The sequence below is a fragment of the Butyricicoccus sp. Marseille-Q5471 genome, from assembly GCF_951230135.1.
GTDB lineage: Bacteria > Bacillota > Clostridia > Oscillospirales > Butyricicoccaceae > Agathobaculum.
In genome coordinates this window covers 56,087-111,965 of the sequence record NZ_CATNVC010000006.1, presented here as the reverse complement: position 1 = coordinate 111,965, position 55,879 = coordinate 56,087, and the positions used below count along the sequence as shown (strand labels likewise).

Here is a 55,879-nt window from a genome sequence, read left to right as displayed (position 1 = left end):
TGCGTGCAGACCGGCATTGGTGTGGGTGTAATCGCGTTCCTTCTCGGGCGTTTTGTCGAGCGCAAGAAGATTGAAAATGAGACGGCCGGCACAAGCAAAAAGGTTTCGCATTCGCATACATAAAGTCGCAGGCAGAGCGGGACAACAACGTTCCGCTCTGCTTTTATACTCTTGGACGGCGCAGACAAAAGGGAATGGCGGCGCATTCCTTTTTGCCTACGTCGTGCGGAAAGGCGGAAAATTTGATGGGACAATTGGTATACCGAAATCAAAGCGAAATGCGGCGGGGCTATACAACCGGCACCTGCGCGGCAGCGGCGGCACAGGCCGCAGCACTGCTGCTGCTGACGGGGAAGGCGCCGCAAGAGGTACGGCATATCACGCCTTCCGGCGTGGCGCTTTCGCTGACGCCGGAGCAGACCTGCTTGGAGCAGGATGCGGCTGTCTGCGCGATTCGCAAGGATAGCGGTGACGATCCGGACGTGACCAACGGCATTCGCATTTTTGCGCGGGTGGAAAAAAGACCGTCGGGAATTGAGATTGCAGGAGGTACGGGCGTGGGACGTGTGACCAAGCCGGGTTTGGCCTGTGCGGTCGGCAAAGCGGCAATCAATCCCGGACCTCGCGCACAGATTATCGCAGCGCTCGAAGCGGCGGCGGCAGGCTGCGGCTATCCGGGCGGATTTGCTGTGACAATTTCGGCTGAAAACGGAGAAGCCATTGCAGAGCAAACGTATAACGCGCATCTTGGCGTGTTGGGCGGTATTTCAATCCTTGGGACAAGCGGCATTGTCGAGCCGATGAGCGAGGCAGCACTGATGGAAACCACACATCTGGAGCTGGACAGCCTGCTGGCGCAGGGGCAGCGCATTGCGTTTTTGTGCCCGGGAAACTACGGCGCGGATTTTGGACGAGATACACTGGGTCTGGATTTGGAACAGGCGGTCAAGTGCTCCAATTTTATCGGAGACGCATTGGATTATGCGGCGTGGAAGGGATTTCCCGAGATTCTGCTGGTCGGACATGCAGGCAAACTGGTTAAGCTTGCGGCGGGGGTGATGAATACGCATTCGTCGGTTGCAGACGGTAGGCAGGAGGTATTTACCGCCCATGCCGCTCTCTGCGGTGCATCGAAGCCAGTGCTCGAGCAGCTGATGCAGGCGATTTCGGTCGATGCATGCATTGCAATTCTGGACGAAGCCGGACTGCGTGAGCCGGTCATGCAGCACATCGCTGCGGCGATTGAGCAAAAACTGCGTCTGCGTCTGCGTGGCAGAGCCAATATTCAGTATATTATGTTCACGAGTCGGTACGGACTGCTCGCGCAGTCGGCCGGGGCAGAGGAACTTTGTGAAAAACTAAGGAAATGACGGGAGAAGCTATGGAAAAGGGTATTCTGTACGGTCTGGGTGTCGGCCCGGGTGATCCGGAACTGATGACGGTGAAGGCCGTTCGTATTTTGCGGGAATGCGATGTCGTAGCAGGGCCGCAGGCGGGAGAGAGTGAAAAAACAGCGCTTAAAATAGCATCCGTGTATATTGAAGACAAGCCGGTGCTGTATTGCGACATGCCGATGACGCGCGACCGTGCACAGAGAGACGCATGCCATGACAAGGCGGCGGACGAAATCTGCGCCCTGTTGGACGCGGGCAAAACGGTCGCATTTTTGACGTTGGGCGACCCGACGGTCTACTCAACCTATTGGTATGTGCACAAACGTGTGGCGGAGCGTGGATACGACGCACGGCTCGTGCCGGGCGTGCCCTCGTTCTGTGCGGCGGCAGCGGCACTTGGGCGCGCGCTGTGTGAGGACAATGAGATGCTGCACATCATTCCCGCGTCACATACCTCAACCGACGACGGCCTTGCGCTGCCGGGCAACAAGGTGCTGATGAAGGCAGGCCGGGCGATTCTGGATGTGCGGGAGAAACTCGAAGCGCAGGGTAAGTTGGAGGAGGCTGCACTGGTGGAACGCTGTGGTATGGAAGGCGAGCGTATCGTGACCGATTTGCGTGAGCTGGATGACCCCACAGGATATTTCTCGATTATTCTCGTCAAGGAGGATGGACAATGATTTATTTTGTCGGCGCCGGCTCGGGCGCACCTGATTTAATTACTGTGCGCGGCGCAAAGCTGCTCGGTGAGGCGGATGTGATTGTCTATGCAGGCTCGCTGGTCAATCCGGCACTGTTGGAGTATAAAAAAGAGGACTGCGCGGTCTATGACAGCGCGAAGATGACGCTTGAAGAGGTAATCGAGGTCATGGCGCCCGCGGCGCAGGCAGGTAAGACTGTTGTACGACTGCACACGGGCGACCCCTGTGTTTACGGCGCACACCGCGAGCAGATGGATGAACTTGACAAGCTGAACCTTTCTTATGAGGTCTGCCCGGGCGTATCCTCGTTCTGTGGCGCAGCGGCGGCACTGAAGGCCGAATATACACTGCCGACGGTCAGCCAGACCGTCATTCTGACCCGCATGGAGGGGCGCACCCCCGTGCCGGAAAAGGAGCAGATTGAGCTGCTTGCCGCACACGGTGCAACGATGGTCATCTTCCTCTCGGCGGGTCAGTTGGAGCGGCTGTCCGAACGGCTTATCGCGGGCGGCTATGCCCCCGAAACACCGGCTGCAATCGTCTACAAAGCGACTTGGCCGGATGAAAAGACCGTCCGTACAACAGTTGCGGGGCTTTCCGCGGCCGCAAAGGCAGAGGGCATTACCAAGACCGCGCTGATTACAGTCGGCGGCTTTTTGGGCAATGAATACGAACGTTCCAAGCTCTACGATCCGACCTTTACGACCGAGTTTCGTGAGGCCAGCAAGTGATTCACGGAAAACTGGTGTCGTTTACCGATCGCGGCAGTGAAGTTGCCGCGCGGATTGCAGCGCTGCTCGCGGATGAGCACATTGAGCGCTATGCGCGCACGGTTGACACCTCACTTGGCGGCACGGCGCTGACACGCTTTGCACAGCAGGCGATGGTGGACTGCGATTTGCTCGTGTTCATCGGTGCGACAGGCATCGCGGTGCGTGCGATTGCGCCCTATCTTGCGGGAAAGACCTTTGATCCGGCGGTTCTGGTCGTCGACGAGGGCGGCAAATTTGTAATTTCGCTGCTATCCGGACATCTGGGCGGAGCGAACGAACTGGCTGTTCGCTTGGCGGACGGTTTGGGCGCGACTGCAGTGATTACCACTGCGACCGACGGCCGCAGCGTGTTCGCGGTTGATAACTGGGCGAAGGAGCACGACTGCGCGGTCGTTGACCCGCAAAACATCAAGCATGTGTCGGGCGCATTGCTGCGCAATGAAACCGTCGGCCTGAAAGCCGATTGGGAGGTAGACGGCGTGATTCCGCCGCACATCAGCGCTCAGATACAGGCCGAGAGCGGTTTTGCCATCTCATATGACACCGCCTGCGTGCCGTTTGCAAATACGCTGCATCTTGTTCCGCGCATTGTGCATTTGGGGATTGGCTGCCGCAAAGGCACTGCGGCCAAAGCGGTTGAGCGAGCGGTTGAAGCTGCCCTGCTGCAGGCCGGTATTCCGATGGAGGCAATCCGTCAGACGGCATCCATCGACCTAAAGAAGAATGAACTGGGCCTGTGCCTGTTTTGTGAGCAGCATCAACTGCCCTTTGTTACCTACACGGCAGAAGAGCTTGGGGCAGTGCCCGGCGATTTTACTTCATCCGGCTTTGTCGCGCAGACGGTCGGGGTGGACAATGTATGCGAACGGGCGGCGGTGCGCTCGTCGGACGGAGGGAAAATCCGACTCCGGAAAATGGCGCTTGACGGAGTGACTGTTGCTCTGGCGGAAGAATATTGGAGGGTTTCATTTTGAATCTCTATATGGTGGGAATCGATTTTCAGCGTGCGTCAATTGCGCAGCGCGAGCCGGTTTCTTTTACACGCGGACAGGTCGTGCAGATGTTGCCGCGGCTCAAAACGCTGAGCGGTGTTTCGGGCTGCGTGCTGCTGGCGACCTGCAACCGCACGGAGCTGTACCTGCATACCGATGGCTCACAAATCGATCCGCTCACGGCATTGGCTACCGCTGCCGGGGTGTCCGCGGAAGTGTACCGGTCTATCAGCGTCACGCGCACAGACAGCGCGGTCGTGGAGCACTTGATGACGGTCGCAGCGGGCTTGGAATCGCAGATTTTCGGAGATGATCAGATTGTTTCGCAGGTGAAAGATGCGGTTGCGCTCGCACGAGAGGCCGATGCGGCGGATTCGGTGCTCGGTACGGTGTTTCGCCGCGCAGTGACGGCAGGTAAGCGCGTCAAGACCGAAACGCATTTGGCCGGCGTGCCGGCATCGGCGGCGGACAGCGGCGTGCGGAAGGCGGAAGCACTGTTCGGCTCGCTTGAGGGCAGGCACGCGGTTGTAATCGGCAACGGCGAGATGGGACGGCTCGCGGCCTCGCTGCTGCGGCAGAAGGGTTGCCGCGTTACGGTGACGCTGCGTACTTATCGCCACGGGGAAACCGTTGTTCCGGCCGGCTGCGCAACGCATCCGTATGAGGAGCGCTTTGCGGTAGTCGACGGAGCGGATTTGGTGTTCAGCGCAACGACCAGTCCGCACTTTACCATTACAGCTGCGCAGGTGGCTGCACTGAAACACCCGCCGCGTCTATTGGTTGATTTGGCGATGCCGCGAGACATCGAGGCTTCTGCAGCGGAAGATGGATGCTTTACGGTTTGGAATTTGGACGATTTGGGACAACTCGGGGATGAAAACGCCTCCAACCGTGCGATTGCCGCCTGTATTCTGAAGGAAGAACAGGCGGAGTTTGAGGAATGGTATCGCTATCGACAGTCGCTGCCGCTGATTGCATCCCTGAAGGATGCGGCGCGGGAGCGCGTGCAGTACGACCATGCATACGAAGCGCTGTACGAAGAAAATGACGTTGACGGACTGCTGGAACTCGCTGTCAATAAAACGGTAGATATGCTGCTTGGCGGCATGAAGGAAATTGTAAGTCCCGATCGGATGAATTCCTGTCTGGGACGAATGAGAAAAGGATGCGGCAAATGAAATTATATGTAATCGGCATCGGCCCGGGTGGAGAGGATCAGATGACGCTGCGTGCGGTGCGCGCCCTGCAGTCGTGTGATTGTGTCGCGGGCTACAGCCTGTATCTTGATTTGGTCGCAGAGCTGATCGAAGGCAAGGAACGGATTATGACGGGCATGACGAGAGAGGTCGACCGATGTATCGCCGCGCGGGACGCAGCGCTTTCGGGCAAAACGGTTGCAGTGGTTTCGTCCGGTGATGCAGGCGTTTACGGTATGGCGGGACTGACGCTTGAGGTGTGTGAGGCGCATCCTGAAATTGAGGTCGAAATCATTCCGGGCATCACGGCGGCCTGCTCGGGCGGCGCGGTGCTCGGCTCGCCGCTCACCTGCGATTTTGCGGTTGTTTCGTTGAGCGATCTGCTCACCCCGTGGGAGGTCATTGAAAAGCGTGTTCGTGCGGCGGCGCAGGGCGATCTTTGCCTGACACTCTACAATCCCGCCAGCAAAAAGCGCACGGATCACCTACAAAAGGCCTGCGACATTTTACTGGAAAGCCAGCCGTCGGAAATCGTGTGCGGTTTGGTGCGCAACATCGGGCGCGAGGGCGAGGAATTTACGCTGACGACCCTCGGTGCACTGCGTGATACACAGGTCGATATGCTGACCACGGTATTCATCGGAAATTCGCGCACGAGAACTGTAAACGGCCGGATGGTGACCCCGAGAGGGTATCGCGGCGTATGAAAACTGTCGTATTTTCCGGTACAAGCGAGGGGCATGCCCTGTGCCGGTTTTTGTCCCGCCACGGTGTTCCGGCGGACGCTTATGTTGCGACCGAATACGGGGAGCAGGTGCTCGAGCCGATGGACGGCATCACGGTACATACGGGACGTCTTGCGGCAGAGGAAATGGTCGATGAGATGGGCAAGGGTACGCTGGTTATTGACGCAACACATCCCTATGCCGATGTGGTGTCGCAGAACATCTGCGCCGCCTGTGAGACAGCGGGCAGTGAATATCTGCGGCTGACAAGACCGCCGATTGAGCGTACCGGCGTGGAGACGGTGCCCGATACCGCAGCGGCGGTGGTGTGGCTGAAAGCGCATCCGGGGCGTGTGCTGTTAACCACCGGCAGCAAGGAGCTGGACGCATACACCGCGATTGAAGACTACCGGGAGCGCATTTTTCCGCGGGTGCTGCCAACGGCATCCGTGCTCGCCAAGTGCGAAGCACTGGGATTTCCCGGCGCGTCGGTGATTGCCATGCAGGGGCCGTTTTCGCACGAGATGAACGTCGCCCTGCTGGACCGCGTGGGTGCGGATATTCTGGTCACCAAGGACACAGGGCGCACAGGTGGATTTGCTGAAAAGCTTTCGGCAGCATGCGAGACCGATGTACAGGTGTTGGTCATCGCGCGGCCGACTGAGGAAAGCGGACGCACGCTTGAAGAAATGAAGGCATATTTGACCGAACGGCTCGGCCTGTCGGCAGAGCAGCAAAAAAGCGCGCCGCCGCGATTTCCGTTGTTCATCAATCTTGCAGGGAAAACGGTGCTGGTCGCGGGCGCGGGGAAAATCGCATCACGCCGCATTGCAGTGCTGTGCCGGTTTGGCGCACGGGTGCGCGTTGTTGCACCTGAAGTGCGCGGTGTGATTGACAGTGAAGCGGAAGTGGAACTGCATGTACGCGGATGGGAGAAGAGCGATCTTTCGGGCGTTTTTCTGGCAGTCGCGGCGACGGATGATCGAACGGTCAATCATGAAATCGCGGCGGAATGTGCACAGCAGGGCATCCTGTGCAGCGTGGCTGACAGTGCAGTGGAATCAACCTTCTTTTTCCCCGCCGTGTGCGAGGGACAGGGCTTAATTGCCGGTGTTGTATCCGACGGTACGGCGCACGGCGCGGTGCGGCAGGCCGCAAAACGCATTCGCACGGTATTGGAGGAAGAGCATGGAACCGATTAAAATTGGCAGCCGCGACAGCAAGCTTGCCGTCGTGCAGGCGGAGCAGGTGATGGCGCAGCTGAATGACTGTGTGCTCGTCACGATGAAAACCACAGGCGACATGGTGCTTGACCGCACGCTTGACAAGGTGGGTGGAAAGGGACTGTTTGTTAAGGAACTCGATCGTGCGCTTGCTTCGGGCGAGGTTGACCTGACTGTGCACAGCCTGAAGGATGTGCCGATGGAGCAGCCGGAGGGCATGCCGTTGGTGGCCTTTTCCAAGCGGGAGGATGCGCGGGACGCGCTCGTGCTGCCGGAAAACGGTGTTTGGGATCAATCCAAACCCATTGGCTGTTCGTCTGCGCGGCGGCGCATTCAGCTGAAAGCGCTGTTTCCGGAGGTTGAGGTCAAACCTGTGCGCGGCAACGTGCAGACCCGCCTGCGCAAGTTGGAGGACGGCGAATATGGTGCGCTCGTACTAGCGGCAGCCGGATTGCACCGTCTGGGACTGCGGGAGCGGATTTTTCGTTATTTCTCACCCGATGAGATGATTCCGGCGGCAGGGCAGGCCATCCTTGCAATTCAGGGCAGGGAGGGCGAACTCCAAAAGGAAATTCGTGGATTGGACAACATAGACGCACGCATTTGCGCACTGGCTGAACGTGCCTTCGTACGCACGCTGGACGGCGGCTGTTTTGCGCCGATTGCGGCCTATGCCGAAATAGAGGATGAAATGCTGCTGCTGCGTGGGCTTTATGCGACAGCGGATGAACAAACGGTCGTGCGCGGCAGCGTCACCGGCGCATGCGCACAAGCCGAGTCGCTCGGCAGAACGCTCGCGCTGCAGCTGAAACAACAGGCGGAGGAAATGCTATGATCGGAAAAGTAACGCTGGTCGGCGCGGGGCCGAGCGGCAAATGGCTGCTCACGCTCAAGGGCGCTGAGGCGATTCAAAAGGCCGACGCCGTCGTTTACGACCGCTTGGTGGGTGAGGATATTCTCGATCTCATCCCGCCTGAGGCTGAGCGCATCAATGTTGGCAAGGAAAATAACCATCATCCTGTGCCGCAGCATGAAATCAACGAGATTCTTGTGCGCTGCGCCAAAGCGGGAAAGAATACCGTGCGGCTTAAGGGCGGCGACTGTTATCTGTTTGGCCGCGGCGGCGAGGAATGTGAGCACCTGCTGAAAAACGGCGTGCCGTTTGCGGTTGTTCCGGGCGTGACAAGCGCGCTTGCTGCACCTGCCTTTGCGGGCATTCCGGTGACACATCGGGACTACTGTTCGTCCGTGCATATCATCACGGCGCACGCGCGGGCGGGCAAGGCGTTGGAAATCGATTTTGACAGTCTGGTCAAGCTGAATGCAACGCTTGTATTCCTGATGGGTTTGACGGCACTTGAGCAGGTGCTGAGCGGACTGCGCAAAGCGGGTATTGCCCCCGAAACGCCGGCGGCGGTCGTGGAAAACGGCACGCGTGGCAATCAGCGCAAGGTCGTGTCGACCGTTGCTGATTTGACTGAGAAAGTGCGCGCGGCGGGACTGCACAGCCCGGCAATTATTATTGTTGGCCGTGTGTGCAGCCTGTCGGACTCGCTTGATTGGTTCACACCGCTGCCGCTGCATGGAAAGACCATCGCGGTCACTCGCCCGCGCGAACGTGCGGGCACGCTCGCCGACAAGCTGCGCGATCTGGGCGCAAATGTTGTGGAATGCCCCTGCATCGAAACGCATGAGATAGACAATTCTGCCGCGCTCAAAGCCGTGTTGGCCCAGCACTGGGACTGGGTCGCGCTGACCAGCCCGGCAGGCGTGCCTGCCATGGTGCACGCTCTGCGTGCAGCGGGGCACGACATGCGTGCACTGTATGGCTCCAAGTTTGCGGTCATTGGCAGCGGCACGAAGAAAGCGCTCGAAGCCTACGGCATTTCTGCCGACCTTTGTCCCGCCGTGTTTGACGGGGCACATTTGGCGAAGGCACTGGCAGATTCAGCGAAGCCCAGTGAGCGCGTGCTCATCCTGCGTGCAGAACAGGGCGCACAGGAGCTGACGCAGATTCTTTCGGAGCGTGGCGTGCCTTTTGCCGATATTGCAACCTATGAGACCATTTATCGCACCGATAAAGGCGAGCAGCTCCGTGAAATGCTGAGCGAGGGCACGCTCGACTGTGTGACCTTTACCAGCCTTTCCACTGTTGAAGGCTTCGTGCAGGCGGTAGGCGCTGCGGATTACACAGACTTTACCGCGCTGTGTATCGGCGAGCAGACTGCTGCCGCCGCACGTGCACATGGAATGCGCGTAAAAATTGCAAAAAATGCGACCATTGACGATATGATCGCCTGTTTACTGGAGGAATCAGATCATGTTTAATCAAACTATTCGTCCGCGTCGCCTGCGCACATCGGCAGGCTTACGTAAGCTTGTGCGCGAGACGCGTATCTCGCCCGAAAGCCTGATTTGGCCGATTTTTGTCGTCGAAGGCGAGAATATTTATGAGGAAATTCCCTCACTGCCCGGCCAGTATCATTATTCGCCAGATCAGCTCTACCGCATGGTCGAGCGTGCGAAGGCGCACGGCGTCACTCGCGTGATTTTGTTCGGTCTACCCAAGGACAAGGACGAAATCGGCTCGGGCGCGTGGGCGACGGACGGCATCGTCCAGCAGGGCATCCGCAAAATCAAGGAGCTTGCACCTGAGATGTATGTTGTGACCGACGTGTGCATGTGCGAGTATACCTCGCACGGTCATTGCGGCATTCTGTGCGACCACTACGTCGACAACGACCAGACCATCGAGCGGTTGGCGCAGATTGCTTTGTCGCACGCCGAGGCGGGTGCGGACATGGTTGCGCCGAGCGATATGATGGATGGGCGCGTCGCCGCCATCCGTGAAAAACTGGATGCAAACGGCTTTGTCAACGTGCCGATTATGTCCTATGCCGCCAAATATGCCTCCTTCTTCTATGGTCCGTTCCGAGATGCGGCAGGCTCTGCGCCATCCTTTGGAGATCGCCGTTCCTATCAGATGGATTGGCACAACGGCCGTGAAGCCATGCGCGAGTGCGAGCTGGACGTGCAGGAGGGCGCGGATATTCTAATGATTAAGCCTGCGCTGAGCTATCTCGATTTGGTTTACCAGTGCAAGCAGAGATTTGATTTGCCGGTCGCGGCGTATGCGGTATCCGGCGAATATGCAATGATTAAGGCGACGGCAAAGGCCGGTCTCATCGACGAATACGGTGTGATGTGCGAGTCCGCTGTCAGCATTTATCGCGCGGGCGCGGACATTCTGATTACTTATTTTGCCTGCGAGCTGGCGGACGCAATTCGAAAGGGGGATATCGGCTGATGGAACGCAAAAGTTCTGAAAAACTCTTTGAACGTGCGAAAAAAGTCCTTCCCGGCGGTGTGAATTCTCCGGTGCGCGCATATCGCGCGGTTGGCGGCAACCCGCCGTTCATCGTGCGCGGCAAGGGCTGCCACATTTGGGATGAAGATGGAAACGAATATATTGATTTTGTCGGTTCATGGGGCCCGCTGATTCTTGGGCACAGCTATCCACCTGTGCTGAACGCAGTGTCAGACGCAATGCAGAACGGTCTGTCATTCGGCGCACCGACCGCGGTTGAGGTCGATGTTGCCGAGCTGTTGGTTTCGATGGTACCGAACGTTGACATGGTGCGCATGGTGAATTCCGGTACCGAAGCCGTGATGAGCGCGGTGCGCGTTGCCCGTGGCGTGACCGGACGCGACAAAATTATAAAATTCGCGGGCTGTTATCACGGCCATTCGGACGCGATGCTGGTTGCGGCCGGCTCGGGCGCACTGACGCAGGGCGTGCCGGATTCGGCGGGCGTACCAAAAGCCGCCGCAGGCGATACGCTGACTGCGCAGTACAATGATTTGGAATCCGTGCGCGAGCTGTTCGCCGCAAACGCGGAACAGATCGCGGCAGTGATTGTCGAACCGATTGCGGCGAATATGGGCGTTGTTGCCCCGGAAACGGGATTCCTGCAGGGGCTGCGGCAGCTGTGTGACGCATATGGTGCGCTGCTTATCTTTGATGAGGTTATCACAGGATTTCGTTTGGCGCGCGGCGGTGCGCAGGAATTCTTTGACGTGCGCGCCGATTTGGTCACCTTTGGTAAGATTATCGGCGGTGGTATGCCGGTTGGCGCTTATGCAGGCCGACGGGAAATCATGGAGCAGGTCGCGCCGGTTGGCCCGATTTATCAGGCGGGCACGCTATCGGGTAATCCGGTTGCAATGGCAGCAGGCCTTGCGCAGCTGCGCATTCTGAACGAACACCCCGAATACTATACGCAGATTGAAGCCAAGGCGAAAACAATGGCGGACGCAATGCGGAACAGCGCCGCAAAGCACGGCGTGCCGATGCAGGTCAACCAGATGGGTGCGCTGCTCTGCCCGTACTTTACGGACAAAGCGGTCAAAAGCTACGCGGAGACCAAGGCGAGCGATTTGACCCTGTTTTCGTCTTATTTTAATGGCATGCTTGCACGAGGCATCTACCTTGCGCCGAGCCAGTTTGAGGCAACGTTCCTGAACGTCAGCCACACGGATGACGACATCGCCGCAGCCTGTCAGGCAGCGGATGAGGTGCTCGCGTCCCTTTGAGTAATTTTGAGGAGGATACCGCAATGAACCGTCGCTTTTCGATTATCGGCGCAGGCATGGGGCAGCCCCAGAGCCTGACAGGGCAGGCGCGCACCGCGCTAGAGAATGCGGAAATCGCCCTGTCAACCGAGCGGTTGGCGCAGAATCTATCGGCGATTCGCCCGGTTGAAGCCTGTGCAATGAGGGAGATGGCAGCACGTGCGATCTCGTCGAACGCGGCTCATGCGGCCATTCTTGTTTCCGGTGATACGGGATTCTTCAGTGCCGCACGCACGCTGTGCGATGCGCTGGCGCCGTTCGGTGCGGTGGAAATGTACTGTGGGCAAAGCAGCATGCAGTATCTTTGCGCGCGGCTCGGAACGAGCTATGACGATGTGTATTTTCTCAGCCTGCACGGCAGACAGGGCAGTATTTTAGGCCCTGTTAGTTTTCATAAAAAGGTCTTCGCGCTGACGGGGGGCGCGTGGTCGGCTTCGGGTCTATGTGCAGAGCTTGCGCGGGCGGGACTCGGCGATGCACGCGCGGTGATTGGAGAGAATCTGGGCACGGGGGATGAACGCATTCTGAGCGGCACTACCGCAGAGCTGGCACAGGTATCTTGCGGCAGTCTGGCGGTGCTGTTGGTGGAAAATGAGCATGCTTCCGAACCGTATCAGCCGGTGTTTGACCGGGATATGACGCGCGGCGATGTCCCCATGACCAAGCAGGAGGTGCGATGGGTCGCGGCGAGCATGCTCAGCGTGAAACCGCGTGATATCGTGTACGATATCGGCGCAGGCACGGGATCAGTTTCGATGGAACTGGCGCGCCGCGCACCGGAGGGGATGGTCTACGCGATTGAACGCAAGCCCGAAGGCTTGGCACTAATTGAGCAGAACCGAGTAGCGCTTGGCTGTTATAATGTGATTCCGGTTGCCGGACTCGCGCCGGATGCGCTCGAAGCACTGCCAACGCCGGATGCGGTGTTCATTGGGGGAAGCGGCGGCGAATTGCCGGAAATCCTGAGCATGCTCAGGGCGCGAAACCCGCATGTGCGCGTTGTGGTCAGCGCAATCGCGGTAGAGACACTGGCGCTTGCACAGCAGACGATGAAGGAGCAGGGATTTGAGGATCTGGAAATCGTGCAGCTCAGTGCAGCACGCGGACGCAAGGTCGGCGGTTATACGCTGATGACGGCAAACAACCCTGTGTTTTTGCTTGCGGGAGGCGGAAATGATGAAGCATGATGCGCCGCGCCTGCTCATCGGCGGTACGGGCAGTGGCTGTGGTAAGACGACGGTGTCAAGCGCGATTTTGCGCGCGCTGCAGCGCCGCGGACAAGCACTGTCTGCCTTCAAATGCGGCCCGGATTATATTGATCCCATGTTTCATACCGCAGTGCTCGGTGTGCCGAGCCGAAACCTGGACCTGTTTTTTGTAAGCGAAACGCAGGTAAGGGTCGACTTGGCCGCACACATTCCGCAAAATGGCATTGGCGTAATTGAGGGCGTGATGGGGTTTTATGACGGCGTTTCGGGCAACACCGATGCCGCGTCGGCGGCGCATCTTGCTCGTGCAACGGAGACGCCTGCCGTTCTGGTCGTCCGTCCAAAGGGCCAGTCGCTGTCTCTGGCCGCGCTGCTCAGCGGGTTTCGAAATTTTGCACCGAATACGCTGTCCGGCGTGATTTTAAACGATATATCCGCGGCGATGTATCCATTTTACCGGGAAATTGCTGAACGCTCGGGTCTTAAAGTGTATGGGTATCTGCCGCCGGTACCGGCAGCGGAGATACCTGATCGGCATTTGGGGCTTGTAACAGCGGCTGAAATCGGTGATTTGCAGCGCAAACTGGATTTGCTGGCCGATGCGGCAGAACAGGGAATTGATTTGGACGGTCTGCTTGCACTGGCGACCCGTGCGCCCTCTCTTGATGCAGAACCAAAGGCGTCCTTCGTTGCTTGCAATCGACCGGTGCGCATTGCGATAGCCAGAGATAAGGCGTTTTGCTTCTACTATGAAGACAACTTTGATGTTTTGCGTGAATTGGGCGCAGAGCTTGTGTGGTTTTCTCCGCTTTCGGACGGCAGCCTGCCCGAAAATATCGATGGTTTGTATCTTGGTGGCGGCTATCCGGAGCTTTATGCCGCGCAGCTGAGTGAAAACCATGCGCTGCGGGAGCAGATTGCACGCGAAATCCGCTCCGGTCTGCCGACAATCGTCGAGTGTGGCGGCTTCATGTATCTGCACGAGTACATTGAGCTGCAAGATGGTGCACGCCATCCGATGGTCGGCGTGATTCCGGGCACGGCTCGTTTGACCGCGCGCCTGCAAAAGTTCGGTTACGTGACGCTCACAGCGGGGCACGATAACCTGTTGTGCCGCGCAGGGGAGTCTGCACACGCCCATGTATTTCATTATGCCGCGTCGAGTGACGAGGGCGCTGACTTTACTGCACAAAAGCCTAACGGCCGCAGCTGGCCGTGTGTTCACGCATCGGAAACGCTGTATGCGGGTTATCCTCATCTGTATTTTCGATCCAATCCCTCACTTGCGGCAAATTTCGTTCGCAAATGTACATCACGAGGTGAATGACATGAATCTTGAACAAACAATTCAGTCCATCAAACCGCTGTGCGCAGAAAGCATGGACGGCGCACGCCGACGTTTTACCAATATTGCGATTCCGCTGGGCAGTCTGGGACTGCTCGAGGATGCCATTATTCAGCTGGCAGGCATCCGTAAAACGGTAAAGCCGACCATTGGCAGGCGTGCGGTCGTTGTGTTTTGTGCGGACAATGGTGTGGTCGCCCAAGGTGTGACCCAGTGCGGGCAGGAGGTCACCGCAATTGTGACCGAAAACATGAACCGGGGAGAAAGTACGGTATGCCTGATGGCAAAGCATTTGGGCATCGAGGTTGTTCCGGTCGATATCGGCGTGGCACGTGATGTGGCAGGTGATAAAATTGTTCATCGCAAGATTGCGTACGGCACCAAGGATATTACGGCAGCGCCTGCCATGACACGCGAAGAAGCGGTGCGTGCAATTGAAATCGGCATTGAGATGGCGGAAACCTGCGCGAAAAACGGGATGGAGCTGCTGTGCGTGGGCGAAATGGGCATTGGCAATACAACGACGAGTGCGGCAGTTACGGCAGCGCTGCTCGGTCTGCCGGTGGAGACGGTGACAGGACGCGGTGCCGGATTATCAAGCGAGGGGTTAGCTCGAAAAATCACTGCGATTTCGGCGGCGCTGACGCTGCATAAGCCAGATGGCAGCGACCCCGTTGATGTGCTGTCCAAGGTTGGCGGATTTGACATTGCAGGCATGGTGGGGCTGTATCTGGGCGGTGCGGCCTGCGGTCTGCCGGTTATGATTGACGGCGTAATTGCCTGTGCGGCAGCGCTGCTTGCGGTACGGCTGTGCCCGGGTGCGCGCGACTATATGCTTGCGTCACACTGCTCTGAGGAGCCGGCAGGCAAGCTGCTGCTCGAAGCGCTTGAAGCAAAGCCGTTCATCACAGCTGGCATGCGGCTGGGTGAAGGCACGGGCGCGGCGGCGGCAGTGTCCTTATTGGATTTGGCGCTTGCAGCCTATCTGGGCATGGTCAGCTTTGATGATGCGGGTATTGAAGCTTATCAGCCGCTGACCTGAGGAGAACAATATGCTAATTATGGTGACGGGCGGCGCGGCGTCCGGTAAATCTGCGCATGCGGAAAGGATTTTGTGCGAACACGCGCAGAGGGCATCCCGCTTGTATATTGCAACGATGCAGCCGTTTGAAAAGGCTGCGGCCAAGCGCATTGAGCGGCATCGGGAATTGCGTGCGGGAAAAGGCTTTGAGACCGCGGAGCGTTATACAGATTTGGCCGGACTGCATCTCTCCCAACGGTATGAGGGTGCGCTGTTGGAAGATCTGTCCAACCTGCTTGCCAACGAACATTTTTCACCGGAGGGGGCGGGTACAAATGCAGCGGTGCAGGCCGTTGTGGATGGGGTTGCGGCGCTTGCGGAGCAGGTTGATACCCTGGTGGTTGTCGCCAATGAAATCTTCTCCGATGGTGTTGCCTATGCACCGGAAACAACGTGCTTCGTCAGGCAGCTTGCTGCGGTAAATAAGGCCGTGGCAGAGCGTGCGGATGTGGTACTGGAATCGGTTTGCGGCATTTTGCTGACAGTCAGAGAGGAGCAGGCATGAAAGATATCTGGAGCGGCTTATGCGTCGCGTTTTCTCTGTATTCGGCCATTCCCATGCCGCAGGTAAACTGGGAAAAGCGCACAATGCGTTGGGCCTTATCCTTCTTACCGCTCATTGGTCTCATCATTGGCGGAGTAGAACTGCTTTGGTTTTGGTTTTGCAAGCGATTCGGTGCGGCGAGTTTACTGTACAGCATCGGCGCGGTGCTCATTCCGGTTGCCGTTTCGGGCGGTATCCATCTGGACGGACTGACAGATACCTGTGATGCGCTGTGCTCACATGCCGACCGCGATAAAAAGCTGGAGATTTTAAAAGACCCTCATGTGGGCGCATTCGGAGTAATGTGGCAAACGGTTTTTTTGCTGCTCGAAGGAGCATTGTTTGCACAGCTTTATGAAACAGCGGCAATGCTGCCGCTGGCGTTGTTGGGATTTGCACTGGCCCGCGCGTTGGGCGGCCGCAAAATTGTGACGCTGCCATGCGCGAAAGATTCAGGGCTTGCCTATTTGTTCGCAGAGGGCAGCGATAAAAAAACAGTTGCGATTACAATGCTGATGGAGGCAATCGTCCTTGCGGCGGGAATCGCATTCCTGCTGCTTCGACAGCTTTGGACGGTGCTGATTGCACTTTGCCTGATTGGCATTTGGCATCAGCTGCACGCGCGGCTGTGCAGACGTGTTTTTGGCGGCATCACAGGCGATTTGGCCGGTTTCTTCATCTCAACGGTTGAACTGCTTGCCCTTGCCGCCGCCGCATTTGGGGGATTGGTGATATGACAGTTTTGATAATAGGCGGTGCGCATCAGGGAAAGCGTGCCTTGGCACAGCGGGTATTTGGCCTGTCGCGCAGCGATATTGCTGACGGACAGATATGCACACCGGAAACAATTGGGCAGACGCGTGCGGTAGACAAGCTGCATTGTCTGACCCGCCGCTATCCGGAGACGGATTTTCGAGCATTGCTGCGCGGAAAAATCATCTTGTGCGATGAAATTGGCTGCGGTGTCGTGCCGGCAGACTGTGCCGACGATGCTTGGCGTGAGACAACCGGCCGTCTGCTGTGCGATATAGCAGCCGAAGCCGACGCGGTGGTGCGGGTACTTGCCGGCGTACCGCAGGTCATCAAAGGGGAGCTGCCGTGGAACTGACATTTGCTGTGCTGATTGGCTTTTTGCTCGATTGGGTGTTCGGTGATCCGTCCTGGCTTTGGCATCCGATTTGCGCAATTGGTAAGCTGATTTCACGCACCGAGAAAATCCTGCGGTGCATTCTGCCTAAAACAAAGGGTGGTGAACGGTTCGGCGGTATTTTACTTTGGGTGATTGTATGCGGCATCAGTTTCGGCATCCCACTGATGCTCTTGCTGCTGCTGAGACGGGTCAACTTCTGGCTTTCGTTTGCAGCCGAAACCATCATGTGCTATCAAATTCTGGCGAGAAAATGCTTGGCAGACGCGGGAACACAGGTGCAGCAGGCACTGAGTAAGTCGCTTGACGAAGGGCGTAAGGCGGTTGGCATGTATGTCGGCCGCGATACATCGGAATTGGATGAAACAGGGGTCATCAAGGCAACGGTCGAAACGATTGCAGAGAATGCATCGGATGGGGTCATTGCACCCATGTGCTTTCTGCTGATTGGCGGTGCACCGCTGGGATTTTTGTATAAGGCGGTCAATACACTCGATTCGATGGTTGGTTACCACAATGAGAAATACGAGTATTTTGGGCGTTTCTCCGCAAAAATGGACGATGCGTTCAATTTTATTCCGGCGCGTCTGTCTGCTGTCTGCATGATTGCGGGCGCGGGACTGTTGAGATATGATAGCGCAAATGCACTGCGCGTATTCCGACGCGACCGAAACAGGCACAAAAGTCCGAACGCCGGACAGACGGAGTCTGTCTGTGCAGGTGCGCTGCATGTACAGCTTGCGGGAGATGCCACTTATTTCGGGAAACGCGTGCAAAAGGCAACGCTGGGTGACCCGGATCGACCGATTGTACGTGCGGATATCGGCCGCTCCGCTGATTTAATGACTGCGGCGGCAGTGTTGGCACTGCTGCTACTGTCTGCTGCGCGACTGTTGGTGGCTTGGCCGCTGCAATTCTAACAGAAAGGGGAACGACCGCAATGCAATACAGCCATGGCGGCGATATATACAGTTATGCCGAACAATTTGGGCGTGAAGCGCTCGATTTTTCGGCAAACATCAATCCGTTGGGACTTCCCGCCCCGGTGAGGGACGCGATGCACGATGCGGTCGAATCCTGTGTGCGCTATCCCGATCCGTTTTGCCGTGCGCTGCGAAACGCCTTGGCAGCGCACTGGAAGCTGCCGGCGGAACACTTTTTCTGTGCCAATGGCGCAGCGGAGGTCTTCTTTCGATTGGCCGATGTACTGCACCCCCAAAACGCGCTACTGCTTGCACCAACATTTGGCGAGTATGAAGCGGCGCTCTCTCGCACGGGTTGTCAGCTTCGGTTTCACACGCTGCGTGCAGACGAAGGCTTTGCCGTGACCGAACGGATTTTAGACGAGATAAGCGACGACACTGCAAGCGTCTGGCTATGCAGTCCAAACAACCCGACGGGGCGGACCATTGAGCCCACACTGCTCTCAGACATTTTAAAGCGCTGTCAGGAGATTGGCGCGTGGCTGATTGTGGATGAGTGTTTCGGTGATTTCCTAACCGATGCACCGTTGCACACGATGCGCCCTATGCTGCACGAGAATGATCGGCTGATTATCGTGCGCGCATTTACAAAAATGTACGCCATTCCCGGTGTGCGGCTCGGATGGTGCATGTGCGCGGATGCAAAACTGACAGATGCGCTGCATGCAGCCGGGCAGCCATGGAATGTTTCGTCTATCGCGCAGGCAGCGGGTGTTGCCGCTCTGGGTATGCATGGATTTGAGGAGCAGGTGGCGCAATTTGTAGCCATGCGGCGCAGTAAATTGGCTGCAGAACTGACTCAACTGGGTCTGCGGGTCATTCCGAGCGAGGTAAACTACCTGCTGTTTGAAACCGAGTATGTGGATTTCGGTAAGGCGTTGCTGCCGCGCGGCATTATGATTCGGGACTGCGCCAATTATCGTGGTCTAAAACAAGGGTATTTCCGCGTAGCGATTCGCGGAGAACAAGAAAACAAGCTGCTCACGGCGGCAATGCGGGAGGTATTGAACTGATGGCAAAGGCAATTATGGTGCAGGGAACGGCGTCCAACGCGGGAAAAAGTCTGATTGCGGCCGCGCTTTGCCGAATATTCAAGCAGGATGGCTACCGTGTTGCACCGTTTAAATCACAGAACATGGCGCTCAATTCCTTTATCACGGCGGACGGATTGGAGATGGGGCGTGCACAGGTGGTGCAGGCCGAGGCGGCAGGCATCCCACCCGACGTGCGCATGAATCCCATTCTGCTCAAGCCGACGAGCGATGTGGGCTCACAGGTCATACTAAATGGCATTGCCACAGGAAACCGCACCGCGCGGGAGTACTGGGGCGATAAAAAAGCACTGATTCCGGTCGTGCAGCAGGCTTATGAGAGCCTTGCCGCCGAATATGATATTATTGTGATTGAGGGTGCAGGAAGTCCGGCTGAAATCAACCTGAAAGCAGATGACATCGTCAATATGGGCATGGCGAAGCTGGCCGATGCGCCGGTGCTGCTCGTGGGCGATATTGATCGCGGCGGCGTGTTTGCAAGCCTCTACGGTACAGTTAAGCTGATGGAGCCGGATGAGCAGGAACGAATCCGCGCACTGGTCATCAATAAATTCCGTGGTGATGCAGAAATCCTCCGACCCGGCCTGAATATGCTCGAGGAATTGACCGGAAAGCCGGTGGCAGGGGTCGTGCCCTACGCAAAGCTGGATATCGATGATGAGGACAGCCTGTCCGAACGACTCGAACACACCGGAGGCCCGGCACTGCTTGATTTTGCAGTCGTTCGATTGCCGCGGCTGTCCAATTTTACCGATTTTGCGGCGCTGTCGCGGATTCCGGGCGTTGGCGTTCGTTACGTTGAAAACCCCAAACAGCTGGAGGGGGCAGACCTCATTTTGCTGCCCGGCACGAAAAATACGATGGGCGACCTGAAATGGCTGCGTGAAAGCGGTATGGAAGCGCAGATTCTAAAACTGCACGCAGCGGGTACGGTGGTGTTTGGCGTCTGCGGCGGGTATCAGATGATGGGACAGCGCATTTCCGATCCCGAGAACAGTGAGGGCGGCGGCGAGATGCGCGGCATGGGGCTGCTGCCGACAGAAACTGTCTTCCGCGCGGACAAGACAACTGTGCAGGCCCGCGGGTGTATCGGCAAAATAGAGGGCGTTCTTTCCGCTTTGAGCGGAACGGAAACGACGGGTTATGAGATACATATGGGCGATACCAAGCTGCTTTCGGGGGCAAAGCCGCTGCAGCTGCTTTGGCGCGGTGACAAACAGGTGGAGGATGGCTGTCAGGCGGGAAACGCATACGGCACTTATCTGCACGGCGTGTTTGATGATGCTGCGGTTGCGTCTCACTTAATTGAGGCACTGGCCGCACACAAGGGCGTGACATTGGATGCGGAAGCCTGTGATGCGGCAAGCTACAAAGAGAAGCAATATGATAAATTGGCCGATATCGTGCGCAAGGCACTCGATATGGAGCTGGTGTACCGAATTCTGGAGGGCAGAGCATGAACGATATTGGTCTGGTTCATTTATACTGCGGCGATGGCAAGGGAAAAACAACAGCCGCCATGGGTCTTGCGCTGCGATGTGTGGGGCATAGGAAAGCGGTTGTGATTGCGCAGTTTTTAAAAGACGGCTTGTCAGGCGAATGCCGGGCGTTTGCCAAACTGGACAAGGTGACGATGCTTGCGGCCAATCCCTACGGCAAGTTTTCGCACGCCCTCAATGAAGAGGAGCGGACACATACGGCCGAAGCCGTCAGCCGAACCTTTCGTGCAGCGACTGAGTTTGCTGGGCGCACAAAGGCGCGTATGTTGGTCCTGGATGAAGTCTGTGCAGCGATTACAGGCGGATTTTTGGACGAGGATGAGGTGCTGCGCTTTCTCGCAGAGAAGCCTGCAGAGCTTGAGGTGGTTTTAACCGGACGAGATCCATCGAAACGCCTGCAAGACGCAGCAGACTATATTTCGGAGATGAAAAAGCACCGTCATCCCTTTGACAAAGGAATCACGGCGCGGGAGGATATTGAAGTATGAGCGAAATTATGAAGCCGGCGGAAATTGAAAAGCGGAGTTTTGGCATCATCACGGAGGAACTGGGCGAGCGGGTGTTTGCACCGGGCATTGCCGAGGTAGTCAAGCGTGTCATCCATACCAGTGCGGATTTTGATTACGCGGAAACACTTTGCTTTTCGGATGGGGTAATCGAACAGGCGAAGACAGCCATTGCGGCGGGCGCAACGATTGTGACCGATACCAACATGGCGCTTGCGGGAATCAGTAAAGCGACACTTGCAAAATTCGGCGGTCGAGCCGTATGCTTTATGGCAGACGAAGCAGTTGCACAGGAGTCCAAGTCGCGCGGCGTAACGCGTGCTGTGGTTTCGATGGAACAGGCGGCAAGACTGGAAGGTCCGCTGATTTTTGCGATTGGAAATGCGCCCACGGCGCTGATTCGTCTGCATGAAATGATTGGGGCAGGGGAGCTTGCACCGGCGTTGGTCATTGGTGTGCCGGTTGGCTTTGTCAATGTGGTTGAATCCAAGGAACTGTTCCTTCACGGAAAAACACCTTACATCATCGCACGCGGACGCAAGGGCGGATCTAATGTGGCAGCGGCTATCGTCAATGCACTGCTCTACCAAATGATCGAGCGGGAGGGCTTTTAAATGGGCAAAAAAGCACTGGCAATTATCAGCTTCGGGACAACCTATCCGCAGGCGCGCGAAGCGATTGTTTGCATTGAAAACCGTTTGCGTCAGGCGTTCCCGGAGTATGATTTCTATCGCGCATTCACCTCGGGGATGGTCATTCGCAAGATTGAAAGAGAAGAAAACATCAAAATTCCGAATCCTGCGGAGCTGATGGAGCAGTTGGCTGCGGAAGGCTATGAGGAAGTGCTTTGTCAAAGTCTGCATGTCATTCCGGGCGTGGAATATGAGAAAATGCTAGGTCAGCTCGCGTCGTATCGGGATCGCTTTGCATGCTTGCGCATTGGCAGGCCGATGCTGTTTGAAGCCTCGGATTATGAGGCGATTTGTAAAAGTCTACTTGACCAAATCGGTGTACTTGATGAGGATGCAGCGTATGTGTACATGGGGCACGGCACAACACATTTTGCCAATGCAGCCTATAGTCAGGTTGAAAATATGTTCCGGTCGCTGGGCGCAGAGCATGTCTATGTTGGCACAGTCGAAGGCTTTCCGGATTTGGCCTATGTGGAAAGCCGTCTATTAAAGCGAGGAATCAAACGAGTCACGCTCGCGCCGTTTATGATCGTGGCGGGGGATCATGCACAAAACGACCTCGCGGGGGATGAGGATAGTTGGAAAACTGCGCTCAAGTCGGCAGGGTATGCCGTGCAGACAGAGCTTTGCGGTTTAGGAGAGTTGGACGCAGTGGGCGAACTGTTTGTTGCACATTGTGCCCAAGCGGAGAAAATAGAATAAACTGAAAAAAGGAGGATCGAAAGATCCTCCTTTTTTAAACATTTAAGCAAAGTAAACTTGCCGTAAAATCAGCCACGTGTAAGAAGCTGTTCTCATTTCAAGGTTACTGTTTTTTCTTTTGCTGCTCTAAATTGCGGCGGGATATTTTCATTCGTCAAAGTATCGTGGATGGCACAAGTGCCTGCCTCTTTTGCTTTTTCATAGTACCAGCACTTGTAGTCCAAAACAGCCAGCGTATCCTGCATCTGCGAGATTTGCGCCTGCACGATTCGACGCTGTTCCTCCATCAAAGTCAACCGCTGCTCAATGGTGCTGTCACCTTCCATACACCAGTCAATGAAGATTTTGATTTCCTTGATGGGCAGTCCGGTTTTTTTCAAACATTCAATGGTGGTTAACCACATGAAATCTTTTTCGTTGAACATACGGATACCGCCGCTGGAGCGTTCCACAAAGGGCAGCAGCCCTTCTTTATCATAGTAGCGCAAGGTAGACGGCGCAACCTTCAGCTTTTCGGCCATTTCACCTATCGTGTAAAACATGGTTTCCTCCGTAAAAAAAATTCTGTTTTGGTATTGACTTAAACCTAACTTCAAGTTGTATAGTCTAATAGAGCTTACAAGCAAAGCGTAACATCTGTAAACAATAATGTCAATACGGAGGAAACAAAAATGAATTTTAACGTGTATATTCCGACCCGCGTTCTCTTTGGTGCCGGACGGCTGAATGATCTGCACACACAGACCATGCCGGGGAAAAAGGCAATGATCGTGATTTCCAATGGCAAATCTACCCGTAAGAGCGGTGCACTTGCCCGAACGGAGGAGCAGCTGCGCATGCCGGGTGTGGAAACAGTGCTGTTTGACAAGGTTGGTGCCAACCCCCTCAAGTCTGTGGTCGAGGAAGGCGCGGCATTTGCCCGTACCAATGGCTGTGACTTTGTTGTTGCACTGGGCGGCGGCAGCGTAATGGACGCCGCCAAAATCATGGCGATGTATGCTCCTCAACCCGGTGAACTGTGGGACTACGTGGCGGGAGCGACCGGGAAAAATCTGCCGCTCGTCCATGCGCCGCTTCCGGTTGTTGCAATCACCACAACGGCGGGAACCGGCTCTGAGGTTGACCAGTGGGCGTTGTCACAAATCCCGAAACCAACGAGAAAATCGGCTGCGGCGGCATGGACAGTCTGTTCCCGGTGCTGGCCGTAGTGGATGCCGAGCTGATGACCACCGTGCCGCCTGAATTCACTGCCTATCAGGGATTTGACACGCTGTTCCACGCGGTGGAAGGTTACATTTCCGCTTTTGCGAATCCTATGAGTGATATGGTGCAAGCGGCGTCCATCACACGGGTTGGTAAGTATTTGGCCCGCGCTGTGCAAAACGGTGGTGATTTGGAAGCAAGAGAAAACATGGCCTTTGCAAACACGCTGTCTGGCTGGTCGATGGTGACAGGCTCCTGCACCAGTGAACATTCTATGGAACACGCCATGAGTGCCTATCATCCTGAGTTGCCCCATGGCGCCGGGCTGATTTTGATTTCCAAGGCATACTTTACCCATTTTATCGGCAAACACGTCTGTGACGAGCGGTTCGTGGAGATGGCGAAAATGCTTGGCATGGCTGAAGCGAAAGAACCGATGGATTTTATCGCGGCGCTGGATTGCTTGCAGAAAGCCTGTGGCGTGGACGGCCTGAAAATGAGCGACTATGGAATCGAAGTGAACGAAGCCATGGCCTTGGCAAAAAATGCTCGTGCCACCATGGGCGGCCTGTTTGCCTGTGACCGTGTGCCGCTGGCCGATGAGGAGTGCGCTGCAATCTATGAAAAATCGTATCACTGATCAATTCTATTGGGACTGAATAAGGAGAGCAACATGAAAACACTGGTGCTGTATTATTCCTACGGCGGCAACACCCGCCGTATTGCAGAACAGATTCAGCAGGCACTCAACTGTGATATTGCCGAAATAGCAACCGTGACGCCCTATACCGGCAGCTACGATGATGTAGTGAATCAGGGACAGCGGGAGGCTGATTCCGGCTTTGAACCGCCTGTCCGGCCGCTTGATAAAAATCCGGGTGAATACGATACCGTCATTTTGGGTACGCCGGTTTGGTGGCACACCTTTGCGCCGGCTGTCAAAACCGTGCTTTCTGCCTGCGATTGGAGTGGTAAAACGATATATCCCTTTGCGACCAACGGCGGGTGGATTGGACACACCTTCAAGGATATTGAAAGAACCTGCGCTGGTGCAGCTGTGAAGAACGGTTTGAACATCCGCTTCGATGAAGATAGCTTGCAGACGTCAACAGCGCACATTGACCGGTGGATTGCGCAGATAAAGGAGGGATGAATGTTGGAAGACCTTATATCTTCTGTCACATGATGACCTCGCTGGATGGAAAGATTATGGGAAAGTATATGGATGCGCCGGAGAGCGGCGCGGCGAGCAATGCTTTTTATCAGATTGCTTTCGGAAAACAACCCAAGTATCACCATCAGGGATGGCTGTCGGGCAGAGTGACAACAGATGATAACTTTACGCTGTACCGCAAGCCTGCGCTTGAAGAAAATGCGGCGCCGGTACCGGAGGGAGATTTTGTAGCCCGAAATGCGGCGATGTACTATGTTTCCATTGACCCATCCGGCAGACTGGGCTGGGAGGACAGTACGCTGACGTATGGACGATTTCAAAGACCCCTCTGTCCTGCTGGTGGGAACACGGCTCCTGCATCACATGAGCCGTGTTTTTGCAGACAACGCTCTGCCGCTGAAACCGCCCGGTCAGCGAACCGACCGCAAGCTCCTCCGCAAGCTTCGTGAGAAAAAGCAGGCGCAGGGCCATGCGAGGGATGACCATGAGCAGACCATGTCATTATAACGATTGGAGGATAACCGTGAAGAAACAGAAAAAGAAAATCAAGCAGCCACCCATCAAGGAAAAATTGCTTCAAGGCCATTGCCGTCCTGTAAAAAGGGCGGCTTTTTTTCATAGAATCGGCACTCGCCATAGATAGGAGATGCGCCCATGGGTGTATATGTGCATTTTACGGATGACCAGAAATACCGTGCCAACAATGTGGACCTTGTGGACTTTCTCCAGCGGCGGGGTGAGAAGCTGATCTCCAGCGGCCGTGATAAGCGGCTGGAGGCCGACCATAGCATCACCGTCCGTGGTAACGAGTGGTACGATCACTCCGCAGAGAGCGGCGGGTATGCCATTGACTTCGTGCGGCAGTTCTATGGGCTGTCTTTCCCTGAAGCGGTGACTATGCTGCTGGGCGGTGAGCAGGGCGAAGTCTACAGGCCCGCCTCGCAAAAGAAACAGGAGCCGAAACAGCCCTTTGCCCTGCCGAATCCCCACAGTGATATGCGCCGTGTCTATGCCTACCTTACTAAAACCCGGCTCATCGACCGTGATGTGGTCAGTTACTTTGCCAGAGCAAAGCTCCTGTATGAGAGCTGCGAAAAATCCAAGGATGGCATGAAAGAATACCATAATGCGGTCTTTGTGGGATACGATGAAAACGGAGTTCCCCGCCATGCCCATAAACGAGGGCTCTACACCGAGGGAACCGGCTTCAAGGGAAATGTGGATAGCTGCGATCCGGCATACAGCTTCCACCATATCGGCACAGGCAACCGCCTCTTCGTGTTTGAGGCTCCCATCGACTTGCTATCTTACATCACCCTGCATCCCAAGGGCTGGCAGAACCACAGCTATGTGGCACTCTGCGGTGTTTCTGAATACGCCATGCTGAAGATGCTGGAGCTGCATCCGAACCTAAACCATGTAGTCCTATGTCTGGATCATGACGAGGCGGGGATCGAAGCCTCGGAGAAATATCACGATCTGCTCTTAGAAAAGGGGGGCTCATGTTATAGGGATTTGCCCATACACAAGGACTGGAACGAGGATACCTTAATTGTGATTGAACACAACTTGGAGATGATTTGTCATGGGGATTGGTTAATTGATTTAGGTCCCGGAGCTGGTGAGCAAGGCGGAAAAATTATTTTTGAAGGCACCCCGCAAGAATTACTTAACTGCAAACAGTCCGTTACGGGTATCTACCTAAAACGGTATTTAGGTGATCAAAGATAAATATTGGGGTAGCAGACGAACAATTATGAACCGTTGTTGTGGCGATTACTGCAAGTACAGCTCCAAACGACAAGGCTTTTGACGAATGGATATCTACCGATAATGTTTGTCTTTGCCAACGAAAACGGTAAGGTAGTGACTGGTTGGCTTACAAAGGACGATGCCACATACTATTTCACCTCAGACGGTGTTCTGGTATCAGGCAAGTGGCTCCAGATTGTTGGCAAGTGGTATTACTTCTACTCCGCAGGCACCAGAAAAACAAAATAGTGGCTACAAAATAAATACGGCCAAGGGCAAACCCGGCAAAAGCCGGGGACGCAAAGCTGAGGATCTAAGGCGCTTATGCGCTATGATAGTCTGGCTGCCAAAACCGCAAAGGGTCTGCCCTCTCCCAAGAGGGCAGGCCCTTGCCATCTTTTATGGCTTTTTGGGGTATCAGGATACCGGCTTTCGCTATGCGCCGTGGTGAAGGGGGGTATCCGTATGGGCATTATCTGCATTCCCTTTTATAGGAGGTGGAACTAAAGACGGCGCAATCTGTACATATCACCTTTTACTCGGACAATTTCATAATTCTATTCTAAAAAAGTCAGTATTTTGCCAAGGGCAACGTACTGACTTTTTTCTTTCGACAAGAAAACTGATACAACGACTGAATTTTCCAAAAGGAGGGAATTTAGGAGTTGTTTTATATATAAGCGTGTCGAACCCACGCTGCCGTTCTCCTCCGTTTCTGACATTTTGACTCACCATCAAAATCTCAGAAAATGGAGGACAAGCCATATGGCAGAAAAGAAGGAATATCGAATCAAGGTGCAGGGGCAGCTCGTCCCTGTCACCGAGGAAATCTATCTAACCTATTACCGCATGAAGCGCCGTGAACTACATCTGGAGGAAAAAGACACAGCACATGGTGTGTTTTATTATAGTGCCTTGGATACGGAGGAAACCAACGGTGAGGATGCAATCCCTGATTTGCTTTCGCCCCGTGTGGAGGATATGGTAGTGGACAAACTCATGTCACAGCGGCTCCGTCAATGCATAGCACAACTTTCCAAAGATGAACAGAATCTGATTTTTGCCCTGTATTATCAAGGAAAAACGCAGATGGAGCTGGAGAGAGAAACCGGAATCAAGCAGCAGACCATCAGCTATCGGGACCGTCAGATTCGGCTGAAGCTAAAAAAAATGATGGAAAAGTAAAAATATTTTTTGTAGACCCCCTCACGAAACCGGATTAGTAGTGAGGGGGTTTTTCTCATTCCCCCAATCGTACTTTGAAAATTTCATATCCGATGACCTGAATACATTAGCTGATGGACCCTGAAAGGGAAAAGCGACCCCGGAGGATGCGCCAAGACCACCTGTAGGCAGGCAGCAAGAAAAGTGAAATCACTTATTTTTTTATTCGCTCGTTTCTTTCTGCTCCTATCAAAGACGGCCAAATAAGGTGCAGAGCGGTACCCATCCGACCGGAAAACAGGCTGTGGCAGCCTGTCTCGCAATGACTCCGTCAGCCTATATTGATACTTCTGTCCAGTCACAGCCCCCCTGACCGGGGAATCACGCAATGAGGGCAGCCGGCAGAGATCCTGGCGGGGGTGAGATTCCCATGATGCGGTGAAGCCAGCCGCAGTTCAGGCCGTCGCCTTTATTGTGCAAAGCACCATATGCTCTGTACAGAGTGCTTGGGGAGTAGTGTCGAATTAAGCACCGTTATTATAGAAAAAAGACTTAATGTCAGAAGCGATGGGGACCGTTCTGCCCGTGGAAGCAATCACAGCAGTGCGGTCCCTATATTTGTGCCATTAAGAAAAAACAAAGGAAGTCAAAACCAAGGAGGTGCAAAATTTGAACACGATAAAACAAGGCATCAGCCGCGGCGATATTTTCTATGCCGACTTAAGCCCCGTTGTGGGCTGTGAACAAGGGGGCGTCCGTCCCGTACTTATCCTGCAAAACGACATCGGAAACCGCCACAGCCCCACCACCATCGTCTGTGCCATCACCGGCAAGCCGAAAAAGCCTCTACCCACCCATGCGGTCATTGCCGGAGTGGGAAGGTTGTCCAGGGAGTCATTTGCACTTCTGGAGCAGATACGCACCATCGACCGGATACGGCTCCGGGAAAGGGTTGGCAGGTTGGGGCAACAGGAGATGGAAGAAATCAATCAGGCCCTAACAATCAGCGTCGGACTTGATCCGGCGTTTTTTTAACGAAGGGGGAGTTTTTATGAGTAACAAAACAACCATGTTTGAAAAATACCCCGATGTAGTCGAGGTAAATCAATTGCGGGAAATGCTTGGCGGCATTAGTCGAAAACTGGCTTATAAATTGCTTTCGGAAAAAGAGATACATAGCGTTCGCATTGGACGAACCTATAAAATTCCTAAGGCATGCGTTATCGAATATTTATTGAGTGAAGAAATGTGCCATATCAAGATTGGTTGATATGGCTTTTTGCTTATTATTGGCCCAAAACCGTAGAAAAATCCGTTGGATTGTTTCCGCGTAAATCAATAGCTATCCTATGCTTTCTATGGTATTGTGATGTTGTCAATGGTAGGCAAAAACGCTGTTATTTCAAAGGAGGATAACAATGATAACAGGCTGCCTACAAGAAAAAAATAATACTTATTACGCCGTTTTATACATTAAGGTGGACGGCAAAAGAAAAAGCAAATGGATTCCGACCGGATTGCCGGTAGCGGGAACCAGCGACAGGAAAGCGAAGAAAGCCTTTGACCAGATCCGGTTGGAATACGAACAGGAGCAGGAAGAAAAGGGGCGTCGGGAAGCCGAGGAACGTGCCAGAGAACTAATCGAGGGCAAACGGAATCCCCAAGCAGAGGTACTGTTTACTGACTACCTTCAAAAATGGCTGATACAAGCAAAACCCACGATAGCTAAAACAACATTTAAAGGCTATCAAACCATGCTGGATGGGCGCATCAGCCGATACTTTACCGAACTGGACATCACCTTAGCGGAGGTTACTCCACAGCATATTCAGGACTTCCATCAATCAATTTTTGATGAGGGCCACACACCGAATACGGTTATCCATTATCACGCAGTCCTCCGCAGAGCACTACAGAATGCGGTGAAAAAGGAGATCATCGACAGTAACCCTGCTGACCGGGTAGACAGACCAAAAAAGAATATATATCAGGCTCAGTTTTATTCCGCAGAGGAAATGATGGCACTGTTTGATGCGATATCAGATGATCCCTTGGAGATTTGTGTGAAGCTGGCAGCTTACTATGGCTTACGCCGAAGCGAAGTTCTCGGATTAAAGTGGGACGCGATCAACCTTGAACAAAAAACCATCTCCATCAAGCACAAGGTGATTGAGGACACGGTAGATGGCAAAACCATAACGGTCGGGGAAGATGTACTGAAAACCAAATCCAGCTTCCGCACCCTTCCGTTGCTGACATCGGTGGAAAAGCTACTGCTTGCAGAAAAGGAAAAGCAGGAAATGTACCGAAAGCTATTCAAACGCTCTTACTGCCGGGATTATCTCGACTACATCTGCCTCGACCAAACAGGGAAGCTCATGCGCCCTAATTATGTAACGGATCACTTTAGCTGGGTGCTTGAAAAAACCGACCTCAAAAAAATCCGTTTCCACGATTTAAGACATTCCTGCGCCAGCTTACTGCTTGCAAATGGGATATCAATGAAACAAATCCAGATATGGCTGGGGCATAGCACCTTTTCGACCACAGCAGACATTTATTCTCATCTGGACTTCCACGCACAGATCGAATCTGGATTGGTTATGGATGGGATGTTTGAAAGAAACCGAGTGGCAGAACCTACTGGACTTGCAGCAATCAACTAATTTTCTACGGACTGCCTTATGGGAATACGGAAAAGCCTTATAGGGCAAGGGCTCAGGCATATCCGTTTTCTACACAAACAAAAAAAACGCCCTCAAAAGAGAGCGTAGAAAAGGCAAAAAAATGGAGGGCCTGTTGCGGACATTGACCGCAAACAGGCCCCTGGCGGAGGCGGTGAGATTCGAACTCACGTGCCCGTGAGGACAACCTGATTTCGAGTCAGGCTCGTTATGACCACTTCGATACGCCTCCATATTTTATTTTAACACACAAAGCCTTTCGTAGAAGTCAAGGCAAAGTGTAGAAAAACCGTAGAAATCGGTAAAAAGCTAATTTTTCAAAATCCCGCAAACCCACGGAAACTCAAGGGTTTCCGACATTATCAAGGCAACTGACCGAGTGGATTTCGAGTGCGGCTCGTTATGACCACTTCGATACTTCTCCATTGGTCATATTTGCGCCTGTTTTACAAGTGCCTATATAATATAACATAAAAGCACAAAGAGTACAAGCGGTTTTTCTGAAAAAAACGAAGAATTTTCTAAATCTGTCGCGTTGCCTTGCAAGCCTTTGTATGGTGTGATAAAATAACAATATCGTGGGCAAATATACCCATAACAATAGATGGAGTGAAAAGAATGGACTATAACCGTTTGGCGGAACGTCTTTTTCCGCACATTACAGATTCGCCAGAGCAGATTGAACAGCAATACCCAAAGCGTGACCTGCCGGAAGGGGCTAAAGTGACCCGCATGGGCCCGAGCCCGACCGGATTTATGCATCTTGGTAACTTGTATGGCGCTTTGGTAGACGAGCGTCTCGCTCACCAGTCGGGCGGCGTGTTCTATCTGCGTATTGAGGATACCGATAAAAAGCGCGAGGTTGAGGGCGGTGTGAAAACAATCATCGAAGCCTTCTCTTCGTTTGGACTGCAGTTTGATGAAGGCGCCACTCTGGATGGCGAACGCGGTGTTTATGGTCCTTACCGACAGTCCCAGCGTGCCGCGCTTTATCAGTGCTTTGTAAAATCACTGGTGGAACGGGGACTGGCCTATCCGTGCTTCTGCACAGAGGACGAGCTGTCTGCTGCCCATGCCGCACAGGAAGCCAACAAGGAGAATTTCGGATATTACGGTAAATATGCAGTTTGGCGTGACCGTACGATGGAAGAAATCGAGAATGAGCTGCAAAAGGGAACACCCTATGTGATCCGCTTCCGTTCGGAGGGCAGCATCGAGAATAAGGTAAAGCACGAAGACCTCGTTAAGGGTAAGATGGAAGTTACGGAGAACGATCAAGATATCGTTATCCTGAAATCGGATGGCATTCCGACCTATCACTTTGCGCATGTAGTGGATGATCATCTGATGGGCACGACCGTCGTTGTGCGCGGCGAGGAATGGCTCGCAACGTTGCCCGTGCATTTGCAGCTGTTTCGCGCAATGGGGTGGAAGGCACCGAAGTATGCACACACCGCGCAGCTGATGAAAATTGATCCCGAAACCGGCGGCAAACGTAAGTTATCTAAGCGCAAAGATCCGGAGCTTGCACTGGATTTTTATTATCGGGAAGGATATCCAGTGCCTGCCGTCATGGAATATCTGATGACACTGCTCAATTCTAACTTTGAGGAATGGCGTCGTGCAAATCCGGACGTTCCGATGAACGATTTCCCGTTCTCGACGAAGAAAATGAGCGGTTCGGGTGCGCTGTTTGACATCGAGAAGCTGAAGGACGTATCCAAAAACGTGATTTCCCGCATGTCTGCCGACACCGTATACGACTATATTGCACAGTGGAGCGCAGACAACGATGCCGATTTTCATCAGCTATTGGTGCGGAATCCTTCGTTCTCTAAGGCGTATCTGGCAATCGGCCGCGGTGGTAAGAAGCCGCGCAAGGATTTGGCACTTTGGTCGGATGCGAAGCCCTATATGGACTTTATGTTTGACGAGCTGTTTCAGCCGGACTATACGCTGCCGGAGCATGTCTCAGCAGAGGATGCAAAGGGTATACTGACAGCATATGCTGCGCAGTTCGACGAAAACGATACGCCGGACGGCTTTTTTGAAAAAATGAAGTCAATTGCCGATCAGTTTGGCTTTGCCAGCGACACTAAGGTCTATAAGGCAAATCCGGAAGCCTACAAGGGTGCGGTGGGCGATATTTCAATGGTCATTCGCATTGCGGTTGCCGGCCGCCAAAATGCGCCAGACCTGCAGACGGTCATGAGCATTTTGGGACGCGACCGTGTGCTCGACCGTCTGAATAAATGCGCAGCAGCGCTCTAATCTACCTTTTGGGGGAATAATAGCATTATGATGGAAGAAGTAAGCAATTTTCTGACTGAAATTATTGATGAAGATATCGCGGCGGGTCTTGGTGAGACCATCCACACCCGTTTTCCGCCCGAGCCGAACGGCTATCTGCATATCGGTTCAGCCAAGGCGATTTTTATCAATTGGTCGATTGCAAAGAAATATAACGGAAAGTTTAACCTTCGTTACGACGATACAAACCCGGTTAAAGAAGACACCGAGTATGTAGATTCAATCTGGGAGGACATCAAGTGGCTGACCGGTGAAGAGCCGAACGGCGGCGTGTACTATGGTTCGGATTATTTTGAAACCTGCTATGAGTGTGCAGTGCAGCTGATTCGGGATGGCAAAGCGTTTGTCTGTGATTTAACGCAGGAGGAGATGCGCGCCTATCGCGGCACGCTGACCGAGGCGGGCAAGGAAAGTCCATATCGCAGCCGTACACCGGAGGAAAATATGGCACTGTTTCAGGATATGCGCGCGGGAAAATTCCCGGACGGTACCAAAACGCTGCGCGCCAAGATTGACATGGCCAGTCCGAATATGAATTTGCGCGACCCTGCAATCTACCGTATCGTGCGTGCGCACCACCATCGTCAGGGTGACAAGTGGTGTATTTATCCGCTTTACGACTTCGCGCACCCGATTCAGGATGCGATTGAGGGCATTACTCATTCGCTTTGCTCGATTGAGTTCGAGAACCATCGTCCGCTGTACGAGTGGGTGGTGGATAATTGCCCGCTGCCGCACCATCCCAAGCAGCGCGAATTCGCTCGGCTGAATGTGACCAACACGGTTATGTCCAAGCGCTATCTGCGCGAACTGGTTGAGACCGGCAGGGTAGAGGGGTGGGACGATCCTCGCATGCCCACGCTGAGCGCGCTGCGCCGCCGCGGTTACACGCCGAGTGCGATTTTGGATTTTGTTCAGCGCGCCGGCATTGCCAAGGCAAACTCGCTGGTAGATATCAAACTGCTGGAACACTGCATTCGAGAGGAACTGAACAAGACCGCGATCCGACGCATGGCAGTGACCGAGCCGATCAAGATGGTCATCACCAATTATCCGGAGGACAAAACCGAGTGTTTTGAAGTGGCGAACAATCCGCAGGATGAAAATGCAGGCGTGCGTCAAGTGCCGTTCACGCGTGAACTGTATATTGAGAAGAGCGACTTTGCCATGGTACCGCCTCCGAAGTTCCAGCGCCTGAAGCCGGACGGCGAGGTGCGTCTGATGGGTGCATATATTGTCAAGTGCAATGAGGTCATCACAGATGAAAAGGGCGAGGTCGCTGAACTGCGCTGCACTGCTGATTTGGAAACCAGTAACGGTATGCCGGTTGACGGCCGCAAGGTGAAGGGTACAATTCACTGGGTGTCTGCGCCGACTGCGCTGGATGCTGAGGTGTATCTGTATGAGAACCTGTTTACCCTTGAGAATACAGGTGATGTGCCGGAGGGCACAAATTATCTGGATTTCCTCAATCCCGAATCGCTGAAGCATCTGACCGGATGCAAGCTTGAACCGTCAGTTGCAGAAGTGGAACCGGGCACGCGCATGCAGTTTGTCCGTATGGGTTACTTTGTAAAGGACAGAGAGAATGGACGGTACAACCGTATCGTTACACTAAAGGACAGCTTTGCGAAAACCATGAATAAGTAATTAAAAAACCGTCTGCCGAGTGCAGACGGTTTTTTTAAAATTGTGCTTGAGCCACTGCGTATGCTACGGCGTGAAAAACCCTCCCGAGCTTTGCAGCGCGGGAGGGTTGAAATCAATCAGCGAAATCGATTAGGCTTCAGCCATAATCTTCTTCAGCTTGGCAAAACGGGGCAGACCGTTTTCCTTCGGGCCTACGTTATCGCCGTTCACCAGCGGCAGAGCGTAGTCGACGAAGCCCTGGGTCACGCCGTTGTGCTCGTCGTTGATCCACTCCATCGGAACCTTCTTCTCGGTGTTGGCAACCTTGGACAGCGGCAGTAGTTCGATTTCGCACTTGTAGCCGTTCTCGTCGCGGGTGCACTTGAAGCCGGGCATGAAGTCGGTCTTGCCGGCAACTGCGTTCTCAACAGCAGCCTTGCCGGACATATAGGACTCGTCCGCATCGGTCTTGGAAGCGCAGTGTGCAGCGCAGCGCTGCAGCAGGGAGAGCTCGATGCCGCGAACCTTGCAGCCCAGCTCGTTCTTAACCGTGTCAGCCAGCTTTGCAGCCAGACCGCCCAGCTGAGCGTGGCCGAAGCCGTCGGTTGCAGAGGTTTCAGCCTCAGAAACGAAGGTGCCGTCAGCATAGTGGATGCCTTCGGAAACAGCGATCAGGCAGTTGCCCTTCTCGTCGTAAACCTTCTTGACGTCCGCCAGGAACTTCTTCATGTCGAAGTCGGTCTCGGGGAGGTAAATCAGGTCGGGGCCCGCGCCCTGAGCGGTAGCAAGACCGGCAGCAGCGGTCAGCCAGCCTGCGTGACGACCCATAATCTCAACTACGCATACCATGCCGGTGTCGTAAACGCGTGCGTCCTGATAGATTTCCATGCAGGAGGTTGCGATATACTTGGCAGCGGAAGCGAAGCCGGGGCAGTGGTCGGTGCCGAAAAGATCGTTGTCAATCGTCTTCGGGATGCCCATGACGCGGCACTCGTAGCCGGACTTCAGCATATACTTGGAAACCTTGTTGCAGGTATCCATGGAGTCGTTGCCGCCGTTGTAGAAGAAGTAACGGATATCGTACTTCTTGAAGATCTCAAGGATGCGCTTGTAATCGGTGTCATCCACATCGGGATCGGCCAGTTTGTAACGGCAGGAGCCCAGAGCAGAGGAAGGGGTGTAACGAAGCAGAGCCAGTTCGTCACGGTCTTCCTTGTCGATGTCGTACAGCTCATCGTTCAGCAGGCCCTTGATGCCGTGTGCCATACCGAAAACGCGGGTAATAGACGGGCAGTCAAGCGCGGTTTCGAGCGCGCCGAGCACCGAGGTGTTGATGACCGAAGTCGGGCCGCCCGACTGGCCGATGACGCATGCGCCTTTGAGTTCACTCATAATTAAGAAAACCTCCTAACAAATTGAAACACATCAGGGTCAATTGCCTTCTGCATTTTCTTTCATTATAGAGGATACCATAAAGCGCCTGAAAAATCAATTTGATTTTGCAAATTTTACGCTTAATAGCAGGGGGTAAGGCGAAAATGGAAAAAGCGGATGGCTTTTTGGATATTGGTCTTGATTTTAGGCGGACATACTGTTAAAATGATTTTAGAATTCTTGAAAAGATATTCTCTTGAGAAAGAAAGGAAGTACCACTTATGGCATTAGTAACCAGTGCTGAGATGTTTAAGAAGGCCTATGACGGCGGCTACGCTATCGGCGCCTTCAACGTAAACAACATGGAAATCGTTCAGGGCATCACCGAGGCTTGCCAGGAGCAGAAGGCTCCTGTCATCCTGCAGGTTTCCAAGGGTGCACGCGCTTACGCTAACCACACCTACCTCGTAAAGATGGTAGAGGCGGCTGTAATCGAGTGCCCGGATATCCCGATTGCTCTGCACCTTGACCACGGCTCTGATTTTGAAATCTGCAAGGCTTGCATCGACGGCGGCTTCACCTCCGTTATGTTCGACGGCTCGCACCTTCCCTATGACGAGAACGTAAAGGTTGCCAAGCAGGTAGCTGAATACGCTCACGCTCATGGTGTTGTTGTAGAGGCTGAGCTGGGTCAGCTGGCTGGCGTTGAAGACGACGTTTGCGCAGAAGAGCACCAGTACACCGATCCCGCGCAGGTGCAGGACTTCGTTGAGAAGACCGGCGTTGACTCCCTAGCGATTGCAATCGGCACCTCGCACGGCGCTTACAAGTTTAAGCCCGGCCAGAACCCGCAGCTGCGCTTTGATATCCTGGCTGATGTATCTGATCGTCTGCCCGGTTTCCCGATTGTTCTGCATGGCTCTTCGTCCGTTCCGCAGGACTTCGTAAAGAAGGTAAACCAGTACGGCGGCGCTATGCCCGACGCGATCGGCATTCCGGAAGAGATGCTGCGCGAGGCTGCTAAGGGTGCGGTTTGCAAGATCAACATCGACTCCGATATCCGTCTGGCCATTACTGCGGCTATCCGTGAGCACTTTGCTCTGCATCCGGCGGATTTCGATCCCCGTCAGTACCTCAAGCCGGCTCGTCAGGCTGTCAAGGACATGGTTTCCCACAAGTTGGTCAATGTTCTGGGCTGCAACGGCAAGGCCTAATCTGTTTTTTCAGATCAATCAAGTGCACCGCTTCGGCGGTGCGCTTTTTTGTCTTATTATTGCACTTTTTTCATACTTTACACTATGAAAGCGATGTGTTATAATGTATGCGTGATGAGAAAATATTTGAAAAAGGAGGAATTTGCTTTGAACAGAAAGCTAAAGGATGAAGATATGGACATCCTGTTTCATGGTATTTTGGGACTGCAGTCGGTTGAAGAATGCTATGATTTTTTTGAAGACCTCTGCACAATTGCCGAACTGCGTGCAATGGTACAGCGTTTTCAGGTAGCACGTATGCTCGATGAGGGGCGTATTTACAGCGATATTGTACAGGAGACTGGCGCGTCGACCGCGACAATCAGCCGGGTGAATAAATGTTTGGTTTACGGATCGGACGGCTACCGCAAGCTGCTCGACCGCCTGAAAGAGCAGGAGAATGGATAGTTACCGCACCTTGTCGGCATACTATGACCGATTTACAGACGATGTCGGCTATCCGGAATGGGCGGATTTTTTTGCGCGTATTTTTGCGCGTGAGGATGTTTCGCCGCGGTTGGTGCTTGATTTGGCTTGCGGCACGGGCAGCTTAACGAGAATTTTAGCAGAGCGTGGTTATGAGATGATTGGAGTCGATGCATCGGCCGATATGCTGATGCAGGCAATGAACAATACAATCGACTGTGACCCGCGCCCGCTGTTTCTCAACCAGCGCATGGAAACACTCGATTTGTATGGCACAATCGACGTGTGTCTGTGCTGTTTGGACAGCATCAATTATGTGATCGACCCGCAAGCGCTGCAGCAAGCGTTTCAGCGTGTGCACCTATTTCTGGAGCCTAAAACCGGCCTGTTTGTGTTTGACATCAACACCCCTGCGAAATTTGCCCGCATCGACGGGAACAGCTATGTCCGGGAGGACGACGATGTATTCTGCGTCTGGCAGGCGGCGGTTGAGCATGACCTGTGCGCCTACCAGTTTGACATTTTTGAACGCGAGGATGAAGTGTGGCATCGTGCGCAGGAAACGCATGAAGAACGTATCTATACAATTGATCAGCTGACTGAGATGTTGGAACAGGCAGGTTTTACAGAAATCAAAACCTACGGTGACTTCGCGTTTTCGCCTGTTCGGGGCGAAGAGGATCGCGTGTTTTTCACCGCACGAAAGAGAGACTAACGAACGTATTATGAGTGATACCTTACTCCGCGCACTGGCTCGCAATGCGGGCATTCAAATTACTGCCGCAGTAACGACTGAATTGGTCGAGCGCGCACGGCAGATTCATAAAACGCTGCCGGTTGCCACGGCGGCGCTCGGCCGTACGCTGACGGCGACGGCGATGATGGGCAGTCAACTCAAAGTTGATGACGGCTCGATTACGGTACAGTTCAAGGGAAATGGGCCGTTGGGCGCAATTGTCTGTGTAGGCGATTCGGACGGCTATGTCCGTGGCTATCTGCAAAATCCGGCCTGCGACCTGCCGCTTCGAGCGGATGGCAAGTTGGCAGTCGGCGCAGGTGTTGGTCGTGGCTATTTGATGGTTATTAAGGATATTGGCCTCAAAGAACCGGTGACGGGTACAGTCGCACTGGTCAATGGCGAAATCGCCGAGGACTTGACCCGCTATTTTGCCGAAAGTGAACAAATTCCGTCCGCATGTGCACTGGGTGTGCTGGTTGACACCGATCAGTCGGTCAAATGCGCCGGTGGTTATCTGGTGCAGCTGATGCCCGGTATTCAGGATGCTGATATTGACCGGCTGGAAGCGAATCTTGCAAAGGCTGAGAGCATGACGTCAATGTTGGATCACGGCATGACGCTGGAGGAGATTGTTCAGACGGTGCTGGATGGCTTCGAGGTTGAATTCCTGCAAAGCGATGCAATCGGCTATCGCTGCGCTTGCACGAGGGACAAAGTGACGCGCGCGCTCATCAGCATGGGACGCGAAGAACTGTCCCAAATGGCGGGAGAGCAAGAAGTCAGTGAAGTGACGTGCCAGTTCTGTGACAAGGTGTATGCATTTACCGGCGACGAGCTGCGTGAAATTTTGCGGCAGGCAGAAACATAAGATATCATAAAAACTTTTGTGCAATTTGAAATGTCAAGATAAAACTGTGTAATTTCAGGAAATTATTTTTTCATCTGGTGCAGGAGGAAATATTTCTAGGATTGCTGGAGTGATTTCAATGCCTTCGCGCTCTAAGGCTTCATAGAAAATATCTGTGGAACATTTGCCCTTGAACATGGGGCGCGGGTAATGATTCATCCAATCTTGAATATGCCTTGCTTTGGCCTGAGACACGCCTAGCATGCTTGTACCCTTTGGGACGTGTCTACGTATTAGACGGTTGGCATTCTCGTTACTGCCACGCTCACAGCTTGCAAACGGATGGCAATAAAAGACGGTTGTACGCTGCTTGCCTTTATGGAATTCAATATGCTTGGCATCGGCAAACTCACTGCCGTTGTCCATGGTGATGGTCTTAAAGATTTTTGAAAATGCACTTTCAAAATGTGAGGACAGCCGATTGAGCGCCTTGACAGTATTCGCTGCTGTCTTGGCGCTCATTTTCATTATCAGTTCTTGTCGGCTATGACGTTCGGTCAAGACGAGCAGACAATGGCTCTTGCCTTTTTGTTTGCCGACAACGGTATCCATTTCCCAATGGCCAACATCATGGCGGGATATACTACGCTGCTCTATGCTTCTATACGCACTCCTTGCGGGCATCCGCTTGGAGTGCTGTTTTTTTGGTCGTTTATCTACTGGCAGATGTATATTTTTGAGATGCAGAAACATGCCTTCGTTTATGTAGCGGTAGAGGGTAGTGCGAGAGATACAGAGATTAAAACCGGATTTTTGCGCGGCAAACAAAGCGGCATCAACGCTATACCGCTCTTTCATTATTTTGCGCTCAATAAAAGCTGCATAGGCATGGTTATTGCCCAGCTTATCAGGTCTACCTTTTGCGGTCGATTTATTATCATAATCCTTTTGGGCAATCTGTGCGCTATATGATATGTAGTATGTCCATGTACGATAGTCCAGAAGCTGACACGCACCACGTTTCAGCTCACGCCGTATTGTCTCATAGCTTGTACCAACAGCAACGGCTATCTCCTTTTTACTATGGCCTTGACGATACAATGCTTCTATTTTTATCCGGTCATCGCGGGATAAATGCTTATTATAATGCGGCTTTACAAACATTACTACACCTCCAAATCGCAAGTTTACCAGTCATAGGGTTTTCTGTCAATTTAAAGGGACGCGAGAGCGCAGCTAGGCAGAACGATAAGCATGCCGTTGCTGTGCTGGTCGCTCAGTATTATTCCCCAGTCAAGACCACAAAATTTTTCTGCGAAAATTTTTGCGCGAGTGGCCTTCGGCCAGTCTTGACAGTGAAACAATACTGGGCTGATGGTAGGCATCAAAGCTCGCGAGCGAGCTTTGCTCGCACAACTTTTAGATGATGGAGATTGACGGAGGTAAAAATTATGACTAAGAATGAATTTATGGAAGCATTGTTTAATCTGGTGGCTGACAAGGTTGAACCAATCAAGAAGTATGTTTTCAAAAATGCAGAGGAATGGTTTATAACACGTCCTGACCTTGGAAAGCTGGTAGAAAAATATCAAAACACAAGAACTAGTTATATGAATGACTTGAAAAACGGCTTTGACTCTTCGTATTATGCAGATCTCTACAAAGCATACGAGAAAGCATTTAGTGCTATCGCATATGAAGATTGGTGGCACGAATACTACCAAAAGCATGAAAAGGAAAAAGCAGCCGAGCAGGCCTAAAACGACAAAGCACCCCCAACGAGTATTTGTTGGGGGTGTTTTATATGAGTGCTGAGGTGGTCAGGAATTGTTATAGAGCATACAAAGACCCAACAAAATACAAATAAGTAGCAAGAAACAAGAAGAATCCAAAGTAATCACCAGAAATCAAATAATTTGTTGTTTATGCTCACAAGGGGAAAGAACCTCAGAAAATCGTGCGGGACAATCAGTAGCAGCACAATCTTCACAGGTTTCATAAGGATTAGGAACATCAGCAGGAGTATCCCAATAGGCCCAGTCCTTCGGAGGTAAGTCAGGGCGTTCATAGCTATCAAATAGTTTCCAGAGCGGAGGGCAATAGATCCATTTAGAACTCAAGACAGGCAGACCAAAATAATAATGGTCACAGATTTGATGGGTATTTTCGTCGATACCGACTTTACGAAAAATACGCTTAGTTACAATAAAATGGGGAATAAAAGACTTTTTAACCACGTACATATTTTGAGCAAGACGGCGAAGAGTCACTTCCATATCTTCATGGGATTGAGAAAATACATCAACAGAAACACCACAATGACGATGCAGCTTAAAAAATTTAATAGCGGATTTAGGGAACTCTTTATGATTACGGTTATTAAATTCGATACCAGCCTCATCAATAATCATTTTTCCGTCTTCAATCATGATATTGCCAATATCCTTCATACAATCAAGTTTATAGGTACCCTTGATAGGGACATTGGAATAGACAGGGATTTTTCGTTTCCAGTTATGGCCGGACAAAATCCAATTGGTAAAGCGGCAGGGAAAACGATGGCAGAGACGAATGATAATACTTTCACGGTTTGCTGCACGAGCGAGGTAAGCCGCGAAGGTGGTTTTACCAGAGCCGGGGACACCGAAATAGACGTTAAGCTGTAAAGCGTGCTTGGGATGTCGAATATTGTCAAATTGAATCCAAAGAAACACAATTATAATTAAATAAAGCATATATCAAACCTCATAATCAGTTAAAAAAAGATATAGGGCGGGGCGGGTTTTCACGCCGCCGCCGCCCTTTCAGGAAAGTTAGATGGGGAAATATCAGACATTGAACATACGCTTGAACAGTCCAACGCCAACACCGATAAAGCCCATCACGCAGCCGATAAGCAGCAGCGGTTCACCAGAAATAGTAGTGGCAACCGTACCGACCCAGCCGACAGCAGAGGTAAAGACAGTGCCAATAGTGGCAAGCAATTCAGTCATACAAGTATCCTCCTTTCAATAACTTCTTACAAAAATCACATGCTAAACATACGCTTGAACAGACCAACACCCACACCAATGAAGCCCAATACACAGCCGACCAGCAGAAGAGGGGTATCAGCAATCGTAGACGCAACCGTACCAACCCAACCAACAGCAGCAGTGAAAACACTGGTGATGGTAGTCAACAGAGTAGCCATAGTCATAAGTAAGTTCTCCTTTCCACTAGAATAAGCTTACAACCTTACGGCAGCAGCACCTTAACCGTTTTCGCAATAAAGCAAAGCAGGATAAGACCAAACAAATAGATAATCGGCTCAGAAGCCAGAAAATCGGCCACCAGATGCAGCACAGCATCGCAGAAAGCAATCATATTAGCCATGCTTCATAAGACCTCCAATCAACGCGAAAAGCGACCAGAGGACAAGTGCGAACAAGGCAGCACCAAAGAGCCAATACCAATCAAGCCCGGCAAGACCGGGGACGTACTCCTGATAGGTCACTGCCGTACCGTCAGCGAGATATTCCGTAACAGTTTGGGTACGTGGATGATATGTACCGAAAAGGCGGTATACAGCCGCTGAGAGCGTTGTATCATCCTCTTGGTATGGGTAATCATCCAAGAGGAATGTAGCGTATTCAGGGAGCGTCTCAACGCTCTCTGTTTCTGTGTTTTCAACTGCTGTGGGACTGGTTTGCTCGACCGCAGGAACAGTCACATTAACGATAACATTCTTATTATCACTTTCATAAGTAACCGTTTCACCCTGTTCCACTGCCGGAGCAGTTTCAGGGACAGTCTCAGCAGCATAGACAGGAAGCGTAAGCACCGACAACACAGCCAGTACAACCGATGTACGAAAAAATTTCATATTGTCACCTATTTAAAAACCAATTTTGTTACGGTTGTTCCACCGATAGGAATTTTTCAGTTTTTCCGCATTGTTTGCAGCGCGTCCATAGTCCGCGCTACCCATGCCGCCGATACCGGAAATCAGGCCGAAAAGCGAAATGGAAAAGCGGATAATAAAAAGTGCGATTGCCAGAGCGGCGAAGCTAACATTTAAACCGGGAACTTGCGTATTAACAAACATTTTCCAGATAGCACCAAAAACAGTTTTTGCAATCTCCGTTACCATAAAATCACCCCTTACGTGAATGCGCCGATAAGGCGCAGGACAAGGTCTGCAATGATTGTGATAATACGAATCACAAGGGTAAGCAGCGACACTGCAATTACTGCCCAAACAGGAATCCAAAGGCCAAGTGGCAGCCAACCGAAAAACGAGGAAAGAAGCGCTTCAAGCATTTTGTATTCCTCCTATCGTGTCAGCATCTTAGTGATTGCGAACAGGCAAATCATAAGGAAACAGGCTGAGAAAACAACACGAAACACGAGGGGAAACGCATTGAAGATATTTTTCATCTCACTGAACACTTTCAGGACATCAAACGGAAGTCCGATAGTTCCCATCAATCCCATGTTAACCACTCCAATCTACTTCACCGAGGATGGAAAAAATATCGTTGCTACTATCGCCTGAGGTGGTGATAAATTTACCGATACCATCACCGATGAAACCATTAAAACCGTTCCAGAAGAAACTGAGCAAATCACGGAGAAGGCCGAACGAGCCTAAAAGGGATTTTTCTTGGTTATCCTCTGTTTCCTCTGAAGGTTGCGTATCGACAGGAACACGCGAAATACGATTGCACATAGAACAGATATACATGTCATAGGCATCGGTTACAATATTACCCTGTTCGTCATACGTGGCGGGAATCGTTTGATAGAATTCATAATCATGTGGCAGCACGTCCGAGCGTTCCTCATAGGAATCACCGCAGGAGCAAGTGAAGAGGGTTAGTCCGGAGGTGATGCAGGTAGATTCACTGACCACGGTACTTTTATACTCGTGGGTATGGTCAGGGTCGTAAGATAATCCTGCAAAGGTTCGCGCAAGCCATGTACGGAACTCCAACCACTCATTTTTCCACCAGTCCAGAAAGCCAGAAACATCACCAGAGCCGCCGATGTCAACCGAGCCGCTGCCAGATGCATCAGCGTCCACGTAGTAGAAATTATAGGTCTTGTCACCAGTTTCGTAAGTGATGTATTCATCGCCATATGTAACGGTTGTCTTTTCACCGTCTGTGGTGAGAATTTCATAAATGCGCTTGATGTAATCATAGACCCATGATTCAATTTCCTTTGATTCACCTGTGACAGGGTCTGTAACGGTGTTTTCTGCTTCGTTTACAATGGTTTGGTCTTCAATTACTTGAAGTTCGCCTTCGTTGTAATAGCCGATGTCACCAGTAAGGATGGTGGGGCGGGAATTGTTGGTGATATTCAGAGTAGTATGGTCACCAACTACACCAGTATAAGGAGTAAGATCAAAGTAAGCTCTACCAGAAAAAGAAGCAAAATTGCCAGCTACCTTTTGTTCTACGGCTAAAGATTCAGAACCGTTGCCTGGATATACTTTCACACCAGAATTAATGTTATAATTCTGAGGCATATAGCTAGAAACATAACAATTATCGAATACCATATCAACGCCACAAGAATACTTTCCCGAGAAAGGAGCGGATATAGGTGAAAATTTACAATATCCAAATGTCAAAGAAGTCAAAGACTTTAGAACACCTGAAACCGTAAAGCCATCCGAAGAAATTGAAGAACTATCAACGCCTGTACCAGTTATAGATACGGCGGGAAAATATACACGCACACCGCCGTTTATCAACGTTGCCGAGCCGAGGTCGGTTTGCATTTGGTCGGTGTATTGGGTGTAGGCTTCGCTGAATACGTCAGCTGATGCTCTGCCGCAGTATTGGCAAACGTAGTGCACGCCGACGTTATCGCCTACTTGGGTGTTTTGCTTTTGAAAGTCATGTTTATGGTTAGAAGAAGATGCGCAAACCGAAGCATCCGTAACATACGAAAAGCAATCAACTAGAAACTTTCCAGCAGAATTCACATTTTCATTAGCCGCCTTAGCATAATCTATAAAATTAGAAATGAGCGTAGCAGCAATTCCTGCATCAACTGCCGATGCAGTAGTAAAAGATGAAGAAATAACAATTGTAAGCGATAAAAATAATACTGCTATTCGCTGAAACAAATTGACACACCTTCATTTCTACGGTAAAATTAGGAAAAAGGAGGGAATACAATGCAGTTTATGGACGCTTTAATGGGAATCTTAGCAAGCGTTATGGTATTAACTCTATACATAGGCTATATCGCTTGGCTAGTCACAAAAATAGTTCTTCGAACAATTCGAAAAGACCGAGAAAAATATGGACCGATGTAATGTGAAAGACCGTGAGTAATCGCGGTCTTTTTAATTGGTGACTACGATGCGGCAATCACCAAAGGCGGCATAGCGCGAAATTATTTCATGCACAACATGCCAATACGTTGTTACACAAATCAGCTTGTTAGAATGGTCGTAAATGTAAAATGTCATGGTGTTTACCTCTTTCTAAACCTAAGAAAATAATTGTATTAGGATACCAGATTTAAAAACAGAAATTATAGTCAAAGCATCAAAAAGAGAAATAATGATATAGCCAACTACTGAGTATTGAGGACAGATTCTTTCCAAAACCATTGCATACATTCCGGTAATAACAGCAATACCAAGAATAAACACAAATTCAGAAATAAAAATCACTGCGCAACCTCCATATTCACTTGTATAGCCTGTTCAGCTTCTTGCACCCAACTAAAGCGATTACAATAGGCCTGTACGCCTTCATACTCGACCGCAACACCGTTCTTGTCGTACATGACCACATTGTGAATACGGCGAAAGAAAGCGTTACGGCTTTCGCGGTCTACGTTTAGATACTGTTCATCGGGCGGGACGTTGGTAATCAAATACACCTTGGTATAACAGGCTTGGCGATTGAAATAGCGGCAGGGCAGCAAGAGCGGATAACCGTCCAGATAGTTGAGCATATCGCCATGCTTTAAGCCGCCGCGAAATTCTTCAAAGATAAGCACGTCCTGACCGTCATAGGTATCAAAGGGGTGTTTGTAGTCGGTGACGCGATAGCAATTGGCATAGCCGAATTTATCCATCACAGAGCGAGTCTTGCCCGCGCCAGTCGAACCGAAAATATACGTCACTTCGAGGTTGCGCCATGAATTGGCAAACTCGGCATCACGATACATGGAGCGCGTACGCTCGATTTTTTCAAGGTCTTTATACGCCGTGTTTACAGCGTCAACAATTTCAAGGTTTGTCGCACCGTCTTTAATCAAGCTAACGATACGTTCAGCGTCTTTCGACTTACCTTGCTGCTCGCGGGGCATCTCGCCCCACTCAAGGAAAGTATCGGCATAGTTTGTGCCAGTGTGACGCTTGCCGTTACCGTCTACGTAGTCATACGTGCCGTCAGGCTGCTTGTTAAAGCGTTCGCCGTCTTTGGCTACGTAATCGCGGTTTTGCATTGACGTGCCGTGTGCGATTTCACGATGCGCACCGGGGAACGAATTCGCCAGAACGGTATGCATCTTAGGATTTTTGAAAGCTATGTAGAGGTGCGTGTGATATGTGCCCTCTGAGCCGACTTCATCACACATGCACCAGTAAACCACGGATGCAATCTCTTCAATTTTCTCGACAATCACATCGTGGGTGAATCCGTGCTCTTCGGGATTGTTGAAAGTTAACTGCCATTTCCGAGCCTGTGGCATTTCTCCGTCCTCCATACATGAACATACAAACATACAGAAGTTGCAGGGGGTAATACTGTACCCCTGCAACTAACGCGCCTTGCGGCGCGTTAGCGGGGGAAATGGTGGAGGACGCTGACGGAAAAGGAAACAGAACGCCCGCTGACGGCATTTATGGCACTTATCGCCATAATGCCTACACGATGGGCGCGGTTCGTTTGGGTGTGGGTAGTCCATGGGCGTTACCGTACAAGTTCAAAGCCAACGATAAAGCCGTGAGAATCACGGTCAATATCGTAAATTTTGCCGATTTGAATATCGGGCAGCGGATACGTCTTAGGGTCGAGCCAAATAGCATCGACAGCAGAACCTTCAACGCCGTTTTTCTTGTGTGCAACATGCACCACGTTAGCGGCGAAATCCTTACCAGTTTTCTTGGACGTGCCACTAATAAATTCCTTACCCATTACAGTTGCTTTCATATGATTCACTCCATAAATTTTTGTAGTATAAACCGTGTGGTCTATCCACAGTTAGAGTAATACATCACAAACTTTTGTGCAATTTGAAAAAAGTATTGACAATCGGCACGAAATTTGGTATCCTAATCAGGCAGGGTTGAGAAACCCCGCCTGTTATCCGGGTGTAGCGCAGTTGGTAGCGTGCTTGACTGGGGGTCAAGAGGCCGCAGGTTCAAGTCCTGTCACTCGGACCATTTCAAAACCGCTTGGGATCATTCAAGCGGTTTTTGTATTTCGTTATTGCGCAGGTTTTGTTGCTTTGCTCGCAAAAAAATGTGAGCAGAAAACAAAAAAAGCTTGCAATTTCGGCAATGTGATGGTAGAATAGAACTACTGACGAATAGAATACAAAGGAGGTGTTTTCGGAATGCCAAACATTAAATCTGCGAAGAAGCGTGTTAAGGTTAACACTGTTAAGGCCATGAATAACCAGATGGCTAAGAGCGCGCTCAAGACCGTCCTGAAGAAGTTCGACGGTGCTGTTGCTTCTGGCGACAAGGCGGAGGCCACTGCTGCATATACGACTGCTGTTAAGGCGGTTGATCAGGCGGCTGCCAAGCACCTCCTGCATAAGAACAACGCGGCCAACAAGAAGAGTGCGCTGACTGGCAAGCTCAACGGCATGGCTTAATTGTCAATAGAAAGAATCCGCTTAGGCGGGTTCTTTTTTTTATTCTGAAACATTTTGATATCCATCTAAATATACTTGACAACAGCATGGAGAGGCGTTATTCTATATTTAGACAAAGTTCGAAATGAGGTGATTAAATGGGGTTCCAGCAAAGTTTTAAAGCATTGTCGGATCCGATTCGGCGTGAGATTCTGCACTTGCTGCGTGCAGGGCCGATGCCGGCAGGGGACATTGCAGCGCGGTTCGATGTTTCCGGAGCGACGATTTCGCACCATTTGTCGATTCTGCGTGAGGCGGGGCTGATATTGGACGATAAGCAGGGAAAGTACATTTACTATGAGCTCAACATGTCGGTCGTAGACGAGATTCTTGGTTGGCTGAGCGCGTTGAAAGGAGATAATAGTCGTGAAGAGATTTAGCAGAATGCAGATTTTTGCATGGATTCTTGCCGTGATACCGCTGGTGATGATTGCAGCCGTGTATGGGCGCCTGCCGGCGGAAATCCCGACGAATTGGGGATTTAATGGGGTGGTACTCTATGGATCAAAATCAACTTTGTGGATGATGGGAGGCTTAAGCGTGCTGTTTGCCGTGCTGTTCCCGTTGATTCCATATATCGATCCGCGCCGAAAAAATTATGATAAGTTCATGCCGTCCTATGATTTGTTTCAAGTGATTATGATGCTGTTTATGATTGCTATGTGCGGTATTATAATTGTAGAGAGTTTTTGGCCGGGCACGGTCAGCGTCGGCACTGCGGTGACTGCGATTTGCAGCGTGCTGTTTATCATACTGGGCAATATGCTGCCGAAATTCCGACAGAACTATTTCGGCGGCTTGAGAAATCCGTGGACACTGGACAGTGAAACGGTGTGGATTCGGACGCACCGACTCGCCGGGCGCATGTTGTTTGGAGCCGGCATCCTCGGCTTCCTTAGCTGTTTGATGCCTGAAAAACCGAGAATGATTTTCTTCTTCACGGTGCTGATGGTTGCGTTGCTGATTCCAAACGTAATGAGCTATATTTGGTATCGGGAAGAGCAGAAAAACAAGCCGTAAAGAAAGGCAGGCAATGACGTGCCGGTGGGAAATGATGCGCGCTGATTCAGGGAAATGACCGCTCAGTTGTGTGTTTATGTGAGGCTGCTCAGGGAATGCATGTACGGATAGGGAAAGCGTCGGATATCGCAAAAATGAACCGGGAAATAGATGAATCGGAAAATTTTGAGCGAAAAATGCACGGAAAAGTATAGATAGTGCGCGTTCGGGCGAGAATTTTATGCAACTTTTCGCTTGAATAGTGGGGAAGCGTATGTTATAATCGGGCAGTAAGTTTGCAGAGGTGGGAAAAAATGCCCATCATGTTTGCAAATTGATTGCAAGGAGAAGATTATGAAAAGAACGCGTAAGCTAATAGCTGTTGTGCTATTAGTTGTCCTCGTTGCCATCAGCGGACTCACCGCAGCTCTGGCGACTGACAACTCACAAACCTATGCGTATCTGCCCGATCATTCTGTGTATTTTTATGACGTTTCTGATGGCTTTGCGTGGGCGCACCGAGAGGTGGACTCTCTTGCGTTGGCCGGGGTCATTAAGGGCAGTGGCGACTATTTATTCAATCCGGAGAACCCGATCACACGCGCCGATTTTATCGTGATGCTTGATCGCGCCTATGGCATGAGTCAGGCGCTCCAAAGCGGTGCAATTGCATCGAAGGGCACCTTTGATGATGTGCCGCAGGAGGCGTACTATGCTTCCGCGGTAACCGCTGCAAAAGCCTGGGGCATTGCAGCCGGAGCAGAGAACAACCGTTTTCAGCCGCAGGCGTACATGACGCGTCAGGATGCAATGGTCTTTCTGGAACGTACGCTTGACCGTGCCAGTATTGCTCTGGTTGACGGTACGCTCGCGGAATTTCCGGACGCAGACCAAGTGGCGGAGTATGCACGCGCCGCTGTTGGCGCATTGGTTAAGGCACAGGTTGTTGGTGGATCAGATGGTGCGATTAAGCCGACAGATAATGTCACCCGGGCCGAAATGGCGGTCATGCTGTATCGCGTCACCCACTTGACGGTACAGGACGGCAGCACGTTTTACGAAAAACGTGGTGATGTGGTCAATGTCTGCATTGGCTCGCAGGTTTATCGTGATGTGATTATTGAGAATTATGATGAGAGCGTGCAGTATAGTGACCTGATGCGTTATTCCAAGCTACGTCAGGTGAATGGTGTGACGTATATCACGCTTGCGGAAAATCAGCCGATTGACCGCACCATGGTCTACCGCCAGAATGAGATTCTGGTGAGTCAGCCGACGGAAAAGAATCCGAATAACACTGTAACCTATCCGATTGCGGAAAACTGTGTTGCGATTGATGTGACGCATTATCACAAAATGGATGCACTGGAGAGCACGGGCGGTAAGTACCGCTACAGCTATCCTTCCATTGTTGACGGTGAAGTTACGATTATTTATTACGTGCAGGCATAAAAAGAATCCCGCCCCCTAAGGGCGGGATTCTTTTTATGCTTCTGTATGTGCGGCAAAAATCTCATGGGCTTCAGGCCAGACACGTTTCAGAGATACGGGCCGGTCGCCTGCAGCCAGAAAACAGTGTCGGCTTTCACCGGTACAGCGCAGTGCCCCGGTTTGCTTGTCGGCGATTTTGTATCCAATCGTCATTTTGACGCCTGTATAGCTGAGTACACGCGCTGTAACCGTTACGACCTCGGAGAAGCGAACCATGTGCTTATACTCACAACTTACACCCAGAACCGGACTGGAAAAGCCGAGCGCCTCAAAACGGTCGTAGCCGATGCCAAGCTGCTCGAGCATATCGACGCGCGCCTCTTCAAACCATCGAATATAGTTGGAGTGGTGGATGATGCCCATGCCGTCGGTTTCGTAGTACTGCGCTTTGTGTTCGTAGGGAATCATGTGTGGGCTCCTTTGCGAAAATGATTCATTAAAAGGAAGCACAACGCGGCTATATCAGCAGCCGCGTTGTGCTTTGTATTATTTAAAGTAGCGAACGCCGTTTTCGAAAATCGGCTGATATTTGTTACCGTAGATATTGTGACCGACGTAGGGGCTATAGCGCTCTGTGTGGCCCATCTTGCCAAGCACACGGCCATCAGGGGAGGTGATGCCCTCAATCGCGCACATCGAACCATTCGGATTCCATGCAATATCCATAGACGGTTCGCCTGCAAGATCGGTATACTGGAACGCAATCTGACCGTTGGCAATCAGCTCGTCCACCACGTGTTGCGGCGCAACGAAGCGGCCTTCGCCATGCGAGATTGCAATAGAGTGCAAATCTCCGACCTCACACGACGACAGCCACGGGGATTTGACCGAAGCGACACGCGTGGTGACATAGCGGCTCTGGTGGCGGCCGATGAGGTTGAAGGTCAGCGTCGGGTCGTCAGCGGTCATCTCATCGCGGATTTCACCGTAGGGTACAAGTCCCAGCTTAATCAGCGCTTGGAAGCCGTTGCAGATGCCGAGCATCAAGCCGTCACGTTTTTGCAGTAGCTCGTGCACCGCGTCCTTGATACCGGGGCCGCGCAGGAAGGATGCAATAAACTTGCCCGAGCCATCGGGCTCGTCACCGCCGGAGAAGCCGCCGGGCAGAACGACCATCTGTGCACGGCGAATGGCCTGCTCCAGCTGTGCAGCGGATTCATGAAGTGCATCTGCGGAGAAGTTGCGCACAACGATAATCTCTGCCGCACCGCCTGCGTTTTCGACCGCGCGCGCGGTGTCGTATTCGCAGTTGGTGCCCGGGAAGACCGGAATGACAGCCAGAGGCTTTGCCGACTTCACAGCAGGGGCAGCGGTGCTGCGTTCGGTAAACGATACGGTTTTAAGCTGTTCGTCCGAAGCGGCTGCCTGGGTCGGGAATACGCTTTCCAGCTTGCCTTCAAACGCAGCGGTCAGTTCGTCGAGCGATACTGATTCGCCGGCAACCGATACGGCCTGATCATCCGTCGTGCAGCCGACCAGCCAGTAAGCCGGCAGCTCGCACGCCGCTTCAATCAGGATGCCGCCAAAGTTCTTGAGGAAGAGCGCGTCGGCAGGGAAGGAGGGATCAAATTCAAAACCAACCTTGTTGCCGAGTGTCATTTTGCACACGCCTTCGGCGATGCCGCCGACTGTCAGCGCCCAAGCGGAAACCGCACGGCCGCTTGCAATCAGGTCAGCAACCTCGTTCCACGTGTGCTTTAGGGTGATATAATCGGGCGAACCGTCCGGATAGTACGGTGCATCGAAGAAGTAAACCGGATGACCGCCCGCCTTAAATTCGGGAGAAATCAGTCGATCCGCATCCTGCGGGGCAATGGCGAACGAAACTAACGTGGGCGGTACGTCCATGTCGCCGAACGAGCCGCTCATGGAGTCCTTGCCGCCAATTGCGCCGAGGCAGAGTTCCTCCTGCGCGGCGTATGCGCCGAGCAGAGCCGAAAGCGGCTTGCCAAAGCGCTTGGGATCGCGGTTCAGACGCTCAAAATATTCTTGGAACGTCAGGTAAGCGGTTTCAAAATCGCAACCTGCTGCCACCAGCTTGGCCACCGATTCGATGACCGCAGCGGAAGCACCGAGGAAGGGGTTCTGTTCGGTGAAATAAGGGTCAAAGCCGTAAGCCATGACCGATGCAGTCGAGCACTGGCCGGAAAGTGCAGGCATAGTCGCCGCCATGACCTGCGTCGGTGTCAGCTGATACTTGCCGCCAAAGGGCATGAAGACGGAGTTTGAGCCAATCGAACCGTCAAACCGTTCAACTAGACCGCGCTCAAGGCAAACGCCGAGAGACGAGGCATGTGCAAGCAGCTTGGCCTTCATTGTGTCACCCACAGGCTCGCACGCAATAGACGGCGCGGGCATTGCGGCGATTTCCGCATCGGCATGCTTGGCGCAGCCGTTGGTGTTGAGGAAGTCGCGGGATACGTCGGCAATCATGGTGCCGTTCCATGACAGGCATAGACGGTTTTTGTCCGTCACTTCGGCAACGACGACCGCTTCGATGTTTTCCTTTGCGGCAGCTGCGATGAAGGCATCGACATCCTTCGCACGCACGACGACCGCCATGCGCTCCTGCGATTCGGAGATGGCAAGCTCAGTGCCGTCCAGACCGTCGTACTTCTTGGGTACGGCATCAAGATTGATGTCCAGACCGTCGGCCAACTCGCCGATAGCGACAGAAACGCCGCCTGCGCCGAAGTCGTTGCAGCGGCGGATCAGCTTGGTCACATCGCCGTTGCGGAACAGACGCTGAATCTTGCGCTCCTCCGGGGGATTGCCCTTCTGCACCTCAGCACCACAGGCTTCGAGTGATTCCTCGGTGTGGCTCTTCGACGAACCGGTTGCACCGCCGCAGCCGTCACGGCCGGTTTTGCCGCCGAGCAGGATGACGATGTCGCCCGGATCGGGCACTTCGCGAATAACGTTTTCCGCCGGAGCCGCACCGACAACCGCACCGATTTCCATGCGCTTAGCGACATAACCCGGGTGATAAATCTCGTGAACAAGGCCGGTAGCCAGACCAATCTGGTTGCCGTAGGACGAATAGCCGGCGGCAGCTGTCTGGCACAGCTTGCGCTGGGGCAGCTTGTGCTCAAGCGTTTCGGAAAGCGGAACGGTCGGATCGCCCGCGCCGGTCACACGCATCGCCTGATAGACGTAGCTTCGGCCGGACAGCGGGTCGCGAATCGCGCCGCCAAGGCAGGTCGCTGCGCCGCCGAAGGGTTCGATTTCGGTCGGGTGGTTGTGGGTTTCGTTCTTGAACATGAGAAGCCAGTCTTCAAGTCTGCCGTCGATATTGGCTTTCACCTTGATGGAGCAGGCGTTAATTTCCTCGGATTCGTCAATATTCTTGAGATATCCGCGCTTTTTAAGAACTTTCGCAGCGGCAGTCGCGATATCCATCAGCGTGATGGGGCGCTTGGATGCCTTCTCCTCGCCGTAAACCTCAACACGGGCGGCAAGATAGCGGTCGAATGCGTCCTGTACCATCGGGTCGTTGATTTGCACGCCGTCAATCTCAGTCAGGAAGGTGGTGTGGCGGCAGTGATCCGACCAGTAGGTGTCAACCATCCGCACTTCGGTGATGGTGGGGTCGCGCTTTTCCTCGTCGCGGAAGTAGGTTTGCAGGAACTTGAGATCATCGAGATCCATTGCAAGGCCCATATTGCCGAGCAGAGAGGAGAGCGCGGCATCGTCCATATGCATGAAGCCGACAACGGATGCAACCGTGGTCGGAATAGCATAGGTCACCTTGAGCGTTTGGGGCTTGTCCTGTGAAGCTTCACGCGCGTCGACAGGGTTGATGAGATAATTCTTAATCTGCTGCATATCGTCCGCAGACAGTTCGCCTTCAAGTACGTAAATTTTAGCGGCCGCAACAGTCGGACGTTCGCCGCCGGTCAACAACTGAATGCACTGTGCGCAGGAGTCGGCGCGTTGGTCAAACTGACCGGGCAGCGGCTCGACCGCAAGCACGGTGTGCGCACCGGTAGGCAGCGGAAAGGCTTCGTCATAGCAGACATCTGCCATCGGCTCGGAAAATACGATGGTGGCAGCCTTCTGATAGGCTTCGGGTGCGAGACCCTCTACATCATAGCGACACAGATAACGCACACCGGTGAGATTTCTGATTTCGAGCAGGTCGTGCAGGCTGGCAAACAGACTGCGCGCTTCTACGTCAAAACCAGGCTTTTTTTCAGAATAACAACGATTGACGCTCATTTTTTCGATTCCTCTCATGTTCAAGTAGTCAAAAATTCGCTTGTACACTTATTTTACCTGTTTTTTTGACATAAATCAATGACGCGGCCGACAAATTCCTTTTGAATTTAACAAGAAATCGTGTATAATATTTGGTAAGGGAAAACCAAAGGGGACTTGCGCAGGTAACGCGTCCTGCGAAAGTCCCCGGTATCTGAAAAAAGCGGACGGCGCGGTGACGCGCTGACGATCCGCTTATCATCAATTTATGCCGCGCGGGCCCGCGTGGTTACAGGAGGAAGAAGCATGGAAATCAAACTGTCGCCGTCTATTCTCTCGGCGGACTTTGCAAATTTGGCGCGTGATATCAAAATCGCCACCGATGCGGGTGCGGAATACGTGCACGTCGATGTCATGGATGGCCATTTTGTGCCCAATATTACGATTGGCGCACCGGTCGTTAAGGCGCTGCGCGGTGCAACCGATAAGGTGCTCGACGTACATCTGATGATTTCTGATCCCGATCAGTATCTGGATGATTTCATCAAGGCCGGCTCGGACATTATCACCGTTCATTATGAATCCAACGGTGATACACTTGAGCAGCTCAAAAAAATTCGCGCGGCGGGTGTCAAGGCGGCATGCGTTATCAAGCCTAAAACACCGGCTGAAGTGCTGTTCCCGCTGCTGCCGTACTGCGATATGGTGCTGATTATGACAGTGGAACCCGGCTTTGGCGGACAGGGCTTCATTCCGGAGTGCATGGATAAAATTCGCGCGGTGCGTGCGGAAATCCAGAAGAATGGCTATGCGTGCGAGCTGGAGATTGACGGCGGCGCAAAGCTTTCGAACACGGCGGACATCGTTGCGGCAGGCGCGGATGTCATTGTTGCAGGTTCTGCTGTTTTCGGCGGAGACATCGCGGCAAATGTCAAGGCGTTCCACGATGTGTTTGCGGAAGGTGCGGCCAAAGCCGATTGGAGCAAGTAAATAAAGAAATACGGCGGTGCGTGAGGGTTTTGCGTGCCGCCGCTCTTTTTGTTATTGACAAAAGGGGAGGCGAGTGATACACTGAACTTGCTTATTAATATAGTATTAAAAACTTAGAAAAGAAGAGGGTGCCATGGCGGACGCAGGGAAACTAAAGCATATCAACACCGAACTGATTCGTAATTCGATGCAGAAAAACGGTGAGATGAGCAAAAATGAATTGTCCCGAGAAACAGGACTCAGCTTTCCTACGGTTAGCCGCTTGGTGGATACCATGGTCGAAACAGGCGAAGTGGCAGAGGCGGGCTTCGGCACTTCGACCGGGGGACGATGCGCGCAGCGTTTCGTGCGCGTGGCGCAGTTTCGCCTGCTGCTTTG

General features: G+C 52.6%; 62 protein-coding genes, 2 tRNA genes, 2 pseudogenes and 1 riboswitch (2 of these 67 cut by a window edge). Of the genes and pseudogenes, 48 read left to right on the top strand and 18 right to left on the bottom strand.

Annotation, left to right across the window (positions count from 1 at the left end):
- The 24 genes from QOX26_RS08845 to QOX26_RS08730 form a co-directional block, all read left to right on the top strand.
- Window positions 1–123, top strand: partial view of an energy-coupling factor ABC transporter substrate-binding protein gene (locus tag QOX26_RS08845; RefSeq protein WP_283674608.1) — the end only. The gene continues 228 nt to the left of window position 1, outside the view; only the last 123 of its 351 coding nucleotides appear in the window; the start codon falls outside the window, past its left edge; the stop codon is at window positions 121–123.
- Window positions 124–245: 122 nt separating this feature from the next.
- The gene (cbiD, locus tag QOX26_RS08840; RefSeq protein ID WP_283674607.1) at window positions 246–1,370 is read left to right on the top strand and encodes a cobalt-precorrin-5B (C(1))-methyltransferase CbiD; all 1,125 of its coding nucleotides are present in this window, start codon (window positions 246–248) and stop codon (window positions 1,368–1,370) included.
- An 11-nt stretch (window positions 1,371–1,381) separates the two neighbouring features.
- The gene (gene cobI / locus QOX26_RS08835; protein ID WP_283674606.1) at window positions 1,382–2,074 is read left to right on the top strand and encodes a precorrin-2 C(20)-methyltransferase; all 693 of its coding nucleotides are present in this window, start codon (window positions 1,382–1,384) and stop codon (window positions 2,072–2,074) included.
- Window positions 2,071–2,826, top strand: coding sequence for a precorrin-4 C(11)-methyltransferase (gene cobM / locus QOX26_RS08830; RefSeq protein ID WP_283674605.1), 756 nt, complete (start codon window positions 2,071–2,073; stop codon window positions 2,824–2,826). Before cobI ends, cobM begins: the two co-directional genes overlap by 4 nt.
- Window positions 2,823–3,842 (top strand): cobalt-precorrin 5A hydrolase, encoded by a 1,020-nt coding sequence (locus QOX26_RS08825; RefSeq protein ID WP_283674604.1) that lies wholly within the window; start codon window positions 2,823–2,825, stop codon window positions 3,840–3,842. The genes cobM and QOX26_RS08825 overlap by 4 nt, the downstream gene beginning before the upstream one ends.
- Window positions 3,839–5,038, top strand: a complete 1,200-nt coding sequence (gene hemA, locus QOX26_RS08820) for a glutamyl-tRNA reductase (protein WP_283674603.1) — start codon at window positions 3,839–3,841, stop codon at window positions 5,036–5,038. Before QOX26_RS08825 ends, hemA begins: the two co-directional genes overlap by 4 nt.
- Window positions 5,035–5,763 (top strand): precorrin-3B C(17)-methyltransferase, encoded by a 729-nt coding sequence (cobJ, locus tag QOX26_RS08815; RefSeq protein ID WP_283674602.1) that lies wholly within the window; start codon window positions 5,035–5,037, stop codon window positions 5,761–5,763. The genes hemA and cobJ overlap by 4 nt, the downstream gene beginning before the upstream one ends.
- Window positions 5,760–6,983, top strand: a complete 1,224-nt coding sequence (gene cobK, locus QOX26_RS08810; protein WP_283674601.1) for a precorrin-6A reductase — start codon at window positions 5,760–5,762, stop codon at window positions 6,981–6,983. The genes cobJ and cobK overlap by 4 nt, the downstream gene beginning before the upstream one ends.
- On the top strand, window positions 6,970–7,839 hold the full coding sequence (gene hemC / locus QOX26_RS08805; RefSeq protein WP_283674600.1) for a hydroxymethylbilane synthase: 870 nt from the start codon (window positions 6,970–6,972) through the stop codon (window positions 7,837–7,839). Before cobK ends, hemC begins: the two co-directional genes overlap by 14 nt.
- Window positions 7,836–9,332 carry a uroporphyrinogen-III C-methyltransferase gene (gene cobA / locus QOX26_RS08800; RefSeq protein WP_283674599.1) on the top strand — a complete coding sequence of 499 codons (1,497 nt, stop codon included), beginning with the start codon at window positions 7,836–7,838 and terminating at the stop codon, window positions 9,330–9,332. The genes hemC and cobA overlap by 4 nt, the downstream gene beginning before the upstream one ends.
- Complete coding sequence (gene hemB, locus QOX26_RS08795; RefSeq protein ID WP_283674598.1) at window positions 9,325–10,311, top strand: porphobilinogen synthase; 987 nt, start codon at window positions 9,325–9,327, stop codon at window positions 10,309–10,311. The genes cobA and hemB overlap by 8 nt, the downstream gene beginning before the upstream one ends.
- Complete coding sequence (gene hemL / locus QOX26_RS08790) at window positions 10,311–11,597, top strand: glutamate-1-semialdehyde 2,1-aminomutase (RefSeq protein ID WP_283674597.1); 1,287 nt, start codon at window positions 10,311–10,313, stop codon at window positions 11,595–11,597. The genes hemB and hemL overlap by 1 nt, the downstream gene beginning before the upstream one ends.
- 23 nt (window positions 11,598–11,620) lie before the next feature.
- Entirely contained in the window at window positions 11,621–12,823 is a 1,203-nt protein-coding gene (gene cbiE / locus QOX26_RS08785) for a precorrin-6y C5,15-methyltransferase (decarboxylating) subunit CbiE (RefSeq protein ID WP_283674596.1), read from the top strand.
- Window positions 12,810–14,171, top strand: a complete 1,362-nt coding sequence (locus QOX26_RS08780) for a cobyrinate a,c-diamide synthase (RefSeq protein WP_283674595.1) — start codon at window positions 12,810–12,812, stop codon at window positions 14,169–14,171. The genes cbiE and QOX26_RS08780 overlap by 14 nt, the downstream gene beginning before the upstream one ends.
- 1 nt (window position 14,172) lies before the next feature.
- Window positions 14,173–15,231 (top strand): nicotinate-nucleotide--dimethylbenzimidazole phosphoribosyltransferase, encoded by a 1,059-nt coding sequence (cobT, locus tag QOX26_RS08775; protein ID WP_283674594.1) that lies wholly within the window; start codon window positions 14,173–14,175, stop codon window positions 15,229–15,231.
- Window positions 15,232–15,241: 10 nt separating this feature from the next.
- A complete protein-coding gene (locus tag QOX26_RS08770) occupies window positions 15,242–15,775 on the top strand; it encodes a bifunctional adenosylcobinamide kinase/adenosylcobinamide-phosphate guanylyltransferase (RefSeq protein ID WP_283674593.1) in 534 nt (177 codons plus the stop codon).
- Entirely contained in the window at window positions 15,772–16,551 is a 780-nt protein-coding gene (locus QOX26_RS08765) for an adenosylcobinamide-GDP ribazoletransferase (protein WP_283674592.1), read from the top strand. Before QOX26_RS08770 ends, QOX26_RS08765 begins: the two co-directional genes overlap by 4 nt.
- Entirely contained in the window at window positions 16,548–16,922 is a 375-nt protein-coding gene (locus QOX26_RS08760; protein ID WP_283674591.1) for a bifunctional adenosylcobinamide kinase/adenosylcobinamide-phosphate guanylyltransferase, read from the top strand. The genes QOX26_RS08765 and QOX26_RS08760 overlap by 4 nt, the downstream gene beginning before the upstream one ends.
- Window positions 16,913–17,881 (top strand): adenosylcobinamide-phosphate synthase CbiB, encoded by a 969-nt coding sequence (gene cbiB / locus QOX26_RS08755; protein WP_283674590.1) that lies wholly within the window; start codon window positions 16,913–16,915, stop codon window positions 17,879–17,881. Before QOX26_RS08760 ends, cbiB begins: the two co-directional genes overlap by 10 nt.
- A 20-nt stretch (window positions 17,882–17,901) precedes the next feature.
- Window positions 17,902–18,957: a threonine-phosphate decarboxylase CobD gene (cobD, locus tag QOX26_RS08750; protein ID WP_283674589.1), complete on the top strand. Its 1,056-nt coding sequence runs from the start codon at window positions 17,902–17,904 to the stop codon at window positions 18,955–18,957.
- Window positions 18,957–20,456 (top strand): cobyric acid synthase, encoded by a 1,500-nt coding sequence (locus QOX26_RS08745; protein ID WP_283674588.1) that lies wholly within the window; start codon window positions 18,957–18,959, stop codon window positions 20,454–20,456. Before cobD ends, QOX26_RS08745 begins: the two co-directional genes overlap by 1 nt.
- Entirely contained in the window at window positions 20,453–20,983 is a 531-nt protein-coding gene (locus QOX26_RS08740; protein ID WP_283674587.1) for a cob(I)yrinic acid a,c-diamide adenosyltransferase, read from the top strand. Before QOX26_RS08745 ends, QOX26_RS08740 begins: the two co-directional genes overlap by 4 nt.
- Entirely contained in the window at window positions 20,980–21,615 is a 636-nt protein-coding gene (locus QOX26_RS08735) for a precorrin-8X methylmutase (RefSeq protein ID WP_283674586.1), read from the top strand. The genes QOX26_RS08740 and QOX26_RS08735 overlap by 4 nt, the downstream gene beginning before the upstream one ends.
- The gene (locus QOX26_RS08730; RefSeq protein WP_283674585.1) at window positions 21,616–22,395 is read left to right on the top strand and encodes a sirohydrochlorin cobaltochelatase; all 780 of its coding nucleotides are present in this window, start codon (window positions 21,616–21,618) and stop codon (window positions 22,393–22,395) included.
- 92 nt (window positions 22,396–22,487) lie between these two features.
- Here QOX26_RS08730 and QOX26_RS08725 read toward each other — a convergent pair whose 3' ends face one another.
- Window positions 22,488–22,937 carry a MerR family transcriptional regulator gene (locus tag QOX26_RS08725; protein WP_283674584.1) on the bottom strand — a complete coding sequence of 150 codons (450 nt, stop codon included), beginning with the start codon at window positions 22,935–22,937 and terminating at the stop codon, window positions 22,488–22,490.
- A 129-nt stretch (window positions 22,938–23,066) separates the two neighbouring features.
- On the opposite strand from QOX26_RS08725, the pseudogene QOX26_RS08720 reads away from it, so the two are divergent.
- From QOX26_RS08720 to QOX26_RS08680, 9 genes and pseudogenes are all read left to right on the top strand, one after another.
- Window positions 23,067–24,238: pseudogene (locus tag QOX26_RS08720) on the top strand (iron-containing alcohol dehydrogenase).
- A gap of 33 nt (window positions 24,239–24,271) precedes the next feature.
- Entirely contained in the window at window positions 24,272–24,751 is a 480-nt protein-coding gene (locus QOX26_RS08715; protein ID WP_283674583.1) for a flavodoxin, read from the top strand.
- 327 nt (window positions 24,752–25,078) lie between these two features.
- Window positions 25,079–25,279 (top strand): hypothetical protein, encoded by a 201-nt coding sequence (locus QOX26_RS08710; RefSeq protein ID WP_442870220.1) that lies wholly within the window; start codon window positions 25,079–25,081, stop codon window positions 25,277–25,279.
- 147 nt (window positions 25,280–25,426) lie between these two features.
- Window positions 25,427–26,353 (top strand): annotated as a pseudogene (locus tag QOX26_RS08705) (DUF3991 and toprim domain-containing protein); the annotation flags it as partial.
- 252 nt (window positions 26,354–26,605) lie between these two features.
- Entirely contained in the window at window positions 26,606–26,773 is a 168-nt protein-coding gene (locus QOX26_RS08700; protein ID WP_283674649.1) for a hypothetical protein, read from the top strand.
- Between the two features lie 15 nt (window positions 26,774–26,788).
- A riboswitch (cyclic di-GMP riboswitch) is annotated at window positions 26,789–26,875 on the top strand.
- Window positions 26,876–27,289: 414 nt separating this feature from the next.
- A complete protein-coding gene (locus tag QOX26_RS08695; RefSeq protein ID WP_283674581.1) occupies window positions 27,290–27,709 on the top strand; it encodes a sigma-70 family RNA polymerase sigma factor in 420 nt (139 codons plus the stop codon).
- Between the two features lie 648 nt (window positions 27,710–28,357).
- Window positions 28,358–28,723: a type II toxin-antitoxin system PemK/MazF family toxin gene (locus QOX26_RS08690; RefSeq protein WP_283674580.1), complete on the top strand. Its 366-nt coding sequence runs from the start codon at window positions 28,358–28,360 to the stop codon at window positions 28,721–28,723.
- Between the two features lie 16 nt (window positions 28,724–28,739).
- Window positions 28,740–28,958, top strand: a complete 219-nt coding sequence (locus QOX26_RS08685) for a helix-turn-helix domain-containing protein (protein ID WP_283674579.1) — start codon at window positions 28,740–28,742, stop codon at window positions 28,956–28,958.
- 148 nt (window positions 28,959–29,106) lie between these two features.
- Window positions 29,107–30,354, top strand: a complete 1,248-nt coding sequence (locus QOX26_RS08680) for a tyrosine-type recombinase/integrase (RefSeq protein ID WP_283674578.1) — start codon at window positions 29,107–29,109, stop codon at window positions 30,352–30,354.
- Between the two features lie 161 nt (window positions 30,355–30,515).
- Here the strand turns inward: QOX26_RS08680 and QOX26_RS08675 are convergent.
- Window positions 30,516–30,604 (bottom strand) — tRNA-Ser (locus tag QOX26_RS08675).
- Between the two features lie 386 nt (window positions 30,605–30,990).
- Here QOX26_RS08675 and gltX point away from each other — a divergent pair.
- Both gltX and QOX26_RS08665 read left to right on the top strand, forming a co-directional pair.
- Window positions 30,991–32,643: a glutamate--tRNA ligase gene (gene gltX / locus QOX26_RS08670; RefSeq protein ID WP_283674577.1), complete on the top strand. Its 1,653-nt coding sequence runs from the start codon at window positions 30,991–30,993 to the stop codon at window positions 32,641–32,643.
- Between the two features lie 30 nt (window positions 32,644–32,673).
- On the top strand, window positions 32,674–34,332 hold the full coding sequence (locus QOX26_RS08665) for a glutamine--tRNA ligase/YqeY domain fusion protein (protein WP_283674648.1): 1,659 nt from the start codon (window positions 32,674–32,676) through the stop codon (window positions 34,330–34,332).
- 129 nt (window positions 34,333–34,461) lie between these two features.
- On the opposite strand, the gene QOX26_RS08660 is transcribed toward QOX26_RS08665, so the two are convergent.
- A complete protein-coding gene (locus QOX26_RS08660) occupies window positions 34,462–35,703 on the bottom strand; it encodes a 6-phosphofructokinase (RefSeq protein WP_283674576.1) in 1,242 nt (413 codons plus the stop codon).
- 263 nt (window positions 35,704–35,966) lie between these two features.
- Between QOX26_RS08660 and fba the strand changes: the two genes are divergently transcribed.
- From fba to hslO, 4 genes are all read left to right on the top strand, one after another.
- Complete coding sequence (fba, locus tag QOX26_RS08655; RefSeq protein ID WP_283674575.1) at window positions 35,967–36,899, top strand: class II fructose-1,6-bisphosphate aldolase; 933 nt, start codon at window positions 35,967–35,969, stop codon at window positions 36,897–36,899.
- Between the two features lie 147 nt (window positions 36,900–37,046).
- Window positions 37,047–37,346 (top strand): YerC/YecD family TrpR-related protein, encoded by a 300-nt coding sequence (locus tag QOX26_RS08650; RefSeq protein ID WP_283674574.1) that lies wholly within the window; start codon window positions 37,047–37,049, stop codon window positions 37,344–37,346.
- Window positions 37,339–38,079, top strand: a complete 741-nt coding sequence (locus QOX26_RS08645; protein ID WP_283674573.1) for a class I SAM-dependent DNA methyltransferase — start codon at window positions 37,339–37,341, stop codon at window positions 38,077–38,079. The genes QOX26_RS08650 and QOX26_RS08645 overlap by 8 nt, the downstream gene beginning before the upstream one ends.
- 10 nt (window positions 38,080–38,089) lie before the next feature.
- Window positions 38,090–38,971, top strand: a complete 882-nt coding sequence (hslO, locus tag QOX26_RS08640) for an Hsp33 family molecular chaperone HslO (RefSeq protein WP_283674572.1) — start codon at window positions 38,090–38,092, stop codon at window positions 38,969–38,971.
- Between the two features lie 54 nt (window positions 38,972–39,025).
- Here the strand turns inward: hslO and QOX26_RS08635 are convergent, their stop codons facing one another.
- On the bottom strand, window positions 39,026–40,114 hold the full coding sequence (locus QOX26_RS08635; RefSeq protein ID WP_283674571.1) for an IS30 family transposase: 1,089 nt from the start codon (window positions 40,112–40,114) through the stop codon (window positions 39,026–39,028).
- 287 nt (window positions 40,115–40,401) lie between these two features.
- On the opposite strand from QOX26_RS08635, the gene QOX26_RS08630 reads away from it, so the two are divergent.
- The gene (locus tag QOX26_RS08630; RefSeq protein WP_283674570.1) at window positions 40,402–40,710 is read left to right on the top strand and encodes a hypothetical protein; all 309 of its coding nucleotides are present in this window, start codon (window positions 40,402–40,404) and stop codon (window positions 40,708–40,710) included.
- Between the two features lie 147 nt (window positions 40,711–40,857).
- Here QOX26_RS08630 and QOX26_RS08625 read toward each other — a convergent pair whose 3' ends face one another.
- From QOX26_RS08625 to QOX26_RS08590, 8 genes are all read right to left on the bottom strand, one after another.
- Window positions 40,858–41,685 (bottom strand): zonular occludens toxin domain-containing protein, encoded by an 828-nt coding sequence (locus tag QOX26_RS08625; protein ID WP_283674569.1) that lies wholly within the window; start codon window positions 41,683–41,685, stop codon window positions 40,858–40,860.
- 93 nt (window positions 41,686–41,778) lie between these two features.
- Complete coding sequence (locus QOX26_RS08620; RefSeq protein ID WP_283674568.1) at window positions 41,779–41,943, bottom strand: hypothetical protein; 165 nt, start codon at window positions 41,941–41,943, stop codon at window positions 41,779–41,781.
- Window positions 41,944–41,978: 35 nt separating this feature from the next.
- Window positions 41,979–42,149 carry a hypothetical protein gene (locus QOX26_RS08615; RefSeq protein ID WP_283674567.1) on the bottom strand — a complete coding sequence of 57 codons (171 nt, stop codon included), beginning with the start codon at window positions 42,147–42,149 and terminating at the stop codon, window positions 41,979–41,981.
- Window positions 42,150–42,187: 38 nt separating this feature from the next.
- Window positions 42,188–42,325, bottom strand: a complete 138-nt coding sequence (locus tag QOX26_RS08610; RefSeq protein WP_283674566.1) for a hypothetical protein — start codon at window positions 42,323–42,325, stop codon at window positions 42,188–42,190.
- Entirely contained in the window at window positions 42,318–42,815 is a 498-nt protein-coding gene (locus QOX26_RS08605; RefSeq protein WP_283674565.1) for a hypothetical protein, read from the bottom strand. Before QOX26_RS08605 ends, QOX26_RS08610 begins: the two co-directional genes overlap by 8 nt.
- A 12-nt stretch (window positions 42,816–42,827) precedes the next feature.
- Window positions 42,828–43,082, bottom strand: coding sequence for a hypothetical protein (locus tag QOX26_RS08600; protein WP_283674564.1), 255 nt, complete (start codon window positions 43,080–43,082; stop codon window positions 42,828–42,830).
- 11 nt (window positions 43,083–43,093) lie between these two features.
- On the bottom strand, window positions 43,094–43,252 hold the full coding sequence (locus QOX26_RS08595; protein WP_283674563.1) for a hypothetical protein: 159 nt from the start codon (window positions 43,250–43,252) through the stop codon (window positions 43,094–43,096).
- A gap of 175 nt (window positions 43,253–43,427) precedes the next feature.
- Window positions 43,428–45,071, bottom strand: coding sequence for a hypothetical protein (locus tag QOX26_RS08590; RefSeq protein WP_283674562.1), 1,644 nt, complete (start codon window positions 45,069–45,071; stop codon window positions 43,428–43,430).
- A 51-nt stretch (window positions 45,072–45,122) separates the two neighbouring features.
- On the opposite strand from QOX26_RS08590, the gene QOX26_RS08585 reads away from it, so the two are divergent.
- Window positions 45,123–45,263 carry a hypothetical protein gene (locus tag QOX26_RS08585; RefSeq protein WP_283674561.1) on the top strand — a complete coding sequence of 47 codons (141 nt, stop codon included), beginning with the start codon at window positions 45,123–45,125 and terminating at the stop codon, window positions 45,261–45,263.
- 30 nt (window positions 45,264–45,293) lie between these two features.
- Here the strand turns inward: QOX26_RS08585 and QOX26_RS08580 are convergent, their stop codons facing one another.
- From QOX26_RS08580 to QOX26_RS08565, 4 genes are all read right to left on the bottom strand, one after another.
- On the bottom strand, window positions 45,294–45,419 hold the full coding sequence (locus tag QOX26_RS08580; protein WP_283674560.1) for a hypothetical protein: 126 nt from the start codon (window positions 45,417–45,419) through the stop codon (window positions 45,294–45,296).
- A gap of 21 nt (window positions 45,420–45,440) precedes the next feature.
- Window positions 45,441–45,626, bottom strand: coding sequence for a hypothetical protein (locus tag QOX26_RS08575; RefSeq protein ID WP_283674559.1), 186 nt, complete (start codon window positions 45,624–45,626; stop codon window positions 45,441–45,443).
- Window positions 45,623–46,687 carry a replication protein gene (locus QOX26_RS08570; RefSeq protein WP_283674558.1) on the bottom strand — a complete coding sequence of 355 codons (1,065 nt, stop codon included), beginning with the start codon at window positions 46,685–46,687 and terminating at the stop codon, window positions 45,623–45,625. Before QOX26_RS08570 ends, QOX26_RS08575 begins: the two co-directional genes overlap by 4 nt.
- 188 nt (window positions 46,688–46,875) lie before the next feature.
- Window positions 46,876–47,115 (bottom strand): hypothetical protein, encoded by a 240-nt coding sequence (locus QOX26_RS08565; protein ID WP_283674557.1) that lies wholly within the window; start codon window positions 47,113–47,115, stop codon window positions 46,876–46,878.
- Between the two features lie 157 nt (window positions 47,116–47,272).
- On the opposite strand from QOX26_RS08565, the gene QOX26_RS08560 reads away from it, so the two are divergent.
- From QOX26_RS08560 to QOX26_RS08540, 5 genes are all read left to right on the top strand, one after another.
- A tRNA-Pro gene (locus QOX26_RS08560) sits at window positions 47,273–47,348 on the top strand.
- 173 nt (window positions 47,349–47,521) lie between these two features.
- Complete coding sequence (gene rpsT / locus QOX26_RS08555; protein WP_283674556.1) at window positions 47,522–47,785, top strand: 30S ribosomal protein S20; 264 nt, start codon at window positions 47,522–47,524, stop codon at window positions 47,783–47,785.
- Window positions 47,786–47,922: 137 nt separating this feature from the next.
- Window positions 47,923–48,204, top strand: a complete 282-nt coding sequence (locus QOX26_RS08550; RefSeq protein ID WP_283674555.1) for an autorepressor SdpR family transcription factor — start codon at window positions 47,923–47,925, stop codon at window positions 48,202–48,204.
- Window positions 48,191–48,844: an SdpI family protein gene (locus tag QOX26_RS08545; protein ID WP_283674554.1), complete on the top strand. Its 654-nt coding sequence runs from the start codon at window positions 48,191–48,193 to the stop codon at window positions 48,842–48,844. The genes QOX26_RS08550 and QOX26_RS08545 overlap by 14 nt, the downstream gene beginning before the upstream one ends.
- Before the next feature lie 333 nt (window positions 48,845–49,177).
- On the top strand, window positions 49,178–50,275 hold the full coding sequence (locus tag QOX26_RS08540; protein WP_283674553.1) for an S-layer homology domain-containing protein: 1,098 nt from the start codon (window positions 49,178–49,180) through the stop codon (window positions 50,273–50,275).
- Between the two features lie 33 nt (window positions 50,276–50,308).
- Here QOX26_RS08540 and QOX26_RS08535 read toward each other — a convergent pair whose 3' ends face one another.
- A complete protein-coding gene (locus tag QOX26_RS08535; RefSeq protein ID WP_283674552.1) occupies window positions 50,309–50,722 on the bottom strand; it encodes an acyl-CoA thioesterase in 414 nt (137 codons plus the stop codon).
- 78 nt (window positions 50,723–50,800) lie between these two features.
- Entirely contained in the window at window positions 50,801–54,532 is a 3,732-nt protein-coding gene (locus QOX26_RS08530; protein WP_283674647.1) for a phosphoribosylformylglycinamidine synthase, read from the bottom strand.
- A 285-nt stretch (window positions 54,533–54,817) separates the two neighbouring features.
- Here QOX26_RS08530 and rpe point away from each other — a divergent pair, with 285 nt between their 5' ends.
- Window positions 54,818–55,501, top strand: coding sequence for a ribulose-phosphate 3-epimerase (gene rpe, locus QOX26_RS08525; protein WP_283674551.1), 684 nt, complete (start codon window positions 54,818–54,820; stop codon window positions 55,499–55,501).
- 133 nt (window positions 55,502–55,634) lie between these two features.
- Window positions 55,635–55,879, top strand: partial view of an ROK family protein gene (locus QOX26_RS08520; protein WP_283674550.1) — the 5' portion only. Its footprint extends 739 nt past the window's final position; only the first 245 of its 984 coding nucleotides appear in the window; it begins with the start codon at window positions 55,635–55,637; the stop codon falls past the right edge of the window.

Coding starts and splice junctions, on each gene's coding strand:
- cbiD (WP_283674607.1), top strand. CDS start 246: ATGGGACAATTGGTATACCGAAATCAAAGCGAAATGCGGCGGGGCTAT.
- cobI (WP_283674606.1), top strand. CDS start 1,382: ATGGAAAAGGGTATTCTGTACGGTCTGGGTGTCGGCCCGGGTGATCCG.
- cobM (WP_283674605.1), top strand. CDS start 2,071: ATGATTTATTTTGTCGGCGCCGGCTCGGGCGCACCTGATTTAATTACT.
- cobJ (WP_283674602.1), top strand. CDS start 5,035: ATGAAATTATATGTAATCGGCATCGGCCCGGGTGGAGAGGATCAGATG.
- cobK (WP_283674601.1), top strand. CDS start 5,760: ATGAAAACTGTCGTATTTTCCGGTACAAGCGAGGGGCATGCCCTGTGC.
- hemC (WP_283674600.1), top strand. CDS start 6,970: ATGGAACCGATTAAAATTGGCAGCCGCGACAGCAAGCTTGCCGTCGTG.
- cobA (WP_283674599.1), top strand. CDS start 7,836: ATGATCGGAAAAGTAACGCTGGTCGGCGCGGGGCCGAGCGGCAAATGG.
- hemB (WP_283674598.1), top strand. CDS start 9,325: ATGTTTAATCAAACTATTCGTCCGCGTCGCCTGCGCACATCGGCAGGC.
- hemL (WP_283674597.1), top strand. CDS start 10,311: ATGGAACGCAAAAGTTCTGAAAAACTCTTTGAACGTGCGAAAAAAGTC.
- cbiE (WP_283674596.1), top strand. CDS start 11,621: ATGAACCGTCGCTTTTCGATTATCGGCGCAGGCATGGGGCAGCCCCAG.
- QOX26_RS08780 (WP_283674595.1), top strand. CDS start 12,810: ATGATGAAGCATGATGCGCCGCGCCTGCTCATCGGCGGTACGGGCAGT.
- cobT (WP_283674594.1), top strand. CDS start 14,173: ATGAATCTTGAACAAACAATTCAGTCCATCAAACCGCTGTGCGCAGAA.
- QOX26_RS08770 (WP_283674593.1), top strand. CDS start 15,242: ATGCTAATTATGGTGACGGGCGGCGCGGCGTCCGGTAAATCTGCGCAT.
- QOX26_RS08765 (WP_283674592.1), top strand. CDS start 15,772: ATGAAAGATATCTGGAGCGGCTTATGCGTCGCGTTTTCTCTGTATTCG.
- QOX26_RS08760 (WP_283674591.1), top strand. CDS start 16,548: ATGACAGTTTTGATAATAGGCGGTGCGCATCAGGGAAAGCGTGCCTTG.
- cobD (WP_283674589.1), top strand. CDS start 17,902: ATGCAATACAGCCATGGCGGCGATATATACAGTTATGCCGAACAATTT.
- QOX26_RS08745 (WP_283674588.1), top strand. CDS start 18,957: ATGGCAAAGGCAATTATGGTGCAGGGAACGGCGTCCAACGCGGGAAAA.
- QOX26_RS08740 (WP_283674587.1), top strand. CDS start 20,453: ATGAACGATATTGGTCTGGTTCATTTATACTGCGGCGATGGCAAGGGA.
- QOX26_RS08735 (WP_283674586.1), top strand. CDS start 20,980: ATGAGCGAAATTATGAAGCCGGCGGAAATTGAAAAGCGGAGTTTTGGC.
- QOX26_RS08730 (WP_283674585.1), top strand. CDS start 21,616: ATGGGCAAAAAAGCACTGGCAATTATCAGCTTCGGGACAACCTATCCG.
- QOX26_RS08725 (WP_283674584.1), bottom strand. CDS start 22,937: ATGTTTTACACGATAGGTGAAATGGCCGAAAAGCTGAAGGTTGCGCCG.
- QOX26_RS08715 (WP_283674583.1), top strand. CDS start 24,272: ATGAAAACACTGGTGCTGTATTATTCCTACGGCGGCAACACCCGCCGT.
- QOX26_RS08710 (WP_442870220.1), top strand. CDS start 25,079: ATGGACGATTTCAAAGACCCCTCTGTCCTGCTGGTGGGAACACGGCTC.
- QOX26_RS08700 (WP_283674649.1), top strand. CDS start 26,606: ATGTTTGTCTTTGCCAACGAAAACGGTAAGGTAGTGACTGGTTGGCTT.
- QOX26_RS08695 (WP_283674581.1), top strand. CDS start 27,290: ATGGCAGAAAAGAAGGAATATCGAATCAAGGTGCAGGGGCAGCTCGTC.
- QOX26_RS08685 (WP_283674579.1), top strand. CDS start 28,740: ATGAGTAACAAAACAACCATGTTTGAAAAATACCCCGATGTAGTCGAG.
- QOX26_RS08680 (WP_283674578.1), top strand. CDS start 29,107: ATGATAACAGGCTGCCTACAAGAAAAAAATAATACTTATTACGCCGTT.
- gltX (WP_283674577.1), top strand. CDS start 30,991: ATGGACTATAACCGTTTGGCGGAACGTCTTTTTCCGCACATTACAGAT.
- QOX26_RS08665 (WP_283674648.1), top strand. CDS start 32,674: ATGGAAGAAGTAAGCAATTTTCTGACTGAAATTATTGATGAAGATATC.
- QOX26_RS08660 (WP_283674576.1), bottom strand. CDS start 35,703: ATGAGTGAACTCAAAGGCGCATGCGTCATCGGCCAGTCGGGCGGCCCG.
- fba (WP_283674575.1), top strand. CDS start 35,967: ATGGCATTAGTAACCAGTGCTGAGATGTTTAAGAAGGCCTATGACGGC.
- QOX26_RS08645 (WP_283674573.1), top strand. CDS start 37,339: ATGGATAGTTACCGCACCTTGTCGGCATACTATGACCGATTTACAGAC.
- hslO (WP_283674572.1), top strand. CDS start 38,090: ATGAGTGATACCTTACTCCGCGCACTGGCTCGCAATGCGGGCATTCAA.
- QOX26_RS08635 (WP_283674571.1), bottom strand. CDS start 40,114: ATGTTTGTAAAGCCGCATTATAATAAGCATTTATCCCGCGATGACCGG.
- QOX26_RS08630 (WP_283674570.1), top strand. CDS start 40,402: ATGACTAAGAATGAATTTATGGAAGCATTGTTTAATCTGGTGGCTGAC.
- QOX26_RS08625 (WP_283674569.1), bottom strand. CDS start 41,685: ATGCTTTATTTAATTATAATTGTGTTTCTTTGGATTCAATTTGACAAT.
- QOX26_RS08620 (WP_283674568.1), bottom strand. CDS start 41,943: ATGACTGAATTGCTTGCCACTATTGGCACTGTCTTTACCTCTGCTGTC.
- QOX26_RS08615 (WP_283674567.1), bottom strand. CDS start 42,149: ATGACTATGGCTACTCTGTTGACTACCATCACCAGTGTTTTCACTGCT.
- QOX26_RS08610 (WP_283674566.1), bottom strand. CDS start 42,325: ATGGCTAATATGATTGCTTTCTGCGATGCTGTGCTGCATCTGGTGGCC.
- QOX26_RS08605 (WP_283674565.1), bottom strand. CDS start 42,815: ATGAAATTTTTTCGTACATCGGTTGTACTGGCTGTGTTGTCGGTGCTT.
- QOX26_RS08600 (WP_283674564.1), bottom strand. CDS start 43,082: ATGGTAACGGAGATTGCAAAAACTGTTTTTGGTGCTATCTGGAAAATG.
- QOX26_RS08595 (WP_283674563.1), bottom strand. CDS start 43,252: ATGCTTGAAGCGCTTCTTTCCTCGTTTTTCGGTTGGCTGCCACTTGGC.
- QOX26_RS08585 (WP_283674561.1), top strand. CDS start 45,123: ATGCAGTTTATGGACGCTTTAATGGGAATCTTAGCAAGCGTTATGGTA.
- QOX26_RS08580 (WP_283674560.1), bottom strand. CDS start 45,419: ATGACATTTTACATTTACGACCATTCTAACAAGCTGATTTGTGTAACA.
- QOX26_RS08570 (WP_283674558.1), bottom strand. CDS start 46,687: ATGTTTGTATGTTCATGTATGGAGGACGGAGAAATGCCACAGGCTCGG.
- QOX26_RS08565 (WP_283674557.1), bottom strand. CDS start 47,115: ATGAAAGCAACTGTAATGGGTAAGGAATTTATTAGTGGCACGTCCAAG.
- rpsT (WP_283674556.1), top strand. CDS start 47,522: ATGCCAAACATTAAATCTGCGAAGAAGCGTGTTAAGGTTAACACTGTT.
- QOX26_RS08550 (WP_283674555.1), top strand. CDS start 47,923: ATGGGGTTCCAGCAAAGTTTTAAAGCATTGTCGGATCCGATTCGGCGT.
- QOX26_RS08540 (WP_283674553.1), top strand. CDS start 49,178: ATGAAAAGAACGCGTAAGCTAATAGCTGTTGTGCTATTAGTTGTCCTC.
- QOX26_RS08535 (WP_283674552.1), bottom strand. CDS start 50,722: ATGATTCCCTACGAACACAAAGCGCAGTACTACGAAACCGACGGCATG.
- QOX26_RS08530 (WP_283674647.1), bottom strand. CDS start 54,532: ATGAGCGTCAATCGTTGTTATTCTGAAAAAAAGCCTGGTTTTGACGTA.
- rpe (WP_283674551.1), top strand. CDS start 54,818: ATGGAAATCAAACTGTCGCCGTCTATTCTCTCGGCGGACTTTGCAAAT.